A 57671-nucleotide genomic window follows, 5' to 3' on the forward strand; every position below is an offset into this window, starting at 1 on the left:
ATAGTGCCAAGTTCGGCTTCGTTCAGCTTCAAGGCACCTGTGATGGTCGGTATGCGGGATGTCCAGCTGGCAAAATTAAAACCTGCCAGAAAAAAGAATACACTTAGCGAAAGCCGCTGTTTGTTCATTGTAGGTGCCATAAGCGTAATAAAGCTGCAAAGATGCAGTATTTTCCGTTGAATATGTACATACATCTTTCGATGCTAAACAGCGTTCTGCTGGAATAGGATCCGTCTTACACCGGAAAATGCAAAGGCCTTTAAATTTAGAAGCCAGAACCTGGGCATAGGCGAAAAATAAAAAGGACCACAGGAAAACATGCTCCAGCGGCCCTTTTCTAATTCTTTATAAAAAGTATCTAACAATCAGCTTTACTCTATCACCAGCTTCGTTTGCGACGTACCGGATTCAGATGAGGCCCGGATAATGTAGACACCTCTGCTCAGTTGCTTGCCTGTGTCAATTTCAGTCGCAGCTTCTCCCTGATCGTTTGTCTGCGTAGTTGTCTCATACATCAACTGACCGGTGGTGCTGTAAACTGAGATTTTTACCAGCTCATGATGGCCGAAATTTTCGAGAACGGCATTCCCTTTCTCTTTTGTATTTGGGTTCGGATAGACCCTGATACGCATGGCATTTCCGTCTTCCCCGTTTCCGGAAGCCAGTCCTGTAATAATACTGGCTGCAACTGTGGCACCGTTGGCCGGCACAATTTCAATGGCACTTATGATCGGAGCATCCACCCAATAGGTAAAGTCGATCGTTACGTTTCCATCTATGATAGTTGCCGGAATTGGCTGCACCACCAGCTTGTTTGCCTGCCCTGCTGCCAGGAAAATATCAAACCGCTGAAGTTCCTTTTTACCGCTTTCAATGTTGACATCAAACTCCCGCTGCCCGGCCGCTGTCTTTTCAGTTTCAACAAAGTATAGCTTTACCAGGTACTCACCGTTGTTAACCGGAATGTTGTAACTAAACGCAAGGGCATTTTTCTTTGGATTCCGATCAAGCGTGTTAGTCCAGGCAGTTTCCAGTATCTCTTTATCAATGTATGGTGGAATAGGGTCCAGGGTAGGGATGGTCTTAAAATACGGGTTGCCGCCAGACACAAAGCCGCTACAGTTGGCGGTTGTCTCACAGTTCGTCCATGCTACGCCAGCAACAGTTTTGGCCACACCACCGGCGTTGATCCGGACCGTACTTGGTGGTACTACCACGGCAGTGAAGTTTGCCGTAACATTTTTATCAACATCCATAGTAAGCAGCAGCGGATTTTGATTACCGGAAACATCGCCGCCCCAGCCGCTGAATTCATAACCAGAAGCCGGGCTTGCGCTCAGCGACACCTCTGTTCCGGGTGTGTAGCTCGTCATGTCCGGCGTTTTTGTAACCGTTCCTTGGCCATTGGTAGTCACTGTGATCGTGTAGCTGTTCTGCTGAACTGCTGTAAAACCGGCGCTGATGGTTTTGTCCGAATTCATTGTCAGGGTTATCGGGTTGGCTGTACCTGAAGCATCGCCATTCCAACCGCTAAAGGTATATCCTGCAGCAGGGGTAGCAGTTATGGTAACGGTCTCGCCGGCAGCATAGCTTGCCTTTTGCGGGTCAACGGTCACAGCTCCTTCTGTACCTGCCGTAGCTGTCAGGGTAAAGGTTTGCTGGGCTATAAAGTTCGCCGTAACTGTTTTATTAGCGTCCATCGTGAGCACCAGCGGGTTGTCAGTGCCCGAGGCGCTGCCTCCCCAGCCGGCAAAGCTGTAGCCGGAAGCAGGCGAAGCTGTGAGGGTAACCTGGGTACCGGCAACATAACTTTCCTGGTCAGGATTGCGGGCCACAGTACCGTTTCCGGTTGTGCTAATGGCCAGGGTATAACTGGTGGAGCTGGCAGGTTGTAAGATCTCTATGGCTGAGATGATGGCGTTATCTTTTAAGGAGGTCAAGTTGATGTTCAGGACTCCATCCTGCACGCCCACGCCTTCAAACGTTTTTACGACAGCGGTTGCTGCCCCAGCCAGGGCATAAATGTCGAAATTGCTCAGCACCTGCTGGTTTTCCATCGCCACATTAAACACACGCTTACCTGAACCTCCTGCTCTGCCGCCTGGCGCACCAAAGTATGGCTCTACAAAATGCAGTTTTACGGTGTAGCTTCCGTTGCTCAGCGGAATGTTATAACTAAATGGCGCACCGGAAGATGCAAAACGGTATGCCAGGTAAAGCGCATCGTCTGTGGTGCCGATCACATCAAAAGATTTGACTGCTGTCACGCCGCCTGTGAAACCTGCATCAGCAGACCAGGTGCGGGACTGGGTATCTGTATACTGGGCACCGCCGGCATTGATCAGCCTGGCAACAGTGGTTGGGGGTGGTGGAGGAGGTGTATTGGTGTCGGAGGCCCGCAAAAGCGTAATGCGCGGCTGCCCGTCCCCGTTACCATCAAAATATTCTGATATGTACAGGTTGCCGTTGCGCACATCTTCGGTTACATCGAGCGGGTTTGCAAAGGGGCGTCGCAGGCCAGGAACATTGCTGCCCTCCGTAGCACGGATAATATCGGGGTTAACGGAGCCAGGTTCCAGTACCATGATGTCGTCGCCACCACTGAAGCGGCACACTAAGATCTTCCCTTTCAGCTTTCCGTTAAATGCGTTGCTCTTATACTCGATCACCCCATTCGGAGACTTATTCAGGCCAAAATCATAGGACCAGCCACGGTAATTTGGTTCAGTGGGTGTGCCTACAGGGTAGCCGTATGTTTTACCGCTGGCTGACCATACTACTTCTCCCGGATCAGTTCCTGCACTCGGATTTCCCCCGTTCAGGATATATTCGTGGCGCAGTACGTTCGGGTGGCCGTAGTAACCTCCTTTTTCAACCCTGAACAGGTAATCGCTTTGTGTGTCGCGCACATCATTCATGGCCGGAATATCAGGTCCGGTATATACCTGGCCATTCGACCATACAGTACCTGACATCAGCGCAGGTGTGTTTCCTCCTGCCGCAGAGCCATTGGCAGGCACATAAAGCTGCCCATTCGTGTGCCACACCAAGTCATAAGCATTCCTGATACCCGTGGCGTAAATGGTGAGCGGGGCATTGGCAGCGGCGGGGTTATAAGTGCCTCCGTCTTCGGTTTTGGCATTGATCGGGAGTGACTGTTGTTGCGCTTTTGCAATATCTAAACGTAAAACAGCCGCAGACAGGAGCCTTTCCGGCCTGTTTCCCCAGGCGCCGTCCGGGGCTCCCATGGCTGTATTGCTGCCCTGCAGGAAATAAAGTGCTCCGTCAGGGCCAAAGTCTATGCCGTTGGTGGCGTGGTCTTTATAAGAGCGCGGCAGGTTGATCACGTAATCTGTTACTTGCGGGTTGTTAGGAGTATTCAGATTGATGCGTGATACTTTTCCGCTCCAGTCCGGTACGTTCGTAAACTCCGGGGAGGAGTGGCTGATCCAGGCCACCAGGTTGCTGGCAGTGGCAGAAGGGTCAAAGCGCATCCCTATCAGTAGTCGCCTGTTTGCCCCGAAAGGGGAGATGGTGATGTGGTTTGCCAGCGTGCCGTCAGTTTTAATATCCCATCGCTCAATTTTACCTCCCGAGGTTGCCGCATACAATTTACCATCTGGCCCGATCACCAGCGTGGTAAAGCCATCGGAACCAAAGTTATTATCCACCAGGATCTGCTCTGTAAAGGCTACACCGGAAAGGTCGGTTGGCGTGTCGCCGGTGGAGCTGACAGTTGTAAAGCGCGAAGTAAAGGGTATCATTTTATAGCCGTTCCCGTCCTGCACAAGGTCGCTTATAAAAAACTCATAGGTAGTATTCAGGTCCAGGGTTGCTGATAACGTGATGGCGTCACCTGCAGCTGTTGCGTTCACTGCCGTACCTGCCACTTCCGTTTTCTGGTTGCCCGATATTTTGAAGAGCTTTACAGAGGTAGTGTTCACGGTGTTCCCGTTCAGCGATTGCCCGCTGGGGTAGGCTACATCCACAGAAACGGACTGGCTAAGGGAAACGCTGATCTCCCCATCGGCGGGGCGTACGGCGGTAACGTAGGGTCGCAGGCTTTCTTCGTAGCTCGCAACTTCAAGTGTGATGAGCAGTTCCGCGGAGGTATAACCAGCCGCTGAGGCGGTGACCGTTGCTGTGTACGTGCCGGCAGCAAGACTTGCGGCATCAACGGTTAGCAGTACTTCGTTGCCTGAAGAGCCAAGGGCAAATTGGGCCGCGTTTGCGCTGGAGAGGGTCTTGCTATTGTAAAGCAGCCAGGCAGGTACAGCAGTTCCCCCTGTTTCTGTAGCCGTTAACTGCACGGTAACCGGGTCTTCGTCAGAATTATTCAGGTTTACTTTCAGCTCTTTCTGCTGGCCAACCGGTACGTTTGCGGTAAGGGAGGTTGGCGTGAACAGGAGCAGGCCCGGAGCCGTGGAAACTGCGCTGAAAGTGGCTGTCACGGTTTTATTCGAATTCATGGTGACCGTCAGCGGGTTGGTGGTTCCTGAGGCATCGCCGCTCCAGCCGGAGAACTCATACCCGCTGGCAGGCGTGGCTGTTAGCGTTACCTGGGAGCCTTTTGCATAACTTGCCTGGTCCGGGCTTTTTACCACTGTGCCGCTTCCGGAAGTGTTTACTGTAAGGGTATAGTTTGTCTGCTGTACCGGGTCTGCCTGCATAATTACAAAATAATTGTTCTCGGCTCCGGCTGCCGGACTTTGATAATTGCCCCCTAACGTAACCGTGCCAGCCGGGAAAGCTTTACTGTATAGCTCCATATAGCTGATTTTGGAGTCATTCACTCCAATTCTTTCCGTCATTTTTTGCCAGCCATTCATCCAGGCGGGGAGGGCAGTTGCCCGTGGGTCATAGGCAATGTAGATCGTGGCGGGCTGGCTAATGCTAAACGTCAACAAGGTGGAGCTGGTGTTAAACTTATCGTCGTTAGCCGTTCTGATATAGGGAGTGCCTACCAGGTTTGCGGGCACCGTACTTACCAGGTAGGTACGGTCAGTATACTCTGGTACTCCTACATCCAAAACACCTGCCTGATAACTCCTGTTAGAGGTAGCTGAAATGTTAGAGATCAACTCTGTCGGCTTGGGCGCCTGGGTAAAGCTGGCTACAATGTTCTTGTCTGTGTCGAGGGTAACGCTAAGCGGGTTTGCTGTTCCCGTCGCGTCGCCGCTCCAGCCGGCAAACTGGTAACCGGCATCCGGTGTGGCTGTTAAGGTTACCGCAGTACCGGCAGGGTAACTAGCCTGATCCGGGTTTTTAGTCACTGTTCCGTTTCCGTTGATGCTAATGGTCAGCGACCTCGTATTGTTCTCTGAAATGAGCTGCAGGTTAACACAGAAACTACTTCCGGCAAAGCTTGGGCTGCCCCCGGTGCCTGTGGCCGTTATGGTAGCGGTATAACTCCCCGGTGCCAGGGTTGAGGCATCTACTGTCGCTTCTATTTCAATGGCAGTTGGTGTGGCTACGCCTGTAGCATTTTTGGTGATCTTCAGCCAGGGTGCACTGGAGCTCAAGCTGTATGGTGTTGTTCCTTCTATCGTGTACAGCAGGTTCTTTATAACTACTTGTTGCGCAGCAGTCATCGTCTTGTTCTCGCAAGGTTCAGTAAAGCCCAGCTTGTAACGTATATTGCGTGTTACCGGGGAAGTATAAGTTGCTATTTTTTCGTTTGTAATGCTTTTTAAGGCTCCGTGCGAGAATACGAACAGGTTGTTGACTATTTTAGAAGAGATGCCATAGTAGTAATTCGGCAATTTGTACTGGCTTAACTCAGCCCATGCGCCAAGACCGTTATTGGCCACCGGGTCCAGTTGAAGGACAGTGTTTTGAGCGGCACCACTAGGACCCTGTCCACCTAAATAATAGATCTTTCCATCCGTAGCAAAGGTGCCGCCTTCTGTATGAGACCGCACCCCGGGCAAGTCGGTTAGTCGGGTCCAGGAATCGGTGATGGGGTTGTAAACGTGGCAGTATGCTTGATCTATTCCACTGCAATCATGCTCAAACTGGCCACCTAGTGCATATATCTTACCACCGAGAACTGCAGTGCTTAAATGATTGCGTGGCACCGGCATCGGGGCAAGCTTGTTCTCCCAGTTTGTATGCTGCGGGTCTGCCATCCACTTGTCAACATCAATTGTTAAGTGGTAGGTACTTTGGTCAGTACACAGTGATGCATCAAATCCCCCGAATACGTGTATCGTACGCCCGATCAGTGCAGCACCGCCTCCGCCTATAGCCACCGGCTGACCTGTGGCCGGATCTGTTAGTTCCGGCCCATCAGACCAGGTATTGTTTGTAATATCATAAATGAGTACCTGGCTCGTAACCGGTCCATCAGCATTTTGCAGTCGCCCTCCCAGGTGCCATACTTTATCGTCTACCACCGTTACTCCCTGGTGGGTCACCTCCTTACCCACCGGGAAGGAAGCAATAAATGTCCAGACGTTTTGAGCCGGATCGTAAACTTCATTCGTTGTTTCGAAAGCAGGATGTTCCCCAAAACCTCCAAAGACATAGATCTTGTTGTTATACAAAATGCTCGGGCATTCTGCTCTTTTCTTCAGGGCATCAGATTTTCTGGTCCATTGCGCATTTCCAATAAATGGCAGTACTATAAGCAGGGCCAGAAGAGCAAGGCGACAAAGGGATTTTAAACACCACTTCTGTGGCGCTTTTGCAAAGTAAATGTGCGTCATAGCTTGTAATTATTTGGGGTACGATTGCAGGTAACCTTACTTAAAAACTTTATTGCTCTGGATGGAGAGCAATAAGGAATAAAACATGAATTATTTATTTAAATATTTGTATTATACGATTCAGGTAGGTGTTTCTTCATTCCTTAAATAAAATAAACAGGCTGTTGGCTAATCTTTTAAATAAGTTAACCATTCTGCATTAAGATCATTAAAACGCTATATTTTGAAAAGGATATGGCAGCTGATCCACAGTTTGTGTCTTGTAAGGTTGAGCTGCTGAACTGCTGGAAGGGGGGAAGGGAAAAAGTAGTAGTATAAAATTTACAAGAGCTGTCCATTATATTAACTACCTGACAGCTAGGCTACAAAAAATAAAAGCAGGAACTTTCGTCCCTGCTTTCTCAAATTATACTTTTAAAGGAGCAGCTATACTACCTGCAGTTTCTTATCTACCTGTTCATCCTGGTTCCATTCATCAGCATTTTCGATACCCAGTTTTTTAGGATCGAAAACAGGATCGATGCCGGCCTTCCGCTGTTGCTGGTAATCTTTGAGGGCCAGCAGGGCAGGCTTACGGAGAAGGATGATGGCAACCACATTTAGCCAGGCCATGATACCAACCCCAATGTCGCCGAGGATCCATGCTGATTCCGCAGTTTTGATAGAGCCATAGAAGGTAGCGGCCAGTATGAGCCCGCGCAGCGCCCAAAGCAACCACTTGTTTCCTTTTGAATTCAGGTAGCTAAGATTGGTTTCAGCAATGTAATAATAAGCCATGATGGTAGTGAAGGCAAACAGGAGAAGCGACAAGGCCACGAAGCCGCTACCCAGGGAAGGGAAGTAGGTGTTTACTGCTTGCTGGGTATATTCAGGACCAAAAGCAACACCAGGCAGGTTCTCGATGATAAAACCGCCCTCCGGGTTCACTACGTTGTACTGGCCTGTAAACAGGATCATGAAAGCAGTGGCCGTACAAACAAACAAGGTGTCAACGTACACAGAGAACGCCTGCACTAGTCCTTGTTTGGCCGGATGACTTACCTCAGCTGCTGCGGCCGCATGAGGGGCAGTACCCTGGCCTGCCTCGTTTGAGTAAATACCGCGTTTCACACCCCAGGAGATCGCCATGCCAAATACGCCTGCAAAAGCTGGTTCAATGTCAAACGCTGAACGGAAGATCAGGCTGATCACAGCAGGTACCTCCGTAATGTTAACGGCGATGATGATCACTGTCATTAAAATATAGGCCCCAGCCATAAAAGGAACTGCTACTTCAGCTACTTTACCGATACGTTTAACACCACCAAATATGATAAGTGCCAGGAAGGCTGCTACAGCAGCGCCTGTTACACCTACAGGTATGTCAAAAGCTGTATTCATACTGGAGGCAATGCTATTGCTTTGCACACCTGGCAGGAACAAGGCCATACTTACAATGGTGGCCACGGCAAACAACACTGCATACCATTTTATACCCAGTCCCTTTTCGATGTAATAGGCAGGACCACCACGATATTCCCCATCTTTTACCTGCTTGTATATCTGGCCCAGTGTGGCTTCCACAAAAGCGGAGGCACTGCCCAGAAATGCGATCACCCACATCCAAAATACGGCACCCGGGCCACCCATGGCAATGGCAGTAGCAACACCGGCAATATTTCCGGTACCCACACGACCTGCTATGGCCACACTAAAAGCCTGAAACGAACTGATACCCTTCTGAGAGGATTCACCTTTAAAAAGCAGCCGAAGCATTTCCCGGATGTAGCGTAATTGCAAAAACCTGGTTACGATCGAGAAATAGATACCCGCCCCAAGGCAAAGTATGATCAGAGCATTGCTCCAGACGATGTCATTTACATAACCGATGATATTTTCCATGTGATGCGTTTAGCAGAGGTTAGAAGTATAGAATCTTTTTGAGCGCTTTTTTAGTAAGCACTGTGGGTAACGTTCGTTTAAATTAATGGAAATTTATTGAAAACACGCCATTTCAGGCTTACGATCACTGAATTTTGCCCTTTAAGATTCCTTTTTTAAATGTTTATCAGCCAAAATAAAGGTAACTTAAGCCATGCCGTTACAGGAATTTAAGGCATTAATTTGTCCGAAATATGTGGCAAGCCTTTTGCATTATAGTAGTTGGTAATGACCGTGGATGGTGGATTAGGCCTTAATTTTTTTATCTTTGCTTTAAGCTACATTCTAATATCAGTTCTCTCTACCAGTAGAGGAACTCCTTAAGTTACCCCTTTTGTACCCTTGATTAACATGATACAGTGTTCTTTACAAGCGTTACCTAAGCTTAAATTTTTAATCACCCAAGAACAAGCATATCGTGTCTCAGAAATTAAAATTCATCAATAAAAATCAAACCCCATTTTTTGCCACTGCCCGGAAAAGAGTCGAAATTTACTTTAAAGAGAAAGGCGTCTCTAAAAATGCCAATAGCTCTATGTGGGGCAAAGCTGTTTTTTTCCTGACAGGGTTTGTCAGTATTTACCTGCTCATCATCTTAAACATTTTTAACCCCCTGGTGATGCTGGCCCTTTCTACCATGCTGGGCGTATTTGCCGCATTTATTGGTTTCAATATTTGCCATGATGCTATACATGGTTCCTTTTCCGGCAGCAGCCGCGTGAACAAGTTACTTAGCCGGGTTTTTTATATGATCGGCGCAAACCCATACTTATGGAACATCTCCCATAACATTGTACACCATACTTATACTAACATTAACGGCCACGACGAAGATATAGAAGTGGCTCCGGGGCTGATCAGGCTATCTGAAGATGAGAAAGTAAATAGTTTGCAGCGTTATCAGCATCTTTATGCCTTCGCCTTGTATGGCTTGGCCTCCCTGATGTGGGTATTCCGGAAGGACTTTAAGAAATTTTTTCAGAAGAAGATCGGGCAGCATGCTTTGCAGCACCCCAAGCGTGAGTATTACAACCTGTTCATAGCGAAGTTTCTGTACTACTTTATGTTTTTGGTATTGCCTTTAATGGTGCTGGATGTTGCCTGGTGGCAGGTAATGATCGGTTTTGTAGCGATGCACCTGGCCGAGGGAGTGGTTATGGGTCTGGTGTTCCAGTTAGCCCACGTAGTGGAAGGCACGGATTTCCCGGTGCCGAATGAAGATGGGAATATTGAAGAGGCTTGGGCCGAGCATCAGTTACGCACTACGGCCAATTTTGCGCCGCAAAGTACGGTGGCTGCCTTTCTGCTCGGCGGCCTGAACAGGCAGATTGAACACCACCTGTTCCCAAAAGTATGCCACATACATTATCCTGCTATTTCTAAGATCGTTCAGGAAACAGCTCTCGAATTTGATCTGCCATACATAGCCAGTCCTACATTTGGAGCCGCCCTGAAGTCGCATTACCGTACCTTAAGAAGGTTTGGCAAGGAGGCTTATCAGGAGCAGGCAAGGGTTGCAGCTATGGCAGCTTAAAAAAATTCACTAATCCTGTTCTGCTTAGTAGCGGAACAGGAAGTTAGTGCCGTTACGGATCCACTTCTCAAAGAAAGTGTTATCGTTGAACTCACCTGATAATAATTCAAATTCCTCTTCGTTTTTATTTGAGCGCGAGCTCATGAACTTAGGTAGTGAATCCTGGTTGTTTGGTTCCCATTCTCTACCTTTCTGAATGGCTACACAAAGGTACTCTCTAGTGGTGCTGTCAACTATATATTTTCTATTCATTCTAGTAAGGTACGAAAAAAAATTGGATTATAAAGCTATATAGCTTCTGCAGCATGTTGTTCCTGTTATCCTATACTCCCTTTGTAATTAGAGCTTTAGCCGCTTATGCATTCAGTTCTGCTGTAGATTCCTGATTAAATCCGGAGTTGTAATTGTTGAACCGGGATGAAGTTAAGGTTATCAGCGTAAGGGTAAAACAAAATAAAAAGGGCCATAGTGTAAGCTATGGCCCTTTTATGTGCTGGTCGCTTTCCTTATAAACGGAGCAATCAACCAGGTATTGCTGCACCCAGGCAACTGGCAGATCATAAGCTTGCAAGCAGGTCTTTATCCGTCTTGTCCAGGTCTACGAGTGCATATTTTTTTGTATCAGTTATTTTTATTTCATCCAGCAGATCCACCAGATTGCTGTACCTCGACTTCTTCATGGCCTTGATCAAAACTACCATTTTTCGGTTCGATTTGATCTTCTCAGATACCAGGACTTTGCGTATGCCAGTTGCAGAAAAATCAGTTTTTACAACCGCCGGTTTGTCGCCGGCAAAACCAAAATAGTAATAAACTTCATTCTGCTCACCTAGTATAACTGTTAGTGCATTTTTACCTGCTATCGGAGCTTCGTCTATGGGACCTTTTGGATCTAAAGGCATGTGTAATTCCATGGTTTGGAGCTTGCTGAATGTTGTAGTCAGCATAAAAAATGTGAGCAGTAGAAAAGCAAGGTCTACCATTGGTGTCATGTCAAGGTGAAAGAACTTTTTTTTCGCTCTTTTTTTGCCCCCTTTGCCTGTCGTGTTGTTCTCTTGTAGCTGTGCCATTGTTGTGTGTTCCTTTCTGTTTTTGGTTAGATCTGATTGTTTACCTCATTATCGGTTGTGTTTCCTAAGCCGGGTCTTGCATTTTTGATTACCAGGCGGCACGGGCATTTCCCTTATGCTGCCTGGTATTAGTAGGATGCATCCTGCCTGACAATTCCATAAATGTTTCTACAATATTTTTTAAAGGGCTTAAATAGCTGCACCTGGTAATCAGAAATGCTGTTTTTCTATTTTGTAGCCTAGCCACCTGATGTCCCGTATACTTTTAAACTGTAAAAATACTTGACCAAAAAACCATTCAACATGGAAGATAAAGAGGATATGACTTCGCTTTTAACAGTTTTAAATGAACTGAAGAAGGAAGGGTACACTGTGGATTTCAGGCTCACGGACGAAGGTAAGATCTGTACCAATGATGGCTCGGAATGCTTTACACCGGATGAGGTGCAGATTGTAAACTTTTACAGATTTGAAGGTGAGAGCAACCCCGATGACATGAGCATTTTATATGTTTTGCGGTCTAAGTCCGGCATTAAAGGTACTGTATCGGATGCTTACGGAACTTACTCGGACGAGGCACTGGAGAAATTCATGAAAAATGTGAAAGACTTAGGAAAGGACCTTGACAAAGCCAGCAGTTAAAAGCACGTAAAAGTATGTTTGGATTAGAAAGATCACCCGAGAAAAAACCTGATGTTATTTTGATTGGAGCAGGCATAATGAGCGCCACCCTGGGCATGATGCTCAAAGAGCTGGAGCCAGACCTGACCATTGATATTTTTGAACGCCTGGACGTGGCAGCTGCCGAAAGCTCCGACGCCTGGAATAATGCCGGAACCGGCCACGCGGCTTTTTGTGAACTGAATTATACCCCTGAACTTCCCGACGGCTCCATAGACATATCAAAAGCAATCAAGATAGAAGAATCCTTTGATGTGTCGATGCAGTTCTGGGCACATCTGGTCGAGCAGGTACACATAAACTTACCCCTGAATTTTATAAAGAACCTGCCGCACATGAGCTTTGTGTGGGGCGATAAAAACGTATCGTTTCTCAGAAAAAGGTATGAGGCAATGCAGCAGTGCCATTTGTTTAAAGGGATGGAGTACTCCGAAGATCCCGGGAAACTGGTGGAATGGATGCCCCTTATCATGGATGGTCGGGACAGGGGGGAAAAAGTGGCGGCAACCTGTATGCCCATCGGTACTGATGTTAACTTTGGCGCATTGACGCGGGGCATGTTCCAGCACCTGCAGTCGTTGCCAGGCGTTACCGTACACTTCGGGCACGAGGTTCGAAAAATAAAGAAAAGGAAGCATGGCGGCTGGCGCATAAAAGTCAAGGATCTGGATACAGGAGATAAGCATAAGTACAGGGCTAAATTCGTGTTCATTGGTGCTGGCGGCGGTGCACTGCCTCTGCTCATGAAATCTGATATACCCGAAGCAGAGGGATATGGCGGTTTCCCGGTAAGTGGGCAGTGGCTGAGGTGTACCAATCCGGAGGTAATAAAAAGGCATAAAGCCAAAGTATACGGCAAGGCAGCAGTTGGCTCCCCGCCAATGTCTGTGCCGCACCTGGACACTCGTTTTATCAATGGAAAACGGGAACTGCTTTTCGGACCTTACGCCGGCTTTAGCACCAGGTTTTTGAAACAAGGGTCCCTGCTGGACCTGCCACGATCTGTTAAGGCAGGTAACCTGAGGCCTATGATAGCGGCGGGATTAAGAAATATACCGCTCACTAAATACCTGATCAACCAGGTCCGTCAGTCGCCGGAAGACCGGATGATCGCGTTGCGCAATTTTGTGCCTCATGCAAATATCAAGGATTGGAAACTGGAAATTGCGGGGCAGCGGGTGCAGGTTATCAAAAAGGATCCTGACAAAGTGGGTATTCTGGAGTTCGGAACAGAAATAGTAGGCTCTGAAGACGGGTCTATTGCTGCCCTTTTGGGTGCATCGCCGGGAGCCTCTACGGCAGTTTCTATTATGCTGAACCTCCTGGCTAAATGCTTTCCGGATAAGGTGCGGTCAGAGGAATGGCAGGCAAAGTTAAAGCAAAGATACCGTCCTATGGAGAGTCGCTGGCAGATAATGAAGAACTGCTGGACGAGGTGAGGGCCTGGACAAGAAAAGTGCTTGAACTATAGTTGTTCTGGCTGTTAGTTGCTGTACATTGTAAGTATAAAAAAGTGTGGCAAACCGAATTATTCCGGTTTGCCACACTTTTTGTTTTAACAACTTATCTATTTATAGGTTATTAGTTTTCAATTTCATCAGGTTCGATAGTTTCAGTTTCTGTTGTAACTGTCGTATCAATATCCCGTATCGTTTTCTCAACTTCTATTTCGGATACAGTAGTATCTGCGTCAATAACAGTACCATCTACCTCTTCATCGGTAACGGTATCGTTGTTGCCATCACATGCATAAAAACTCATTGATCCAAGAATGATAGCTCCTGCAAAAAGTAACTTTTTCATATTATAAAATTTTAAATTCAACATTCATTAAACATTTGATTTGTAGCATCAAACGTATTTGCTAATTTATACTATACATATATCTACGGAATTGGATGTGTTAAAGGTTCTAAAAGTGTGCATAGCACTTTTCGGTTGACACAGTGTCGGGCTCCTTTGCTGCCTCTCGCTTTCCAATGCTACCCCTAAATAAGTTTCACCTTTGGCTTGTGCCGTCTTTCTCCTCTTTAAGCGCTCTGTAAATGGACTTTCTACTTCCAGATCGCTTCTTTTCACTTCCTTTTTAGAGGCTATACTTCCTGACAACGATACCTTCCTTATTGACCTTTATCTGACCTCATGGCCCCTATGCACCCTATGCCCGATGCACCTGTTACACCCTCGTGCGCACTTATCAGGATAGGATAATTTTGTTTCGTTAGTTCTAAATATTATTTGATTAATAATACGTAAATAAGCAGTAAAGCTGAAAGTGCTGCCTATGACTGAGCAAACAACGATCAATACAGAGTGGAACAGCCTGAAGTCGGATGAGCTGGTAATTGAACTAGACACAGGCACAGAAGGGCTAACGGAAGCTGAAGCTGCTGAGCGCCAGATACAGTACGGGTTAAACGTACTCCCGGAGAGGAAGAAAATTCTGCTCTGGCAAGTGGTGGTGCATCAGTTTAAAAGCTCCATCATTTATGTATTGCTGGCGGCAGGGGTAGTCTCTTTCCTGGTCGGGGAGTATTCCGATGCTGGTTTCATTTTTCTGGTGTTGGTAATAAACGCAGCGCTGGGGGCTACACAGGAGTGGAAAGCCGAGAAGAGTGCGGCTGCTTTGCAGAAGCTCATTAAGGTGCAGGCAAAAGTAAAGAGAAACGGACAGGTTAAAATAATCGGGTCAGAAGAGCTGGTGCCCGGTGATTTTGTGTACCTGGAATCGGGGAATAAGGTGCCAGCTGATATACGGCTGCTTAAAGCAAACCAATTAACTACGGAGGAGGCCTTGCTCACAGGAGAGTCATTGCCAGTGGGGAAAAATGACCTGCCTGTGTCCATGTCTGGGCTGCCTGTAACGGAACGCAAGAACACTGCCTTTGCTGGCACAACTGTTATGAACGGCCGCGGCAGAGGAGTGGTAGTTGCTACCGGCATGTATACTGAAATAGGTATGATCGCGAGCAGCCTGACAGAAATGAAGGCGACAAAACCACCCCTGGTTCACCGCATGGAGCGTTTTGCACGCCGGATCAGTGTCGTGGTACTGGGGGCTTGCCTGGTGCTGGGCCTGATCGGTTTTATAGAAGGTATTCCTTTGATCGAGCTCTTTCTGTTCATGATAGCGATAGCTGTGTCTGCCATTCCGGAAGGACTGCCCGTTGCCATGACAGTGGCCCTATCTATCGGCACAACACGCATGGCGCGGCGTAATGTGATCGTGCGCAAGCTAACTGCCGTGGAAGGCCTGGGAAGCTGCACCTATATAGCCACCGATAAAACAGGTACTTTAACAGTTGATCAGCAGACAGCCCGCATAATAGTGCTGCGTTCCGGAGAGATGTTCACCATTACCGGGGAAGGCTACGCCGGGATAGGGGAGATTCAGGACGAGAAAAAGCAAGCCGTAAACCTGGAAAAGCGCAGTGACCTGGTGGAGCTGATTGAGCAGGTAAACCTTTGTAACGAAGCTGCCTTAGATAAAAGTGGGGAGGAGTGGCTGTACCAGGGCGATCCGATTGATGTTGCGCTACTAGCCCTGGCTTACAAAGCGGGCCGTACCCCTAAACAGTTCAGGGAGCAGGTGGAGGTGTGGGAAGAAATTCCTTTTGAGTCGGAACGTAAGTATGCAGCCACCTATTACAAAAAACAGGGGGAGAACTACCTGGCAGTGAAGGGAGCCATCGAAGCCCTGAGTAATTATACTTCCCAAAACGATACGAAAGCACTGGCCGATAAGGCATATGAACTGGCATGCAAAGGATATCGCATCATTGCTGTCGGGCATGTAAAAGGAGTAACGCCGCTATCTGAAGGAAACCTGCCGCCAATCAGTTTATTAGGTTTTGTAGCTTTGATTGACCCTATTCGTCCGGAAGCAAAGGCTGCTATAGCAGTATGCCATGCGGCAAGGGTGCATGTGGCCATGGTTACCGGCGATCATCCGGCAACAGCACTTTCCATAGCCCAGGAACTCCATATCGCAAATGGAACAGAACAGGTGATCACCGGCCCCGAACTCGGTATGCCCGCTGAGGAATTAGACGACCTGTTTCTGGAGAAGGTAAGAGGCAAGCGAGTTTTTGCCCGGGTAACGCCACAACAGAAACAAAAGATAGTAGAAGCACTGGAAAAAATAGGGCACTTTGTTGCCGTAACCGGTGATGGCGTAAACGATGCACCTGCCCTGAAAACAGGTAATATTGGCGTTGCTATGGGCTATGGAACGGATGTAGCCAAAGAAACTGCTTCGATCATCATCACCGATAATAATTTTGCCTCTATTGCTGCCGGCATAGAGGAGGGGCGCTATACTTACAGTAATATCCGTAAGATCGTTTACCTGCTCATTTCTACGGGTGCTGCGGAGGTACTGATGGTTGCGCTGGCCCTGGCTTTTGACATGCCTTTGCCGTTTCTGCCGGTGCAGCTGCTGTGGCTAAACCTGGTGACAAACGGGATACAGGATATCGGGCTCGGCTTTGAGAAAGGTGAACGGGGTATCATGAAAAAACCACCCCGCAGCCCTTCAGAGGCCATGTTCAACCCGCTTATGATACAGGAGGTGCTGGTATCCGGGGTAGTAATTGCCTTGATAGCTTTTGGCGTATGGTACTACCTGCTGGAGCTGCGGCAGTGGCCGGAGGCAGCTGCCCGTAACGCTGTGCTGCTGCTGATGGTGCTGCTCGAGAATTTCCATGTGCTCAACTGCCGCTCCGAAACCAGGTCTATCTTTCATATCCCGTTAAAAAACAATCTTGTGCTGATAATTGGGATGTTGGTTTCGCAGTTGATCCATATCATCTCCATGCACATCCCGTTCATGCAACGCCTGCTGTCGCTGCAGCCTGTTTCGCCGGCAGAGTGGGCTGAATGGCTGGGACTGGCTTCGCTGATCCTGGTAGTGATGGAAATCTTTAAATGGGTAAAAAGGCGACAAAAGGCTCAATTTCCAGAATTTATTCCTTAGAACCTGCAGTTCCGGCTATAGCGCCGGCAAGTAATTTATCCAGTTTAATTGAGTTGGATGGATGCGGAATGGTGTTGCAGGTTATGATTTGTGCGGCACCTGCCTCTTTTAACGCATCAAAAGCGCCCGCTGCAAATACGGCATGTACTCCTATGCAAACGGGTGGTTTAGGGGTAATGAACTGCAGTTGCTTCACCGTCTCGATCATCGTTCTGGCCGTGGAGATAATATCATCAACCAGCACAGGCGTATGGTTTGGGTAATTCCTGATTTCAGGCGATGAGACTTTAACTTCCGAATCCCCCAGCCGGGTCTTCTGTAGTACCAGGAAAGGGGCCGCTGCCATCCCGGCAACTTCTGATACCCACTGATAACTTTCCTCATCAGGGCCAATTAACAGTGGGAGAGGGATGTGCGCTTTTACCCACTCAGCCAGGGTTGAGGCGGCATGTAGTACGCTGCTTGGGATGGCATATAGTTCATGCATGTGGTGAAAACGGTGCAGGTGCGGGTCAATTGTGATCAGGCTGTCAAAAGTACCGGATATGAGATCAGCAAAACGCCTCGAGGTAATGGCCTCACCGTTATGAAACGCTTTATCCTGCCGCATGTAGGCCAGGTAAGGGGCCACCAGTGTCACGTGTGTAGCACCTAGTTCACGTGCAGTGCCTGCCATAAAGTATAAAGGCAGCAATTTGATATCCGGCTGATTCAGGGTGCATATTAAAATGACCTTCTTATGCTTTACATCCGAAATTATTCGCACATAGCTTTCGCCATCCGGAAAGTGCCTGATGATCGCTTCACCTTGTTCGGCTTGAAGCATAGCCGCCAGGCTGCGGGTAAGTGTTTCATTACCGGGTAAAGCAAACAAAATTATTTTCATGGCGACACCAGTTCTACAATGTGGTTGGAACTATGCAGGTAGGAGAGGGCATAACTGATCTCCCCCTCTGACTCGGAGTAGATCGTAAACAGGGGCTCTCCCTGTTTAACAGTGCTTCCTACCGGTGCTTTAAAAAGTATGCCCGCCCCCGGTGATTTTGGAGCACCGGCTAGTTTGGCAACCTTTGCGAGTTTTCTGTTATCCACGGACCGCACCACACCACTTACGGCAGCTAATACGTCATGCTGCAGGTGCGCAACTTCAGGTTCTTTAAAACCTCCCTGGGCCTGGCAGATGCGGTAGAATTTTTCGAGGGCCTGGCCGCTTTCCAGAATAGCCCGCGCCCGCTCAACTCCTTTCCCTTTCTCGGCAGCTTCCCCTTTCTCCAGCATTAGCCCGGCCAGTTGCACAGCCCGTTCTTTCAGGTCAGCGGGTGCGTGGGCTTCGTTTCGTAGCACCGAGAGTACATCCAAAGCTTCGAGTGCCGGACCAATTCCGCGACCCACCGGCTGTGTGCCGTCCGTTATCATCACTTCCACCTCCATCCCGATAGCCAGGCCCACTGCCCGGAAGTAGTACTCCAGCAAAAAAGCTTCTTCTTTTGTCCGTACCTTGGCTGTCAGGCCAACCGGTATGTCAATGATAGTATGCGTAGAGCCGGCGGCAGCCTTTTTAGAGAGCACCGAAGCAATCATCTGTCCTGCACTGTCTACATCCAGGGCCTTCTCTACGGCAATGATCAGATCATCAACCGGACTGAGCTTAACGGCTCCACCCCACACCATACATCCGCCTTCCTGGCGCACCACCTCCCGTATCTGCTCCAGCGATAGTGTTACCGGGGTCATAATCTCGATCACATCGGCTGTGCCTGCCGGCGACGTGATAGCCCTGGACGATGTTTTGGGAATTATAAGACCTGCTGCTGCAACAATTGGCACTACGATCGGTGTGGTTCTATTGCCGGGCAAACCGCCCACACAATGCTTGTCAATCACCAGTTTTTCATTCCATGATAAGGTAGAGCCGGAGTTAATCATGGCCCTGGTCAGATAGATCACCTCATCCAGCGCCAGGTTATCACCAGAGCAAACGGTCACAAAAGCTGCAATCTCGATCTTAGAGTAAAGGCCATGTGAAATATCGTTTATAATCTGGTCTATGGCTGGTGCATTGAATTTATTGCCAAACATTTTGGCCCGCACCTCACTGAAGGATAGAATGGGTTTCATGTGCGTTACCATGACCAGGTCTCCTTCGGCAGCGTGCAGTTTATTAAATGCGACTTCCGATAATACTGCCTCGTCTTCGTCAATAAGGTCTGATGTGATCACGTTTAAAGTGGCGATAATGCTATCAGGCCCACGATTCACTGCAACCCTGGTATTTGCTGTGAAACCCTCGGACCTGCAGACCTGGCAATTTGAACGCATAAAGATAATGTTCTCTGTATGCGTATCTATGCCCAGTTTTCGGAGCCGGAGTACATTGCTGTTATCTGTTTTCATGTCTGGCTAAAACTTTACTGATGCCTGATGCTGCAAAGGCTATCAACTTCATTTAAAACGCTTTGCAGGTGTTTCTCTTTTACCCCAGATTTGTGAAGGAGTGTTGCATTGTTCTGTAGCTCTTTGCACAGCACAACGCCGGTATCGAGCAGTTTCTGCTTTTCGACTTGCGATAGTGTTGTGAGGCAGGTAAGCGGATAGAGATCATAGGAGTTCACCATATCTTTGATGCTGCCCTTTGAAGGGAAGTCCCAGCCCACCAGGTGAAGGTTCATGCAACGGGCGTAACGAATGGCATCTTCTGTAAAGCGGGTATTGGTTACTACCCAACCCTGGTGAAAGCGGGTTTCATTTCCTTTTTCTGAAGATTCCTCTTTCTCTACATCCTTAAACCTGGAATGGATGTACATCGGGATCCTGACATTGGACCTGTTGCTGTTGAGGTTATGATACTTGCATTCGATCATAAAATGCTGGCCATCTTTAGAAGCAATCACATCAATCTCATGCCGGACGCAGTGGCCATCTACAAACACCCCAATTTGGGTAGCGTAGCCCTGGGCTTTTAGTAATTCTGCTACAAATTTTTCGAAAGGGAACCCGGAAGGCCCAAGCTTCATGATGCCTTGCTTGAGGCTGTAGCGCGCGGCAGTAGCCTTAGAAAGCCTTTTAAGTATAGCAAAGGCATGCTTATAGATTTTTTTTGTAGTGATGCCTTCGTACATAGAGGGCTCCAGCTGGCGGAGCACTTCCTGAACCATAGCCTCATCTGCGCCTGATTTGCGCAGAGAAAGCATCAGTTTGTCTACCGAAAACAGTACCTTTTCGCCGGAGGCCTTTGTTACAACCAGTTGATCCATAGGGGTATGTGTTAACAGAACTCTTCTTTACGTTACCCGGGCTGACATTAATGTGTTTTTTTACTGAATTTTTCCATTGTCCGATGCAAACGCAAAAGTGGTTCATTGATTAACTACATCCACTGACATTGATCACTTCTCAAAAACAAAAAAGCCCACACTGCCATACAAGATGGGTAGTGTGGGCTTTCCACTGGTGTAAACCTGCTTTACTGCTTCAGTTCGGTAGCCTGTTCAGGCAGCAGAAGCCATTCCCAGCCTTCATCCTCGAATAAAAAGTAGCGGGTATGAAAATCTATGTCTGCCTGCTTTACCTTGTGGTCAAGGGTCTCGTCTGTTAACTGCTGAAGCATATCATGGGAGGAAACTATTGCCAGGCGTTTTAGATTGCTTGTTGAAATAACTTCAATAGAGAATTTCTGAAGCCAGTTTTGATCACTCATAGTTAGAATGCCTAATTTTTGGTTGTTCACCATAAGCTTTTCAATGTTATGAGCCAGCATATGGCGACCGGTTTCCTCAATCCCTTGCCTGTATTCGCTACTGGTTACCTGTCTTAACCACTTAGTAGTAAGGATATCCTTCTTTTTGCTAAGGCTGATGCTTACATAATTTGTCTTGTAAAGTTCCTGGACGCTCTTTTTTTGATCTTTCACATCGATCGTAACGCCATTCCCGTTTCCTGTTTCCTTCCCCTCTTCACAGGCTGCCACATTACTAAACATCCTGGTAGCTGCCGTAATGCTTATGTCAAGCGGAACCGATATGAAGTTATCAGGCGCATCTGCATTTATTTCCTGCCCATCAAACAGCCAGGCCTGTGCCTCCTCCCTGGTTTTAAAGGCACCGGTTTCGTAAGGAAGCTCTTTCGCTTGCCAAACTATCTGCCAATAAGCCAGCCATTGAGATTCTTCAAAAGAAAGTACTCTGGCACTTCGCTTAAGTGAAGTGTTTTTCATGGCTAGCTTCAGGAAATTTGCTGTGCACAGCTGGTCCTGCTCAGATGGTGTACCAATTTTTGAGAAATCAAGTAAGATAAGCTGCACTTTAAGTGAAACAACACAGGTAGCTATCGAGCGGATCCCTTGGCGGTACTCACTGCTGCTGACTGCGCGATTCCAGTTAACGAAAAGGTAATTTTTAGAAGGACTATATTTTAATGTCAGAAAAGTCTGTTTCATGTCAGGTAAAGAAATCTTAATCTAAAATCAAAGCAGCTTTTTTGCTGCAAAAGGGCATTGCGCAGGCGTTTTTACTTGAGCCGGGGCAACTGCTCCTATGGTTGGAGTCAGGCCTGGCCAGGTAAAAATAAATTCTGCTCCTCCCATCGGGCTATCAGCTATCATTATTGCTCCGCCTCTTTCTTCTACAATCTTTTTAACGATAGAGAGGCCAATGCCCTGAGAGTCTTTTCTGACGGAGTTACCCTTATTGAACAATCTGAAAACACTTTTTCGTAGCTCAACAGGAACACCCGGACCGTTGTCAGAAATACTTATCAGCCAATGGCTGCCTTTTCCCGAACACTTTATAAGCACTCTCGGTGCATCTTTATCATTATACTTAAATGCGTTACAAATGAGGTTCATAAAAACCTGCAGCACTTTTGTTTTATTGCCTTTTATAGAAGGTAGTTCCCCTTCTACATCGATACGCCCGTTTTTCGGTAAATGTATGAGATTTCTCACAGATGTGAGAATTTCATTCAGGTCAACAAGATCTTCCCCTTTCTCGCTGGTCCCTGCTTTTGTGTATGCTGAAACACCCGAGATCATGCTGGTCATCAGCTCCAGGCTGTTCTGTACGGCAGCGATATACTCCTTCAGTTTTTCACTTTTTTCTTTAGGTAACTCCTTTGTCATCAGGTGTATCAGCGCGTGAATGTTGATCAACGGTGACTTAAGATCATGCGCAAGGATATAACCGAATCTTTCAAGTTCAGAATTAATAATTTCTAACTGCTCATTTTTTTTCAATAAGCGTCGCTCCAATTCCATTTTATCAGTTACATCTCTGATAGAAGCTAACACCATTTTATTCCCTTCCACATTAATAGGGGACAGGGCTACATCGATGTCAATTTCGTTACCGTCTTTTTTCAGGCCGAATAACTGCAGTCCTATTCCCATAGTGCGAACTGAAGGCTCATTCAGATACTTTTTAAAGTGTTCGTCATGTTTCGCCCTGAACCGATGTGGTACAAGCAGGCTTAGATTCTGACCAATAAGCTCTTGCGGATCATAACCAAAAAGTGTTGTAATATGATCGTTGACAGCAACTATTTTGATCTGCTCGTCGACAACCACTACTGTGTCAGGTAAAAGTTGGGTAAGGTCCTTTAAAGAGGCAAAATTCGTTTTCATACGTTATGCTTTCACTTCCAGCTGTTTGCCAGAATAAGGCTTAAGTAGTTATAGTTAGGACAAAAAAAGGGTGCGTGCTTTTTTAACCATATTATAACGACTTGAGTTCAAGTAGTTTAGTGCTTTGTTGGTCTGCTGCCCCTGATTGTAAGCCACCAAAATGAATTCACCATACTACTAAATACATTCAAACAGAAAAAAGCGCTGTTTAAAGGAAATAAGCTTTTAAAAATCTTTTATCATTTATTGTACTGAAATATTTAGTGCGCGTGCATTGGGGATAAAATTGCATTCAGGGGCCAATAGCTGTTCCGGTGAACACTTCAAAAGACGGTTAATCAACAGCATGTATGGGGCTTACAGTTTATATTATTGGGATTCAAAAGGAATAAAACGTGGATGTAAAAATACCTGAAGGAAGGTTTCTCTTAAATTTTAGCTAAATTATGGCCCTAATTCAGAATATTTTGCAGACAAAGCTTAAAGTTGATCAAACCGTTACTGTTCAGGAGTGGTTACTGGACAGTAAGATACAGGTATTGCTCCTGTTCCTTATCCTGGGAATTACTTATTTTGTTAACCTGGGGGTAGCTGAGCCGGGGCTGATGGAGGCCCGAAATTTTATCTCTGCCCGTGAGATGGTGGAATCAGGGCATTGGTTAGTGCCTACCCTTAACGGGGAAGTGCGCCTTGCCAAGCCTCCGCTCCCGACATGGCTTACTGCATTGTCTGGTATGGTTGCCGGGGACCTCGGCAACGTTACGGCACTTCGTTTTCCTGCCGCTGTTATGACCTGCTTGTTGGTGATCTTCCTTTTTTTGTTGTGTCGCCAGTTAACCCGTGATAAACTGATTCCCTTTCTGGCAGCTGCAGTACTAGCCAGCTCTTTCGGTATTTTTAATGTTGGCCGCGAAGGCACCTGGGACATTTACTGCCATAGTTTTATGGTGGGTGGTATCTGGCTGCTCGTGAAAGGGTGGAGGAGCGCCGGGCAAAATTTATGGACCTTCGCAGTCTGTGGTCTGCTGCTGGGCTGTTCCTTTTTAAGTAAGGGGCCTGTGGCGTTTTTTGCCATGTTGCTACCTTTCCTTATCAGCTATCTTTATTATTATGGCCGGGCAACGGTTCGCGGGAAGTGGGCGGGAATGCTGCTTGCTTTAATTATAACTATAGGGCTTAGTATGGCCTGGCCACTTTATATCTATTTTGTAGAACCGGAGGCGCTTGCCCGTAATGTAAACAACGAAAGCGTTGCCTGGGTAAACAGGCACGTAAAACCATTCTGGTATTACTGGGGATTTGCTGCACAGACTGGTGTCTGGACGGTTTTTACAGTAGCTGCACTGGTTGTGCCGTACGCGCGCAAACGTATTAGTGCTATAGCAGGCAATTATACTTTCCTGATTGCCTGGGTTGCCATTTCGGTTTTGCTTTTATCTGTAATACCGGAAAAAAAGGAACGTTACCTGTTGCCTGCAATTGTGCCGCTTGCCCTGCTTACAGGCCTATACTTACGTTTCCTTATACAAAGTATCCAGGAAGGTAGCCTGGACAGGTGGGGGAAGAGAATTATAGCTTTCTGTACCGGTGCATTTGTTCTCGTAGCCCTAGCATTCCCGGTTGCCGCAGGTATTTTGCTATATCGTGCCGGCCAGTTTACGCTACTGCAACAAGTGGTTCTGACAGGCGGCAGTGTACTGATAGCATATACTCTTTGGATGTCTGCGGTGAAAAGAAAACCGGCACAGTATCTTTTAGCAGTGCTTTTGCTGAACAGCTTTGTATTGGCATTCGGATTCCCTTTATATGAAAATGCTTTGCACCCTTCTAAAGAATATCGGAACCTGGTTGCAATAAGGGATCGTCAGGAACTGCAGGAATTGCCTTATTACGCCGTTGATGGTTTACCGATCGTGCATATTTGGGAGGTCGGCAAACAAGTTGATACCCTACGTGTTCAAGATCAGCAGTTGCAAGTTCCTTCTGCTCTGCCAGCCGTTCTGTTCTCGCAGGCCCCACTTGTTGAGGCATCCTTACCGCTTAATGCTGTCCGGTTCAAAAAAATCGAAACTTTTCACATTAACAGGAAAAATCCGGAGGAGGTGTATCATGTATATCTCTTAATGGACGCTCAAAATTCTAACTAGCTGGAATTGATCTGGTAAAGTAGTTTAATTTTCTTTTCGCATTCACTTTTCTTGTGTTGTATTTTATCGTTATGGGTGCCTTTTTTTGCGCATCACACAGCGAACATGTGGAATGATGTAACTTGTTTGCCTGTAACAACGAACATACTTACAAATAGGTACTATATAGGATTACTGTTTTATACTTCAAGGTGGTACTTCCTATAGGTTAAGGTATAATGTTTTGTTGGTTTTAATTACCCTTAACACCACAGAACCGTACAAATACTTAACCTCCCAACCTCAATATTATAACAAGAAAAGAGTCCAACGATGGTAATCAACAACTACCGTCCCATCCACAAGGACAAGGAAGAAAATAAACGTGGGTCCATCTTGAAATGGATAATAATTTCCCTGCTTATACTTACAGCAGGGGTTGCCATTGCTGCTGTCGCCTATGAACTACATACCTCCAGACTACAGTCAGCGGAGGTATCACGTTATGCTTCAAAACTTACCTATAAATTAAATGCCGGCCCGAGTGACGCCATCATTTTTCCTGAAAACGGCCCTTTTGACAAACGCCTCGGTTATGTGCAGTTGCCCAAACTACTTGACAAGGTACAGTCACAAGGCATGAGCATCGAATACCAGACCAGGTTTTCACCTGAGTTGCTGGATTATACTTCAAAGGGTTTATTTGTACCATTTCAGGAAAAGAACCAGACAGGCCTGCACATTGTAGATGCAAGTGGTGAACCGATCTATCACTTTAGTTACCCCCGACGAATTTACCCTGATTTTCAGTCTGTGCCATCCCTGGTTGTGAAGTCCTTGTTATTTATTGAAAACAGGGAGTTGCTTGACCCGGAGAGGCCTTTTATGAATCCTGCAGTAGATTGGGGCCGCTTTACAAAGGCTTCGATGCACGAAGCTGCGAACTTGCTGGGATTTGATTATAAAACAATTGGTGGCAGTACGCTAGCAACGCAAATAGAAAAATACCGGCATTCGCCATCAGGTTTAACAAGTAGCCCACGCGAAAAACTCCAGCAGATGGCTTCCGCTACTGTACGTGCTTACCAGCAGGGGCCGGAATCCTTGCCTGCCCGTCAGGACCTGGTATTGTCGTATGTAAACACTGTTCCCCTTTCAGGTGCACCTGGTTATGGCGAGGTACACGGAATAGGCGACGGACTTTGGGTTTGGTTTGGAAAGGAATTCGAAGAAGTGAACCATATACTTAACCTGCAGGGGGCCACCGGGGATACTCTTAAAGCTCAGGGGCAGGCACTTCGTCAGGTGCTATCACTCATGATCGCGCAAAGGCGGCCTTCTTACTACCTGGGAGGATCAGGACATGCTGAATTGAATACTTTAACGGGTGGGTATCTGCGACTGTTAGCAAAAAACGGCTACATCACTCCAGAACTTCGGGATGCAGGTCTTGCCCATGAAGTACAATTCCGTGATTTTAAAACCAACCCGGCTGTTGCACCCAAGGATACAGACAAGGGCGCACTTATGGTAAGAACCCATTTATCTGGTTTGCTAGGGGCTCCGTTATACGACTTAGACCGGTTTGACCTGGCAGCAACCAGCACCCTCCAAAGCGACTTGCAGGAACAGGTAAGTCTTTACCTGAACAACCTGAATAAACCTGATTTTGCCCGTTCTGCCGGAATCCTCGGAGAGCATATGCTTACAGAGGCTGGTACACAGGGGGTGCGCTACAGCTTTACCTTATTTGAGCGTACACCGCAAGGCAACCTGGTACGTGTTCAGACAGATAACACAGATCAGCCCTTTGATATTAATGAAGGTAGCAAACTTGAACTGGGTTCTACTGCAAAACTCCGGGTATTGGTCACCTACCTGGAGGTGATCGATGAAATTCACAAACGCTATGCTACACTTTCGCCACAGGAGCTTCGCAAGGAACTGGGGCAGCCACATGACAATCTTACCCGTTGGGTACTGGGCTTCCTGCTAAGTTCAAAAGATAAAAGTGTTGAAGCTACGCTTGCCGCTGCTCTGGAACGCAGGTATTCTGCAAGTCCGTATGAAGCCTTCTTTACCGGCGGCGGACTACACCGCTTTCATAATTACCACAATGAGGATAATGGCAGACGACCTACTGTAAGGGAAGCATTTTTACGGTCTATCAACCTGCCTTTTGTCAGGCTGATGCGTGATGTTGTACGTTATAGTACCTACCAGAATGTAGGGGATGCTGCACGCCTGTTGTCCGACGGCACAGACCCCCGAAGAAAGGAATACCTCACCCGCTTTGCTGATCGGGAAGGGAAGGAGTACCTGCTGCGTTTCTGGCACAAATATAAGGGTAAGCCAACGGATGAACGTTTTGAAAAATTGCTTAGTGGCATGCGGCTCAACGAGGTGCGCTTGGCTGCTGTTCATCGTTTTCTTTATCCGGCTACAGACTCAGTAACCTTCTTTAAAATGCTGAGAACACGCTTACCAGAAGAGAGATTAACAGATGAACGTGTCAGTGAGCTATACCACATGTATGGTCCGGATGCTTTTAACCTGTCAGACCAGGGATATATTTCACGGGTTCACCCACTGGAGCTCTGGTTGCTTAATTACATGCAGCATAACCCTGAAACTACCTGGCCTGCTGTTGTAGAAGCGAGCGCCGATGCACGGCAGGAAGTATACAAATGGTTGTTCAGAACAAAGTATAAGAGTGCGCGCGACTCCAGGATAAGGACGATGCTGGAACTGGAGGCTTTTGACAACATAGAGCAGCGTTGGCAAAAACTGGGTTATCCATTTAATCATTTAGTGCCATCATTGGCTACAGCTTTGGGGTCTTCAGGCGACAGGCCAGAGGCGCTGGCAGAGTTGATGGGCATTATTATGAACCAGGGTGTGCGACAAAGAACACTCCGGATAGAAGGGTTGCATTTTGCTGCGCATACACCTTACGAAACATCGCTCAAGTGGCAAAAGCTGGATGGAGAGCAGGTCATGGCTCCTGAGGTTGCAACTGCTGTTCGCACTGCCTTAACAGAAGTTGTGGACCAGGGAACCGCACGCCGCCTGGAGGGTGGTTTTACAAAATCTGATGGAACACCTGTGATGATGGGTGGTAAAACAGGTACAGGAGATAACCGCGTTGTTACGCTGAGTGTTCGTGGACATCGCATCGCATCACGTTCCATAAACCGCACTGCAACATTTGTGTTCTTCCTGGGAGACAAGCATTTTGGCGCGCTTACAGCATATGTGCCCGGTAGCGAGTCAGCAGATTTCCACTTTACCTCTTCGTTACCGGTGCAAGTGCTCCGAAGTATGGCCCCGATAATTGAGCCTTACCTTCAAACAGACCTTAAGACCATTTCTGATGAAGAACTTGAGAAAGCTAAAGTAAAGGAACAGAAGATAGTTGTTTCAAATGACGGCAAAGTACCTCAGGATGTCCTTACTACTACTGCCTTGCCACAATCGGTGCAATAAACAAGATTACAGGTCCTTAAAAACAGAGTGCCACAGGCTATTACCTGTGGCACTCTGTTTTTAAGGACCTGCGTATGTAGAATCAGGATTAAAATTCTGCAGCCTTGATAAACTAAGCAGTAAATAGGTAGGTGCTTAAATTAAAAAAACTCCTTTACGACCTTTTTGAAAGCCTATATAACCTGTCTTTCTGCTAAGGTATTGCTGTGCAGTTTGCTGTTTCTGTAGCCATAGGCAAAGTATATTATCAGGCCAAGTACGAGCCAGATCAGGAAGCGGCTCCAGTTGGTAATGCCCAGTTCAGTCATCAGGTACAGATTGGTAAGCAAACCAAGAACGGGTATAAGCGACAGGTTTTTGTTAAATGTTACAACAGTTAGCACAGTAGCAGCCGCAATAAAACCTAGTAAAGGGAGTTTGTGTTGCAGACTTTCCCAGCCGCCGTTCATGTTAAAAAAGGCTTCTACTTCGGTACTGCTATACTTCATTAACAAAGCGATAGCTATCAGCACCAGTAAGGGTAATACATACTTGCCATTTATGTAAGGAACTCTGAATCCTTTGCTGATTGAAGTAGATTCTTTTTGTTTTTCTTCCAGTAGAAGTATGCCGCCACATACCAGTACAAATGCAAACAGGGTACCAATACTTGTCAGGTCGGTCACTTCTGTCAGGTTCATGAATAAGGCCGGTACAGCCACTACAAAACCTGTAACAATGGTGGCGAAATAGGGGGTTTTATGCTTTGGATGTATGCGTGAGAAGGCGCTTGGTAACAAGCCATCGCGGCTCATTGTCATCCAGATGCGTGGCTGCCCGTATTGGAATACAAGTAGAACGCTTGCCATAGCAACCACTGCACTTACGGCGACAATTCCGGCAATGGCATCTAACTTAACCCGAGTAAATACAAAGGCCAGCGGGTCTCCGACAGCAAGTTCATTAAATGGCACCATACCTGTTAAGATCAACGCTAGAATAACGTATAAAACCGTGCAGATAATCAATGAGAAGATCATGGCTCGGGGCAGGTCCCGCTGCGGGTTCTCACATTCTTCGGCAGTAGTAGAAATAGCATCAAAACCAATGTAGGCAAAGAACACCGCTGATACGCCTTTCATTATACCTGTCAGTCCGTTAGGTGCGAAAGGAGACCAGTTATCCGTATTAACATAGAAAGCCCCCACACTTATTACCAGTAGAATAACGATCAGCTTAAGCAGCACCAGCAGGTTTGCCGTACGCTTAGACTCTTTGATGCCTGTATATACCAGATAAGTGATCAGAACCGTGATTCCCAGTGCCGGCAGGTCGGCAACCAGCTTGATGCCACCCACAGCGGGGGCATGTAGCCAGGCCAGGTAAGCCTCCTGAATGTTTGCCGGTAAGGTTGTAAGCGTTTCCCCTTTAGCCAGTAATGCTTCTGCAACCTTATAGCCACGGGAGGCGGAAAGGTAATCCATCGTCAGGTATTCTGGCAGGCCTATGCCTATACCGTTCAATACGGCAGTAAAGTAATCGGACCAGGAAATGGCAACGGCAATATTACCAATGGCATATTCCATGAGTAAGTCCCAGCCGATGATCCAGGCCACCAGTTCTCCAAAAGAGGCATAAGCATACGTATAGGCGCTGCCAGAAACTGGTATAGTAGAGGCAAACTGTGCATAGCACAAGGCTGAAAACCCACAGGCAACTGCTGTAAATATAAAAAGCAGCGAAACACCCGGGCCACCAGCTGCACTGGCATTACCGATGGTACTGAAGATTCCGGCTCCAATAATTGCAGCAATGCCAAAGGCTACCAGGTCTTTCAGGCGCAGGCTTCGTACCAGGTTCGTGCCGTGTATGTTGCCATCTCTTTCGTAATCAGCCAGTAAAAGATCGGTACTTTTTCGGCGCGTAAGATTATTAATGAAGTTTCTCATTTTAAAGCTGTATCACAGCCATCCTTATAAAAACTAAGTGCTAAGTCTTTTGAGTTTAGGTAATTGCGCCGGCATAATAACCAATGGCACTTTTTCTACTTTAACAGAACTGGTATCCAGGCCAAACCATTTGCTCTCGGAACTGGTGTATTCTTTAATATTAAAGTACCACTCCATAATGAAGCGCTTTTTCAGAGGCAGGTCATTCTCGTAAGAGAGGAACTTCTCAAGCACAACAAACCGGAAGTCCCCGATCAGGTGCTGTTTGTTAAGGGAGTAATAGCGGCTGGTAATATCTACTTCTCCATTTCCCACCAGTTCTTCTACTACTTTCCTGAAAAACAGGTTAATACGCTGTTCTATCCTGAACCCAAGCCTGAAATCAACCCGGATAACGGCATCGTCTGCAATTTTCCGCACCTTGTATTCTGTTGTAAAAGGCTCATCTGTTGTCTCCACGTGCACAAACCAATAAATATCAGCCCGTTTTGGTCGTCGCTGGAATATGGAGTAAATGATCTTCGACTCGATTTCCTTGGGATGCGGGGCACTGGTCATAAAGACCAGGTGCGTGGCATACTTCGGCACCGATTCATCTGCACTAAGTTCTTTTAAAGCCGGGATATATTGCTTCAGGCGTACATATTCTGTTAGGCTTCGCTTGATATCGAAAGCATTGATCCAGATGTACATGATCGTGAGTAACACGCCGCCAATGAGTAAAGACACCCAGCCCCCATGAGGGAATTTGCTTAAGTTAGCCACTAGGAAGGCAAGCTCAATGGCCAGATACACAGCCAGGAAAATAGATACCAGAACCCTGGACTTACACTTCGTGTAGAGGTAATAGGACATCAGGATGGTAGTGGAAAGCATAGCCATGGTAATGGCCAGTCCATATGCTGCTTCCATCTGGCTTGATTCCCGGAAATACAGCACTACCCCAATACAACCCAGCCAGAGGAGCCAGTTAATGCTTGGCACGTAGAGTTGTCCTTTCTGGTTGGTAGGGTAGATGAGTTTTACTTTAGGCCAGAGGTTCAACCGGATAGCCTCCCCGATCAGGGTAAAAGAGCCTGTTACAAGCGCCTGGCTGGCAATAATGGCGGCTATGGTGGCAACCGTGATACCAAGGAGTAAGAACCAGGCAGGCATGATGCCATAAAATGGGTTCTCATGAAGCACATTACCTTCCTGCGTCATCAGCCATGCTCCTTGCCCCAGGTAGTTTAACAGCAAGCTTAATTTTACATAGGTCCAGCTAAACCGGATATTGGGGCGGCCACAATGCCCCAGGTCAGAGTAAAGCGCCTCCGCACCTGTAGTACAAAGGAACACTGCCCCCAACAACCAGAAACCTCCCGGGTAGTTTACCAGCAACTGGTAAGCATAGTATGGGTTCAATGCCTGTAAGATCTCCGGATGATGAATTACAGAAATAGAACCCAAGGAGCCCAGCATAGTGAACCAGATGAGCATGATCGGTCCGAAAGCTTTTCCTACTATCTCCGTTCCGAAGCGCTGCATCAGGAATAATCCGGTAAGGATGGCCAGTACGATGGGTACGGTTGGCAGATCAGGGTAAAGCATCCGGAGGCCTTCGATCGCAGATGATACCGAGATAGGAGGTGTAATGATGCCGTCAGCTAAAAGGGCCGCACCACCGATCATAGCAGGCACAATCAGCCAGGCTGCTTTGCGCCTTATCAGGGTGTACAACGAAAAAATGCCCCCTTCACCGTTGTTGTCTGCCTGCAGGGTCAACAGCACATACTTAACTGTTGTTTGCAACGTGAGGGTCCAGAATACACAGGAGATTCCGCCATATACCAACGCGGCAGATATGGGAGCATCTCCGATAATTGCTTTCATTACATAAAGGGGAGATGTACCGATGTCACCGTAAATAATGCCCAGTGAGATCAGGATTCCTGCTGTGGAAACGGCGTTGCCCTTTGTTTTAAAACTCATTAATAGATTTGTAAAATGTAAAATACCCCCTAAATGAGGCAAAAAGAATTTGGAGGAAGCCTAAAACTGCCTTCGTAATTTAAAACGCTGTCTGAATAAACTTACAACTGGTGGCAGCATAGAAACTGCGATGATGCCCAGTACAAGGAAAGAGAAATTATGCCTTACAACAGGCATATTACCAAACACAAAGCCCAGCATTATAAAGACACACACCCATAGAAGCGAGCCAGCCACGTTGAAATAAAGAAAGCGCCTGTAATTCATCCGGGCCATACCTGCAACAAATGGCGCAAACGTACGCACAATAGGGATAAAGCGGGCATAAATAATTGTACTGCCGCCGTAACGCTCGTAAAAAGCTTCCGCCTGCCGGATGTGGCTTTGCTTGAGAAACCAATAGTTTTTATCATAAAACTTCTTCCCCAGCTTACTTCCGGTGTAGTAATTGAATGAATCGCCGAGTATAGCTGCTACACAGAGCAAAGCTAAAAGCATGACCAGGTTCAATCCTGAAGAAGGAATAGCTGCCAGTGCGCCCAGGGCAAACAATAAGGAATCGCCGGGCAAAAAAGGTGTTACCACAAGGCCTGTCTCGCAGAAAATGATCAGGAACAGGAGGAGGTAAATCCAATGGTGATACTGACGCAGCAGCTCTAGCAGGTGAAGGTCAATATGTAAAATGAAATTGAGGAGTTGCTGAATTAGCTCCATAAACTAGTCCCTTTCGGGAATTCAAATATTATGTTAAATGTTGCCAGGCTTACCTTGTCAAGTATAGACTGCATGAGTTTTTCCGCGGAAAAGGGGAAAAGAGAATTCGGGAAATGAGGAGAATTAGGGTCCTTTGCTTAAGGGGATTCGCAGGCCACTATCGCCTTTTGAGCCAGGAAAAGGGCAGATATCTCCCTCCGTAGATGATGATGTTGGATATAAAGCGGCTAACAGCGTGTGCAGGCAGGGGAGCAATACAGCTTTATCGAGCTGCAAAACAGCCGCTGCGGTATTACCGGATACCTCGCCGGCAATAAGCACAGACTGAGCAGGTGAAGTGGCTGACAGATCTTCCTGGTGGCTTACAGCTGCTAAAACGGCGGCTTCAACGGAAACAGGAACGCTTAAAGCAAATACACAGCTCAGCAGTACTGCCAGCAGTGTGTAGATCTTTCTAACGTGTTGTTGCGAACCTGTACATTTCATCGCGCAAAGGAATGGGGTAGTTCCGATTAAAACAATAGGGTATGGCAGTTATTTTAAACACATGTAAGAAGTGTTATATAAAAACTCTGCCTGCTTTGCTTTTCCAAAGCTTTTAAATGTGAAATCAACAGCATCATTAGCCGCATACTAACAGTGGTCCGAAAATTTTCGTTCCGGACCACTCCTGAGGGTTTTCTTTCTCAATTGCTAGTAAAGCATGATTGCCTATGCATAGACCTGGCCTGGCAAGGCTGGTGATTTTACAGCTATATGTGCTTGTATGATGTTATTCCATTTTTCAGAAAGCAGAAGCTCATTGCTGAAATTCAGGTTTTCCTCCTTGCTGTAAAACTCTATAAACTTCGCTTGCTGCTTAGGAGTGCGGGTGTGTAAAGCCAGATCTACACGTTCAATTACTTTATTGCCGCCTGAGTCTGTACTTGTTTTACTTATCCCGCTCTTAATAATTTCCGCCAGGTCTACCAGCTCCTGCTGCTCATTTCCGGCTTGGTTGCGGGTGTACAACAGCTTCTTTTTTTCAGTATCAATTCCTATAGCATAAAAAGGCTCCCAGAAATCATATTGAGTAATCGTTAACTGCTGCTGCTCTCCCAGCTTAATGAAGTCTTCTATTATTTTATTCTTTTTTGCCTTTTGTACATGTTGTACATAAAGTATAGGCACAAGGAAAAATGCCACAGAAACGAGGCCTATAATTACTGTTTCGAAATCCATCTTTGTTTTTTGGTAATAGTTTACAAAATCCTGCCTTAGCCAGTAACATAGTAATATGCCCGGGAAAGCAGGTTTATCAAATATTTAAAAGCGCATGCCCCACAGGGCAAGCCGAAAACAAAGAGGTAACTACCAAAAATACTGGAAAGGGAAAATTAAGCTATACCCGCTGAGGCCCTGGCAAAAAGACCCTGTGTGAGCCAGGTATTGCGAGGCAAGGCTGTGTCTGCAAAACTCAAGCGCATAAAAGGCATTTAGAAAGCCAAAAGCTTGATCTTTAGCGTTTGGTGCAGGGGTTTGATTTATAGGGGCTACCTGGAGCTCATCAGCTTTATGCGAGAATAGGAATTTTACCTGCTCACTCTGCGAAAAGCTTGTTTCAGCTGCCTGTGTCCCTTTTTTTTCTGCTGAAGCCTGGTAAATGTCTTTGCAGGCGACTTCCTGTATGCTGGCAAATGACAGCATTGTCGTAAATAGCAGGAGCAAAGAAGATTTAAGCAGGTTTCCCATGCGCCAAATGTACTGCCAAAGAGGATAATTCAAACAAAAGCAGAAATATATTTTTTCCGAATATCCAATCAAGTATATATCCTGTGTTATTATCTGAGTCGTACTGTTATTTTATGATGCTTTAAGGTTAAGGAGGATAGTAGGATGTATTGCCTGCACAAGTTGATAAGTAGCTTTAATTAAACTTTTATACTTTGTACCAGTATGGTGTGGTAGCTGTCAATGTGCTGTTGGCTACGACTTTTTGTATAATTTACTCCAGATCTATGGTGCTATGTGGTGGATCTACGCTTTACTTTCTGCATTTTTTGCGGCATTAACAGCCATCTTAGCTAAGATCGGTGTCTCCAATGTAAACTCTGATCTTGCCACGGCTATTCGTACGGTAGTGATCCTGGTCGTAGCCTGGGGCATAGCCATGGCACGGGGAGAGGTGAAAGGCTTACAAGCAGTTTCGGCAAATAGTATGCTGTTCCTGGTTTTATCCGGATTGGCTACAGGGCTTTCATGGATATTCTATTTTAAGGCATTAAAGTTAGGTAAGGTATCCCAGGTGGCCCCGGTTGACAAGTTGAGCATCGCCTTGACCATTCTGCTTTCGGTGGTGATCTTAAAAGAGGTGCTCACGCTCAAAGTAGCTTTAGGGGCCTTGCTGATTATAATCGGTACATTGGTGCTTATTCTCTGAACTGGCCGGTGTATACGGAGTGTAGTACACTTCCCTTATTTCAGGTGCTGCAGAAATACCGAACTACCTGTTCTTTCACAAAGCAGCCCTGGGCTGGCTCAATTTTTAATTCCGTTGTAAATTCACCCTGCTAATGTCACATTCTTTACTGTGCCAAAGCTGTTTCCGGGTGCAGCACATCCGGATTTCTGAAAGAACTCCGGATGCAGCAGTAAGTAAGGCAATACCTGCAATCACGGCACTTATGCCAAATATATCACTGAATACCCCGGCAGCTACCGCACCAGCCACATACCCGAAATCGCGCCAGAAACGAAATACGCCAATGGTTTGCGGCCGCTCATCGGGGTGGGTGTTCTCAGCCACAACAGCCAGGAAATTTGGATAAACCAATGCCGTGCCTGCACCTAAAACGGCAAGGACCGCCACCAGTAGTTGGTAGTTATCAGCCAGCAACAGCATGCCAATAGCCACTCCCTGTAGCATCATACCCAGGCTAAGCAACTGCTTCTTGCAAAGCACATCTCCAAGTTTGCCTGTAATTAACTGGCCAAGCCCCCAGACGGCAGGATATATGCCCGCTAGTAACCCTGTTTCAGCTAAGGAATATCCCTTTGAGATGATCAGTACCGGCAATAAACCCCATAGCACGCCATCGTTCATGTTATTGATAAAACCATTCAGCGTTACGGAGCCAAGGTTGGGATGCCGCCAGGTGGTATCTTTCCAGATGTTACGAAGCAATGGCAGGTTGCTCTGCACAGATTCGGTTTGTACATGTGCCCGTGTGTCACGCACGAAAATGGCCGTTAACAGCAAGCCTGCCATCGAAAAAAAGATGCCGGGTAAAAAGGCGTAGGTGATCACACCTGACTCAGAAGCAATATAACCAGCTAGGAAAGAAACCAGCCCGACCGCCAGGTAACCGGCAGACTCATTTATACCCATGGCCAGCCCACGGCTTTTCTCTCCTACAAGGTCAATTTTCATGACTACCGTTGCAGACCAGGCTAAGCCCTGGTTAATACCCAAAAACAGGTTGGCAACTATTACCATCCACCAATCAGTAGCATAAAGGAGGAGCCAGGGCACAGGCAAAGCAAACAACCAGCCGTACAACAAAAGTTGCTTGCGTGTATAGCGCTTCGATAGCCTGCCCATAAGCATATTAGCAAGTGACTTAGCAATACCAAAAGCAACTATAAATGAAAGCAGGGCTGTATTTCCGTTTAAGCTGAACATACTTTCGGCAAATTCCGGTATCACAGACCGCTCTAACCCTACCATCGCTCCAACAAATCCATTTACCAATACCAGGAGCCAGAACTGGCCTGCGTTTTCCTTTAATCCTAGCTTTATACTTGTTTCTGATTTCATTGGCATGTTCAATTACTGTAATAGCAATTCAGGTTGCGGAGTAGTAACTTCAAAATTTATAAACGGGCCTTGCACCTGTAAGAAAAGCACCGGGTAAATAAACTTCGAGCAGCTCTGTCTCTTCAGGCAGTACCAAACTATACTGATCATGATCTTTCAGAGGGGTTCACCAGGATTTATTTCTGGCAACCTTACAAAACTATAAAAAAAGAGTTTGGGGTTCAGTGACTTTGGTCACGTACTAAAAAAGGTTAGTTTTCAAGTGGCTTGCTAAAAGAATTCAAGTTAGCTGGTGAGGCCAGGTATTTGCAGGCAGCTGTTTTAAATTGATTTTGCTTAGGGCAACCTGCAGAACCAAATGCATGTTTCAGGTGGCTAAAAGAGTAGAATTAGAAGAAGCATTATGACATGAATGAGCTGAACACCGTAAGTGAGGGTAATCACTTGATGTAATATTATAATATATAGACGCAGGTATGAAGGCAATTGAATTGAACGAGAATAATTCAACGCTGATAATTTCAGGTAGTCAAGCCACCAGGAGTATCGATATTAAAAAAGTTACCGTGAACAGGTGGCCGGCGGCAGATGACAGTTTAAAAATGCTGGTGCTCGATGAAAAGGATGTGCCAATCTATAGTCAGGTTATGGAAACATCGCAGGCAAGGCAGGGTGGCACAATAGAGGTTGATAAAAGGTTTGTATTCTATGATCATCTTTCGGTGCAGTTTATCACTGAAAGGGAAAATAGTGGATTTGATGTAACGCTAAACTTTATCTGAGCAAGGCCTCGAGATCTGGTACAGGTAACCTGGCTTCCTTGCAAAATAGCATTGACTAGGAGAGGCACACACTAATTTTTTGATGGGGCCTGTTAGCAAAGGCGTGTAAGGTTAATAGAATGCTTTTTGCAGTGCATATTAATTTTGTAGCTTTGAAAAACAGGAAGTGCCATAGCAATGAAGCATAAATTAAATCGGTTCCAACTGGCATTTTTCAGATGGCGCAGAAGGCAGAGCAATAACCGGATCATGCCTTTTGTTCTAAGCGTTTTGGTGGGCTTAATTGTAAGCGTTGCAGCAATTCTCATTAAAACCATCATCTTCTACATTGAGCAATACGCGGTTTACTTCGCTCCGCACCTCCTCAACTTCCTGTTGCCCCTGATCGGCTTTCTGCTGGTAACTTTCCTTAACCGCAACGTATTCAGTAAAACCGCCTACTTCAGCGGTGCCCGAAATGTAATTGAGTCCATCGAAAAAAACAGCTCCATTATTAAGTTCAGGCTTATTTACTCCAAATTCGTGACAACAGGCCTGACCATTGGCTTTGGTGGTAGCTCAGGGGTAGAGGCCGCCATTATCTCCAGTGGGGCAGCCGTGGGGTCTAACGTGGGCAGGATATTGGGGCTGGGCTATCGGTTACGTACGCTTCTGATCGGTTGTGGCGTTGCGGCCGGAATATCTGCGGTCTACAATGCACCCATGGGAGGCTTTATCTTTGCCCTCGAAACGATTCTCCCCGAGTTCACACCCACGCTGCTTATCCCGCTCCTGGTTGCCGCTGCAGCCGGTAAAATACTCTTTGAGTTCATTATGGGGCAGCACCTGCGGTTTGAGGTTCCGCTCACCGATTTTGTGTATGAACAGATCCCACTGGTGATCCTGCTCGGAGTGTTTGGCATGCTCATGTCAAATTACCTGCTTAAAACTTATAGCTACTGTGCCGCTTACCTCTCACGCATAAAAAACGCTTACCTCAGGGCACTTATCGGAGGGGTGGCACTGGGCAGCATCATTTACCTGCTGCCGCCAATGTATGGCGAGGGGTATGTAAGTATAAATGCTTTGCTCAATTCAGAAGAGCGTTCGCTGATAGTGAACTCACCGCTGGCTGCACTGCCCAGCACCATCTGGCTGAATTTTCTTTTCTTTTTCCTGATCACGATGGTCAAGCCAATTGCCACAGGTATTTGCGTTAACTCAGGCGGGGAGGGAGGATACTTTGCACCTTCTATCATTACAGGAGGTTTTATGGGGTTCCTGTTCTATAAAGTTGCAGTGCTGGTTTTCCCGTTTTATGAGCTAAGTTCTTCAACCTATATGTTCCTCGGGATGGCAAGCGTTTTTGCCTGCATTATGAATGCGCCGGTAACGGCTATATTCCTGGTGGCAGAGATCACACAGAGCTATCAGTTGTTTGTGCCGCTTATGCTGGTATGCGCAGTTTCTTATTTTCTCAAATATTACGTAGAGAACCTCAGTACAAAAGTGATACAACCAAAGGGGCAAAGCAAGGCCTTAAGGATGGACCGTATACTCCTAAACCAGCTGGATATCAGGGAGCTCATCGAAGAAGCGGATACTTCTGTGGAGGAAGGCTCTCCTTTCCGGAATGTAGTGGAAGTTTTTGCGAACTCAAACAGAGATGTGCTGCAGGTGCTGGACGGCGAAGGAACACTGGTCGGTACGATCGCTTTGAGCGATATGCGAAAACAACTGGGCGACATTTCGAATTATGATACCTTAACAGCAAAAGACCTTATGCAGCCTCCTAATGTTACTGTGGATATAGATGAATCGGCGGCAACTGTCCTGGATAAATTCGATGAAAGTAAACTCTGGTCGCTGCCGGTAGTGCGTAATGGTAAGTTCAAGGGCTTTATTTCAAAAAGCAGGCTGTTGACGCAATACCGTAAGGAGCTTACCCGCGTGAACAGGTTTTTTTAGCAAACAGGCATAAACGCTGCTTGTTTTAATTTCATTAGCTAAACCATAAGTATAGATTTTCATGAAAGGATACCTGCTACTTGTTTTCATACTTTTGATCCTGGTATCCTGCGGAGCTAAACAGGAGAAAACAAGTCCGACAGTGGAGGATATTTCTGAGTCTGTTTATGCGTCGGGGGTAGTAAAAAGTAAAAACCAGCACCTGGTGTATCCTAAAGTAAGTGGCATTATACAGGAACTGTACGTTACCGAGGGCGATGTAGTGGCCGAAGGTGCCCCGCTGATGAAACTGGATAACGAGGCAGCAAGGTTGAGCACAGAAAATGCCCGTATCGCAGCCGAATATGCCCGGGTAAGCGCCAACGCCGAAAAGTTAAAAGAACTACAAGCCTCCATAGACCTTGCCAGGAGCAAAAAACAAAACGATTCTCTGCTGCTGGTCAGGCAGCGGAACCTGTGGGCAAAACAGATAGGCACCAAGGTAGAACTGGAGCAGCGTGAGCTCAACTACAAAAATTCTGTTACAGCCTATAAGTCGGCCTTGCTCCGTTACAACGACCTGAAAAAGCAGCTGGACCTTGCAGCGAAGCAGTCGCAGAAAAACCTGCAGATCAGCCAGACCATGACGGATGACTATACTGTAAAAAGCGAAACCAAAGGGAAAATATACAGCGTTCTGAAAGAGGAAGGGGAGATGGTGAGTCCGCAGGTGCCGGTGGCAATTATCGGCGATGCAGATGATTTTATAGTTGAGTTGCAGGTAGATGAATTTGATATTGCCAGCATCAAACCCGGCCAAAAGGTACTGCTTAACCTGGATAGCTACAAAGGGCAGGTATTTGAGGCAAAGGTATACAAAGTGAACCCGGCGATGAACGAACGAACGCGGTCCTTTACAGTTGAAGCCAGCTTTACAAAAGCGCCCCCGGCACTCTTTCCGAACCTTACCACCGAAGCAAACATTGTTATCAAGGTTAAAAAAGATGCCCTCACAATACCGCGCGAATATTTACAGGACGGATCTTACGTAACGACCGAAGACAAGGAGAAGGTAAAAGTTAAAACAGGACTGAAAGACTATCAGAAGGTTGAAATAGTGGATGGACTATCGAAAGATGCCATTTTGGTGAAACCGGCAAAATGAACAGCAAACTAATTTTAGGCATAGCTAAATCGCTTTTGTTAGCCCGCTGGCGGCAGACCCTGGTGGCTGCCGTAGGGGTTACTTTCAGCATTGCGATGTTTATCACCCTGCTGGGATTTATGAATGGCCTCAATGACCTGCTGGACGGACTGATACTGAACCGAACGCCCCACGTACGCCTCTACAACGAGATCAAGCCGACCCAGAACCAGCCGGTCAATGCTTCAGAAGAATTCAAGGATTCATATAATTTTATAAACTCTGTTAAATCCGGCTTTGCGCGGCAGGAGATCTACAACAGTGGACCGATCATGAAAGCCGTGAAAGCCGACAAACGTGTTTTAGGAGCGGCTCCTAAGCTAACCGCACAAGTGTTCTTTAACGAAGGCACCATCGATATCACAGGTATTATCAATGGCATAGAGGTGGAGGAGGAGATGCGGCTGTTCAACTTCCAGGATTATGTAACTGCCGGTTCGGCCATAGACGTAAAAAACGTGTCGAATAGCATTATACTTGGCAAAGGCCTTGCCGATATCCTGATGGCCGACATTGGTGATGTGGTACAGGTCACAACGGTACAAGGTGAACGCTTTCCTTTGAAAGTGGTAGGGTATTTCCAATCAGGTATACAGGAGATAGACAAAGTACAGAGCTATGCATCTATCGGTACAACTCAAAAGCTTTTAGGGAAGCCTGCCAATTATATCACGGACATACAGGTAAAACTGAATGACATTGAGCAAGCCCCTGCAGTGGCAAAAGAGTATGAGCAGCTTTTTAATGTTGATGCAGAGGACATACAGACGGCCAACGCTCAGTTTGAAACAGGAAGTTCTATCAGGTCGCTTATTTCATATGCCGTTGGAGTGACTTTACTTATTGTAGCGGGCTTCGGTATCTTTAACATCCTGAACATGATGATCTATGAAAAAATGGACTCTATCGCCATATTAAAGGCTACAGGTTTTTCCGGCAGCGATGTAAATAAAGTGTTTCTGGTAATAGCGCTTAGTATTGGTTTTTTCGGTGGCATGGTTGGCCTGGCGTTTGGTTTTGTATTCTCTCTGATCATCGATAGCATTCCGTTCAATACGGCTGCTTTACCCACCGTAGAAACATACCCAATTAACTATAACCCTGTTTATTATTTCATTGGCGGGTCTTTTTCATTGATCACCACCTATTTTGCAGGTTTTTTTCCGGCGCGCAAAGCCAGCAGGGTAGACCCTGTAGAAATTATAAGGGGCAAATAACATGCAGGATACCATACTAGAGGCAAGGCATATCAACAAAGAGTTTCACGACCCGGTTACGGTACAGGTGCTCTCTGATATCACTTTTTCGGTAAACAGGGGGGAATTTGTTTCTGTGATCGGAAAATCAGGCTGCGGTAAATCCACGCTGCTCTACATACTATCAACAATGGATACAGATTATTCGGGGGAGTTGCTGATAGACCAGGAGGTTATGACGGGGAAAAAAGATGTGGAACTTGCCCGGATACGCAATGAGATGATCGGCTTTGTTTTTCAGTTTCACTACCTGCTCAACGAGTTTTCGGTACTGAAAAACGTGATGCTGCCCGGCTTGAAATTAAATAAGTATACTGAACAGGAACTGGAACACCGGGCCCTGGAGCGCCTCAAGATGCTGGGTATCGATCATTTGGCTACTAAGAAAGCATATAGGATTTCGGGAGGCGAGAAGCAGCGGGTAGCCATTGCCCGCGCACTTATCAACGACCCGCTTATTGTGATGGGAGATGAACCGACAGGTAACCTGGATACTTCTAACAGTGACATGGTTTTTGATATTTTCAAGGACCTGGCCCAGGTGCATAAGCAGACATTGCTCATTGTAACACACGATGAAAGCTTCGCAAGAAATACAGGCCGCATCATTGAAATGGAAGATGGCAGGATCATACGGCATTAAAGAAAAATGAATGGCCCTCTGCTGCATAGTAGCAAAATCAGAACATGCTTGCCGTATCAGCTATTTTAGCAGGCAAAACACAAGCGGGTGAGGCATTAAAAGTTTCACTCCAATTTTGGTTTATTCGTATCTTTATTCGTTAGCTTTACGCCGGATTTACTATTCATGGTAACAGGGGAATACCCTTAAAGTTTGCTTTATGCCTGTTCAGGCACAAATTTTTATTGTGTTATTAATACCAATCTACAATGAGCCTAGAATCTGACACTGTTTCATCTTTTTCTCCGGATGAAAAGTTGCACGATAAAAGTGATGTCTTACTCAATAGTATCATTGATTACGCTATTTACTTAGTTGATCCAGCGGGGTATGTTACAACCTGGAACACAGGAGCCAGTCAATTAACTGAGTTCGAAGCAAGTGAGATCATCGGCAATCATTTTTCCAAATTATTTACTTCTCAGGATAGGGAAAATGAGTACCCTTCAAAAATGCTTACAGAGGCTAAAGCCCGGGGCAGGTTTGAGGATGAGGGTTGGCGCGAAAAGAAAGGGGGAATTGTTTATTGGTCAAATGATATTGTCCGACCTGTTTATAACCAGGATGGAAGGCTAACGGGCTACTCTATCGTAAGCCGTGACATATCTGAAAAGAACAAAGCCAGGGATGATTTTTACAGAGCATTCCAGGAGCTGAAGCAAAGCGAAGAAAAATTCAGAATGCTGGTAGAAGGTGTATCTGATTACGCCATATTTATGCTGGACCCGGCAGGTAATGTGGTTACCTGGAATGAAGGTGCCCGCAAAATGAAAGGGTATGAAGCGAAGGAGATCGTTGGCAAACACTTCTCTAAGTTTTACAGCAAAGAATCTATTGAGAATCGCTTCCCGGATTATGAGTTGAAACAAGCCAGTGAAAAAGGAATTTTTGAGGATAATGGCTGGCGCTATCGAAAAGATGGTTCTGCTTTTTGGGCCAATACCTTGATAACAGCTATTTATAACGACCAACATGAACTGATCGGTTTCTCAAAGATTACCCGCGACCTGACTGAACGGCTTATAATGGAGCAGCAGTTGTACCGGATGAATGAGGAACTGAAGGACAGTGAAGAGAAAATTCGACTGCTGGTTGATAGCGTGAAAGATTACGCCATTTTGATGTTGACTCCCGAGGGCAATATAATGAGCTGGAACGAGGGGGCAAAGCGAATCAAAGGGTATACAGCTGACGAGATTATCGGTAAAAACATTTCTACCTTTTACACACGCGAAGCCATCGAGGAAGGATTCCCGCAATATGAGATGAAAAAGGCGCAGGAGTTGGGGCACTTTGAAGATGAAGGCTGGCGCATACGTAAAGATGGAACAGCTTTCTGGGCAAATGTTATAATTACTCCTATCTATAATTCTGAAAACAGGCTTCTTGGTTTTGCTAAAATTACCCGCGACTTAACGGAACGGCGGCGAAATGAAGAACTGATGTTAAAGAACAACGAACTGCTCAAGATCAATAACGAACTTGACAGCTTTGTATATGCCGCTTCACACGACCTGAAGGCTCCAATTATCAACCTGGAAGGCCTTCTGGACGCACTCAAAGAAGATCTTGGCGATGACATTCAGAAGTATGAGACGCTACTTCAACTGATGGGTGGCTCGGTAAGTGCGCTTAAAAACGTTATTACGGATCTATCAGATATTACCAAACTCGACTTTGTAAAAGCTAATGTTGAAAGTATAAACATTCCTGCTTTGCTGGAAGAGATAAAAGTGGATCTGGATGGCCTGATCAACAGAAGTAACGCAGATGTAAAGATCGGGTCGCTTGACTTTGAGGAAATAAAATATTCGCGAAAAAACCTGCGCAGCATTATTTTCAATCTTTTATCGAACGCCATTAAATACGCTGCCCCACATCGGGTTCCTGAAGTTTCTATCAACACAATTATTTCGGAAAACGGCCAGTACGTCTTATCTGTGACAGACAACGGCTTAGGCATACACCAAAGCCATACGAATAAGATATTTTCACTGTTTAAGCGTGCCCACGACCATGTTGAAGGATCTGGCGTTGGGTTATACCTCATAAAGCGCATACTGGATAATTCCGGTGACAGCATTTTAGTGGATAGCAAAGTGGGAGAGGGCTCTACGTTTAGCGTTTATTTTAATCAGCAGGTTAACAAAGCCGGCGCCTGAGTTTAGCAGGACAGAATTGCTGAAAGTGTTAGTACTATGGAGATGACAGAAGAAGAGTTTGATAAAAAATATACCGATACACTGGACCACTTGCTAAAAGCTATGGCTGAGAATCCGGATATAGACCCTGCTAAATTCTTTGGCATGACCTGTATTCTGGAAAACCTGCGTTTCTTTAGCCCGGTTCTCTATGGGGTTATTTCCAGCGGAAAAAAGAAGTAAGAATTCCAATTTCCTGCTGAGCTGCACATTTAGTATTGCCATCATCCTGTGAGCTACTTCTTGTTCATCGCCTCAAAACCCGATATTACATCAAACAGCTCCTCATCAATGGCATTCTGCCGGAGCCGGTTGTAAGTATGGCGCACATCCTACAGCAGTTCTTTTATGTTCTTCTCAGCACGCTGCATGGCAATCACGCGGGCTGCGTTCTCGCTGTTGAGAGATTCTGCACAGGCTTTAAAAAGCGTAACGAAAACATACTCCCCGATCAGGGATTTCAGAGTAGTTTCAGGGTTGATCACCTGGGGGTTCGGGTGGTTAGGCCAGGGTTGAGAGGTCATCTCATGTAACCATCTATCATCGAGTGGCAGTATCCGCTGGCTTTGTGTTGAGTATATTCCGTTCGGGTTCGGACGATTATGGAAAATGTTTGCAGCCACGCTCCAGCGGCACCAGCACTTCGATCACTTTAATACCCGTTTCAAATATCCCGGAGCAAGGTGTTGAGCGGAGGGACACCATTCTCAAACCAGGCATCCACCACGCTTCCGCGTATGCTGACCACTTTGCCTGGACTGGAATTGGTTTTCATCATCACATATTCAAATCATTATAGATTATGTAACGTTTATAAGAACGAATGTTGATTTGTATTGTTCAGGCGCCAGCACAATTTGCAATGAAAACAAGGGAAAGGACATATCTATTGGACCGGTTGTGGGAATTGCAGCACGACCGTGGTTACCTGAGCGATGCCGATATTGCTCAAGTTGCTGTGGAGTTTGGGATCTCTCCGGTGGATGTAGAGGGCGTAGCAGGTTTTTACCATTTCTTTCACAGGCAGCCCACCGGAAAGTATACCATCTACCTGAATAACAGCATTCTCTCCTGGTTTCATGGGTTTGAGCGGGTAAAAGCCGCTTTTGAAAAAGAAACCGGAGCCCCTTTGGGAGGCGTAGACCCTACAGATACGTTTGGGTTTTTCGAAACATCCTGCATCGGCCTTAGCGACAGGGAACCGGCAGCACTCATCAACTTTCACCCTTTTACAAAACTCACGCCACAGAAGGTAAAGCGCATTATCAACGGTCTTAAAGATGGTAAACCGCCGGCAGAACTGGCAGATGCTATTGAGGAAAAAGTGCGTTACAAGCCGCAAAAGGATAAAGCTATACTGCTCAGAGCCTTTGAACCAGGTAAAGCGTTAGCCAGGTTACAGGGCCATTCCCCGGAGGAAGTGATAAGCACGATCAAAGACTCCGCCTTATCTGGCAGGGGAGGCGCTTTTTTCCCGACAGGCATGAAATGGGAGTTTGCCCGCAAGGCGAAAGGCACGGTGAAATACATAGTGTGTAATGCTGATGAGGGGGAGCCAGGTACCTTTAAAGATCGTGCTTTGCTTAACCTGCTGCCGGGTTTGCTGATAGAAGGGATGATCGTGGCTGGCTATGCCGTGGGCGCAACAGAAGGTATTATCTACCTGAGGGCTGAGTATACCTGGCTGCTACCCAAGTTGCATGCTGCACTGGAGGAGTACCGCCAGAAAGGCTATTTAGGAAAAAGTATAAAAGGGTTGGGCAAGTATAAGTTCGATATCCGGGTGCAACTGGGGGCAGGGGCTTATATCTGTGGCGAAGAAACTGCTTTGCTGGAGTCGCTGGAAGGGAAGCGTGGAGAGCCTCGGCTAAAAAACGTGTTCCCGACGGATAAAGGTTTTTTGGGTAAGCCAACCGTCATCAACAACGTGGAGACCTTTTGTGCTGCAGCCCGCATCATAGAACTGGGGGTAGAGCATTTTAAAAGTATGGACACACCAAAATCTACCGGCACTAAGCTCTTAAGTATAGCCGGCGATTGTAAAAAGCCGGGGCTTTATGAAATAGAATGGGGGATGAAACTGGGAAAACTGCTGGAGCTGTGTGGTGCCGAAAACCCAAAGTACATCCAGGTCAGTGGTCCTTCCGGCGAGCTTATTTCTATAGATGAAAAAGATCGGGCCATCTCCCAGGAAGACATCCGTTGTGGCGGTTCGGTGATGATCTTCAATGCGCAGCGCGACCTGTTCACCATACTTCAAAACTTCTCCCGCTTCTTCACCTATGAGTCCTGCGGCCTTTGCACGCCCTGTCGCGCCGGAAACCCACAACTGCTGCACATGATCGAGCGGATGATAAAAGGACAGGCAGCACCCGGCGATGTGGAGAAGGCCCTGCAATGGTCCGCCATCGTTAAACACAACAGCCGTTGCGGCCTCGGGCAAACCTCACCAAACTCATTGGAGCAGGCCATACACAAGTTCCCGGAGCTGTTCCATGAAAAGCTTGTGCCCGACGATAAGTATAACCGGGAGTTCAGTTTAGAAAAGGCCACAGAAGCTTATAACCGTTTAACACATGCCGAAGACTAAGAAAGAAGTAACGATCGTACTGGACGGCAAAAAGATAAGGTGTGCCGAAGGGGAAAATCTGCTGAAAGTAGCACAGGCTAACAGCACTTTCATACCTGCAATTTGCTATTTCGATCACCTGGACCCACCGCTGGGAACCTGCCGCGTGTGCACCGTGAAAGTGAAAGGTAAGTTTACCGCCGGCTGCCAGGTGATGGCAAAAGAGGGGCTGGAGGTGGAGGTGATGACGCCGGAGCTGCTGGACCACCGGAAGGCCGTGGTGGAGATGCTGTTCACGGAAGGAAATCACATCTGCCCGCTTTGCGAGAAAAGCGGGAAATGTGTGCTGCAGGCGCTTGGCTATGAAATGGGGATGGAAACGCCACGCTTCCCATATACTTTCCCGAACCGCGAGATAGACTATAAACCGAAGCACCTCATCATGGAAAACCACCGGTGCATACAGTGCAAACGCTGCGTAGAGGATGTATTTACAGATGAAGGCAAGCCGGTATTCTATTTTCAGCAGCGCGGCAAGGAGACCTTCGTGGCCGTGGACTATGAGCAGGAGGCGAAGCTATCGTATGAGCAGGCGTATCGGGCCATGGAGATATGCCCCGTAGGAACCATCCTTCTGAAAGAGGACACAGTGGAGACACCTGGCTATCGGAAGTATGACAAAGTGCCTATCTCTGAAAAACCGCCCGAGGAGGAGAAAAAGCAGGAGTTAGGGCCACAGCAGGAGGTTAACCCTGCGGAGGTAAAGAAAAAAGTGGTGGCCACCGTTTCGCTGGCGGGTTGCTTTGGCTGCCACATGTCGATGCTGGACATGGACCTGGATTTGCTGGACCTGATCGAAGTGGTATCGTTTAACCGTTCTCCTTTTACTGACATTAAAGATTTTACACGGCGTTGCGATGTAGGCCTGATCGAGGGGGGATGTTGCAGCGATGAGAATGTGGAAGTGCTCCGGAAGTTCAGGGAGAGTTGCGACATACTGGTATCGGTGGGGGCATGTGCCATTAACGGAAACCTGCCGGCACTACGCAACTGGATGCCGCTGGAGCAAACGCTGAAGGATGCCTACTTACGCACCCCGACTGCAGATAAAACAGCGCTCATTCCGCACCACGAGGACCTGCCCAAAATACTGGACAAAGTATACCCTTGCCATGAGGTAGTAAAGATCGATTATTTTATACCTGGTTGTCCGCCGGGAGGAGACCATATCTACAAAGTGGTGCAGAACCTGCTGTTCGGAACAAATTACGAGGTGCCTTACGAAGAGTTCAAGTATGACTAAAGACAAAGCCATGAACCGGAAGATAGCAATAGACCCCATTACGCGGGTAGAAGGGCATGGGAAAGTGACGCTGCACCTGGACGAAAGGAACCGGGTAAAGGAGGCGCGCTTTCATATTGTGGAGTTCCGTGGTTTCGAGAGCTTTGTGAAGGGGCACCCGTACTGGGAGGCGCCGCTGCTGGTGCAGCGCCTGTGCGGTATCTGTCCGGTTAGCCATCACCTGGCGGCAGGCAAAGCCATAGACCAGATCGTGGGCATTGATCCGAAGAACCTGCCTGTTACAGCCACCAAAATACGCAGGCTACTGCACTTTGCCCAGGTTTTCCAGTCGCATGCCACACACTTCTTTTACCTGGCTTCCCCCGATCTGCTTTTTGGAACCGATGCGCCACCTGAAAAACGAAATATCATGGAGGTGGCGGTGGCAAACAAAGAACTGGCGAAAAAAGGAATCCAGATGCGCAAGTTCGGACAGGAGCTGATACAAGCCATCGCAGGCAAAAAGATTCACGGAATTTCAGTAACGCCCGGGGGCGTGCACAAAGGCTTATCCAAAGCAGAACGACAGTTTTTCCTGGATGGTAAGGCCGTGCCGTCTGTAGATACCATGATTCAATGGTCCCTGGAGATGCTGGCTTTTCTGAAGGGCTATCGAGAAAAACACAAAGTATGGGTGGATACGTTTGCAGCCTTCTCGTCCAATCACCTGAGCCTGGTAGCGCCAGACGGAGCCCTGGAGCTGTATGATGGAAACTTTCGGATAATTGATGCAGCGGGTAATAAAATCATTGATCAGGAGCCTGATACGGCTTATCAGGAGCTTTTTGGAGAAGCAACTGAAGTATGGACCTACCTCAAATTTCCATACCTCAAAAGCCTGGGCCGTGAGAAGGGGTGGAGCAGGGTTGGTCCGCTGGCCCGCATGAATGTGTGCAATTATGTACCTTCTCCGCTGGCTGAGCGGGAACGGCAGTATTTCAAATCCCTGACAGATAACAAACCCAGCAACAGCTCCATGCACACGCATATTGCCCGTATGATAGAGGTGCTGCATTGTGCCGAGCAGATGAAGGTTTTGCTGGAGGATGACACCCTGGATAAAGGGGAGCTGGTACGGCAGGGGGAGCACCGCAATCTTGGTTTCGGCGTAATCGAAGCGCCGCGTGGCACACTGATCCACCATTACGAGGTAGATGACGAGGGCATGATCACAAAATGTAACCTGATCGTTTCTACCACGCATAATAACGAGCCTATGAACCAGGCGGTAAAGTGGGTGGCCAATAACGTGCTGGACGGGCAGCCGGAGATAACAGAAGGGTTGTTGAACCAGGTAGAAACTGCCATCCGCACCTTCGACCCCTGCCTGAGCTGCGCCACCCATGCCCTCGGGCAGATGCCGCTCAAGATCTCGTTGTTTGATGCTGAAGACAAGTTGCTCGATGAAAAAACGAAAGACTGAAACAGCCTTGTTGATCGGTATCGGCAATGCTGCCCGCCAGGATGATGGTTTGGGCTGGGCTTTTGTGGAACGGGTAGAGCAGGAGGGGTTATTTAAAGGTGATCTGCTGTTCCGGTTTCAGCTGAACCTGGAGGATGCCGAGCTTATCTCAAAGTATAAGCAGGTCATATTTGTGGATGCTCACAAGAGGGAAATACCAAACGGATTTATGTTTGAGAGGTGTGTTCCGGATGCCGGAGCGGGATTCTCTACGCACCAGCTCCCCCCGAAAGCACAGTTTATCTGTGCCAGCAACTATATGAGCAGCTGCCAGAGGCCTGGGTACTTGGAATACAGGGGTATGCCTGGGAGTTAAAAGAAGGGCTCTCAGCACAGGCACAAGTAAACCTGAACAAAGCACTTGCCTGGTTGCAGCGGTTATCATTAAAGCAGTGCTAAGAACCTTTCTTTATATTGTTATCACTTTTCGATCAACAGGTACTCTTCCTCCGCAAGCTTAGGTTTTGGCGCAGGTTTACCGGGAGATACTTCGAATGTAGCGCCGGTTACACTGCTCACATAGTAGTCTTTCTTTTTGTTCTTACCCAGATTCTTCAAAGCATCCTCAAACAGCTTTTCATGCTGTGCCTCCGCTTCCATGGCATAGGTAAACGATTTTGTTGCCTGTGGCACACTTTCCATTTTTGCTATTTTTACATACTCCGGATACATGGCTTCCGTCTCCTGCTTTTCACCTTCTATCGGCTCCTTCAGGTTATCACGTGTTTTCTCCACTTCCACTTCTTCATACACGATGGCATCAGGGGTGGCACCCATCGCTTCAATAGCTTGCTGGTGGTTCCGCATGTGGATCGATTCGGATTTTGATACAGCCCTGAAGAGCCTGGCAACCTGATCCAGGTTTTCTTCAGCTGCTTGTTCTGCAAACATAGCATAGCGCCTGGAGGCATTTGCTTCTGCCTGGTACGCTTTCTGAAGGTTTGCGAGTGTTTGGCCCTGCTGCTGACCAAACGACTGGCCGTAGCAAAACAGGATGAAGAGCATTACTATAACCTTTTTCATAGCACTATTAAATAGATGGTACAACTCCAGAACATCAAAGACCTCTGAATCAATTACTGATGCAACTACATTTCCGTGAACAGTAGCCGGATTAGTGTAGATGTAACAGGGCACAGTTTAAAGGGTATAAAGTTTTTAAGTAAAGAATTTTGCCTGCTTTAAGCTGTTGCTGCATGGGCATTTTAATGGAGGGGGAACTATACTGATGATACAAACCAATAGGGCTTTTTAGATCGAACAACACAAAATCAAGTGTAAAAACAGACAGAAAAGCCCTGAAATCAGGCGCCCAACCCTTTGCCCGGAAAATTACTTGCATGTGTTTTATGGAATTACTTATTTTGTATTAACCGTATGGTTAAACAATGCGGTTAATATTTTATGGAGCAAACCACAGAAGCGCGTATTTTAGCTGCTGCACGTAATGTGTTTCTGACAAAAGGGATGGCGGGTGCCCGCATGCAGGACATTGCCGACGAAGCAGGCATTAACAAAGCTTTGCTGCATTATTACTTCAGGAGCAAGGAAAAGCTGTTTGAAGAGATATTCCGGCAGGTGTCGGGGCAGCTATTGCCGCGCATTAACCAGATCATAGAGTCTGATCTCTCCCTATTCGATAAGATCTATACCTTCTGCCACGAATACATTGAGCAGATGCTACAAAATCCTTTTATCCCGCTTTTCCTGATTGATGAAGCCAACAAGCAACAAGGGGAGTTCCTGGAGAAGCATTGGGGACATCAGCGGCCCAAACTGGAGAAATTTTCGGAACAGGTAGAGAAGGAAGTACGCTTGAAAAGTATAAGGCCAACACAACCCATGCAGCTCTACATCAACATGATGTCGATGTGTATTTTTCCTTTTCTCTCAAAACCGATCCTGCAATATGTATCTGGAACCGATGATGCTTTTTTCCGGCAGATGATGGAGGAACGCAAAAAGGAGATACCTCAGTTTATCATCAATTCCATCCGAATCTAATGAATTTAGCTACATGTTAACTAAATGGTTTACTAAAAAAGGGAGGCTTTTGGTTGTTTGCGTGCTGGGTGTGCACCTGGCACAGGCGCAGCAGCCCACAGCCCTCACCCTGGAGCAGGCGCAGGAACAGGCGCAGCAAAACTACCCTGTTACGCGGCAGCGCGACCTGGTAAGGCTAACGGAGCAATATACCCTCGAGAACCTGAATAAGGGGTACTTTCCGCAACTGTCCGTCAATGGCCAGGCCACTTACCAGTCCGAAGTTACGCAGCTAAGCATACCCCTGCCGGGGGTGGAGGGGCCGCAGCTCAGCAAAGACCAGTATAAGATCACTGCTGATGTTAGCCAGGTGCTTTTTGATGGCGGACTGATCAGGCAGCAAAAAAAGGTGCAGCAGCTGAATACGGCCGTGGAGAGCCAGAAAGTGGAAGTGGAGTTATATAAGCTGCGTGAACGCATCAATCAACTTTACCTGGGCGTCCTGCTCCTGGATGAACAACTGGACCAGGTAAAACTGGTGTCCGAAGATCTTCAGACTGGAATCAATAAAGTGGAGGCGCAGGTGCAGAATGGGGTTAGTTTCCGGTCTAATTTATACTTGCTGCAGGCCGAGTTACTCAAAAACACCCAACGGCAGTCTGAGTTGCAGGCCTCGCGTCGCGCACTTGTGCAAACCCTGGGGCTGTTCCTGAACCAGTCTTTACCGGATGAAGTAGTACTGGCCGCTCCGGCAGCCTATGAGGTGCCGGATACTACCGCGATACAGCGGCCGGAGCTGAAACTGTACGCACAGCAACAGTCGCTGCTGGAGCAGCAGAATAAGTTGCTGCTGGCGCGCAATCTGCCTAAAACAAGCCTGTTCGGGCAGGGCGGCTACGGCAGGCCCGGCCTTAACTTCTTGCAGAACCAGTTTGACTGGTGGTACCTGGCAGGTGTCAGGCTCAACTGGTCCATCAGTAATTTTTATACTTACAGCAATGATAAAGCGCTGATCGATGTAAACCAGGAAATGACCGAGGTGCAAAGGCAGACCTTTCTGCTCAACACCCGGGCACAGCTCACGCAGCAGGCAGCGGAAATACTAAAGCTGCAGCAGATGGTTGCCACTGACCGGGAGATAGTGACGCTACGCGAAAAAGTGAAGGCCGCAGCTAAGGCCCAACTCGAAAATGGCGTGATCACGGCCAACGATTATTTGCGCGAAGTATACGCCGAAGACCAGGCCCGGCAGGCGCTCCTGCTGCACCAGCTTCAGCTCCTGCAGGCACAGCTCAACTATAAAACCACCCTTGGCTATTAACTGAAACATCCTCGAACATGAAAAATATATTCTTCTATACTTCGCTGCTACTGTTCACGGCACTTTATGCATGCGGCAACAAAGAACCTGAATTTGATGCAACCGGCACTTTTGAGGCCGACGAAGTCATCGTATCGTCGGAGCTGGCCGGCAGGATAGACTCTTTTACAGTGGAGGAGGGCCAGCAACTGCCCGCCGGCAAGGTAGTAGGGGTGATCGACGCGGAGAACCTGGCGCTGCAGAAAGAGCAGGTGGAAGAAAGTATAAATGCACTCGAAGAAAAGACGTTGGATGTGCAGCCACAGGTGCGTTTATTACAGGATCAGCTCAAAGTGCAACAGTCGCAGCTGGTTACCTTGCAGCGGGAGCGCGAACGTACAAAAAACCTGATCGCCGCTGATGCCGCCACCACCAAGCAGCTCGATGATATAAATGCGCAGATAGATGTTTTGAATGGGCAGATGCAAGTAACGCAGCAGCAGATACAGGTGCAGCGCACCTCTGTTTCTACCCAGAACCGCAGCGTGCTCAGTGAGAGCAAACCCCTGCAGAAGCGCGTGGCCCAACTGGAGGAGCAACTCGGCAAAGCCACCATCACCAACCCGGTGTCCGGTACGGTACTGACTACCTATGCCGAGGAGGGAGAGGTGACTGCCGCAGGAAAAGCGCTTTACAAGATTGCAGACCTCTCTACCATCACGCTACGCGCCTACATTACCGGGGAGCAACTGCCGGAAGTGCGGCTGGGAGAGCAGGTAACAGTGCTGGTCGATCAGGGGGATGATTACAAGAGGTTACCGGGCACCATCACCTGGATATCAGATAAAGCAGAGTTCACCCCAAAAACCATCCAGACGAAAGATGAGCGGGCCAACCTGGTGTATGCCATGAAAGTGAAAGTAAAGAATGACGGCTACCTGAAGATCGGGATGTATGGCGAAGTAGTGTTACCGGAAAAGAAGGGGGAAGAATGAGCGCTGCAGTAGCAGTACGTGATCTGCTGAAAACTTACGGCACAAAAAAGGAGCAGGTAGAGGCGCTGAGGGGCATCTCCTTCGAAGTGGGGCAGGGAGAACTGTTTGGGATCATCGGCCCGGATGGTGCCGGAAAAACAACGCTCTTCCGGATCCTGACCACTGTTTTGCTGGCCGATAAAGGAGAGGCTATTGTGGATGGGTTTGATGTGGTGCGCGATTATAAGCAGATACGCCAGCGGGTGGGCTACATGCCCGGGCGCTTTTCGCTGTACCAGGACCTGACAGTAGCCGAAAACCTGCATTTTTTTGCTACCATCTTCAACACCACCATCGAAGAGAACTATGAGCTGGTAAAAGACATTTACGTGCAGATCGAGCCGTTCAGTAACCGCAGGGCCGGCAAGTTGTCCGGGGGCATGAAACAAAAGCTTGCGCTCTGTTGTGCCCTCATTCACAGGCCTACCGTACTTTTCCTGGATGAACCGACAACAGGCGTGGACGCCGTGAGCAGGAAGGAGTTCTGGGAGATGCTGAAGCAGTTAAAAAGCCAGGGCATCACCATACTTGTGTCTACGCCCTACATGGATGAAGCCAGCCGCTGTGACCGGGTAGCCCTGATGCAGCAGGGGCAGTTGATGAAGATAGATACGCCCGAGGGGGTGATCCGCGATTTTGGTAAACCGCTCGTGGCTGTTAAGTCGCCGGACATGTTCCGTTTGCTGAAGGAGTTGAAGGCTTTCAGCGGCCTGCTCGACAGCTACCCATTTGGCGAATACCACCATGCGGTGCTTAAACCGGGAACAACGGAACAGGACCTTGGCTTATACCTGCAACAACAGGGGCATGAGGCGCTGGAACTGCACCCGGTGCGCCCGAACATAGAAGACTGCTTTATGGACCTGATGAAAACCGCCTCCTGATGGAAAACACGAACGTGATCACAGCCGATGGGCTCACCAAACGCTTCGGGGATTTTACAGCCGTGGATGCCATCTCATTTGAAGTGCAGCGCGGAGAGATATTCGGGTTCCTGGGAGCTAATGGTGCAGGCAAAACCACTGCCATGCGTATGCTTTGCGGGCTTTCAATGCCTACCTCGGGTAACGCTACCGTGGCTGGCTTTGATGTATACCGGCAAACAGAGCAGATCAAGCGCAGCATTGGCTACATGAGCCAGAAGTTCTCCCTGTACGAAGACCTGACGGTGCGGGAGAATATCCGGTTTTATGCGGGCATCTACGGCAAAAGCAGGTCCTTTATCAAAGAGAATACCGGGAGGCTCCTGCAGCAACTGCACCTGGAAGGGGAAGGGAATAAACTGGTGAAGTCACTGCCGCTGGGCTGGAAACAGAAACTGGCCTTCTCGGTAGCGATCTTCCATGAGCCGGAGATCGTGTTCCTAGATGAACCCACCGGCGGCGTTGACCCTGTCACGAGGCGCGAGTTCTGGAACATGATCTACGAAGCAGCTGAAAAGGGCATTACGGTATTCGTGACCACCCACTACATGGATGAAGCCGAATACTGCAACCGTGTCTCCATTATGGTGGACGGGCGCATAGACGCGCTGGATACACCCCAGAACCTGAAAAAGCAGTTCGAAGCGGAGAGTATGGACGAGGTATTTCTGAAGCTGGCGAGAAAAGCAACGAGGGGTGAGTAACCGTGTGGTAAGTATAAAAAGTATAACCGGCGCGGGTATTAACCCGAGCCGAAGTATGGAAACGAGTTTCAGGCTCGCATTAACTGACGGTTAAAGTATAAGCACTCCAATGCTTCAAGTTTGCAAATGGAGCATGCCATGCCGCCAGTTTGTAACTGGCATTAGCTTCACCGAAGCTGCAGGTTGAGATGCGCCAGTTGCAAACTGGCCTCATTTCCACCACAAGTTGCAAACTTGCGGTATGGGAGGTAACTATAAAACACAGAAGTATAAAGTATGAATAGCCAAATTCCACGCCTTAGAAAAGAAGGGGTTAGGGGTAGTTGGACCCGGAAAAGCACCTGCAACCACCACCAAGTATACACATAAAAGAACTCCACCATGAAACAGTTCTTATCCTTTGTCCGCAAAGAGTTTTACCACAGCTTCCGGGATCCGCGCACGATGTTTATCCTGCTGGGCATGCCGGTGGTGCAGATCATTATTTTTGGCTTTGCGCTCACCAACGAAGTGAAAAACTCCCGCATTGCAGTGCTCGATCAGTCAAAAGACGCTGCTACGGCCTCGCTGATAGCGGAGCTGGATGCGAGCCGCTATTTTGAGCTCGAGAAGGACCTGCAGTCTTACCAGGAGGTGGAGGAGGAGTTCAGGAAGGGAAACATTAAGCTGGCCGTGATCCTGCCGCAGCACTTTGCAGAAGACCTGCAGCACCTGAACAAGGCACAGATACAGCTAATTGCCGATGCATCTGATCCGAACGTAGCCAATACGCTTACCAATTATGCCACAGCTGTTATACTGGCGTACCAGGAGCGCATCACCCATGGCCGCAAACTGCCTTATACCATCAATACCGAGTTCAGGATGCTCTACAATCCGCAGCTAAAGGGCGCTTACAGCTTTGTGCCGGGCGTAATGGCCATGGTGCTGATGCTGGTCTGTACCATGATGACGGCCATCACCATTGTGCGGGAAAAGGAGATGGGTACGATGGAGGTGCTACTGGTGTCGCCGGTGCGCCCGCTCAAGATTGTGCTCGCCAAAGCAGTGCCCTATCTGATGCTTTCCATGATAAACATTGCAAGCATCCTGCTATTAAGTGTTTTTGTGCTTGGCGTGCCCATAAATGGCAGCCTGTCGCTGCTGGTGCTCGAAAGCATCCTTTTTACGCTTACTTCGCTGGCGCTGGGGCTGCTAATTTCTTCGGCCACCGATTCGCAGCAAACAGCCATGTTTATTTCCCTGACGGGTATGTTCCTGCCCACGGTGATGCTGAGCGGGTTTATGTTCCCGATCGAGAACATGCCCCGTATTCTGCAGCTTATTTCTAACCTGATCCCGGCAAAGTGGTTTTACATCATCGTGCGCTCTGTCATGATCAAGGGCGTAGGATTGGCTGCCGTATGGCAGGAGACGCTGATCCTGACAGGGATGCTGTTGTTTTTGCTTTTTTTGAGTATCAGGAAATTTAAGATCAGGATAGGATGAGCACGCTTCTGTTTTTACTGCAAAAGGAATTCCGCCAGATCTTCCGGGACCCGGCCATACTTCGGATCATCTTCGTGATGCCCATGATACAGCTGCTTGTGCTGCCCTGGGCCGCTGATTACGAGATGAAGAACATCCGCCTGAGCGTAGTAGACCATGACCATTCTACCTACTCGCGGCAGCTGGTGCACAAGATCACTTCCTCTGGCTATTTCCGGTTAGATACCTATTCGGCAGCTTTTCCTGATGCCATGAAGGAGGTAGAGGAAGACCGGGCCGACCTGATCCTG

44 protein-coding genes and 1 pseudogene (2 of these 45 running past the window's edge) are annotated in these 57671 nt (G+C 47.4%); 25 read left to right on the top strand and 20 right to left on the bottom strand.

The window, feature by feature from the left end; translation table 11 throughout:
• The 3 genes from ACSX1A_RS05765 to ACSX1A_RS05775 form a co-directional block, all read right to left on the bottom strand.
• On the bottom strand, positions 1-140 hold the beginning of the coding sequence (locus ACSX1A_RS05765; protein WP_439882671.1) for an MFS transporter. 997 nt of this gene lie to the left of the window's left edge; 140 of the gene's 1137 nt are visible here — the first part of the coding sequence; the start codon lies at positions 138-140; the stop codon falls past the left edge of the window.
• Positions 141-371: 231 nt separating this feature from the next.
• Positions 372-6707, bottom strand: a complete 6336-nt coding sequence (locus ACSX1A_RS05770; RefSeq protein ID WP_439882672.1) for an InlB B-repeat-containing protein — start codon at positions 6705-6707, stop codon at positions 372-374.
• Between the two features lie 426 nt (positions 6708-7133).
• Positions 7134-8588, bottom strand: coding sequence for an alanine/glycine:cation symporter family protein (locus tag ACSX1A_RS05775; RefSeq protein WP_439882673.1), 1455 nt, complete (start codon positions 8586-8588; stop codon positions 7134-7136).
• Positions 8589-9045: 457 nt separating this feature from the next.
• Between ACSX1A_RS05775 and ACSX1A_RS05780 the strand changes: the two genes are divergently transcribed.
• Entirely contained in the window at positions 9046-10161 is a 1116-nt protein-coding gene (locus ACSX1A_RS05780; RefSeq protein WP_439882674.1) for a fatty acid desaturase family protein, read from the top strand.
• A 24-nt stretch (positions 10162-10185) separates the two neighbouring features.
• On the opposite strand, the gene ACSX1A_RS05785 is transcribed toward ACSX1A_RS05780, so the two are convergent.
• The gene (locus tag ACSX1A_RS05785; protein WP_439882675.1) at positions 10186-10413 is read right to left on the bottom strand and encodes a hypothetical protein; all 228 of its coding nucleotides are present in this window, start codon (positions 10411-10413) and stop codon (positions 10186-10188) included.
• Between the two features lie 305 nt (positions 10414-10718).
• Positions 10719-11231: an ExbD/TolR family protein gene (locus tag ACSX1A_RS05790; RefSeq protein ID WP_439882676.1), complete on the bottom strand. Its 513-nt coding sequence runs from the start codon at positions 11229-11231 to the stop codon at positions 10719-10721.
• Positions 11232-11534: 303 nt separating this feature from the next.
• Between ACSX1A_RS05790 and ACSX1A_RS05795 the strand changes: the two genes are divergently transcribed.
• Both ACSX1A_RS05795 and ACSX1A_RS05800 read left to right on the top strand, forming a co-directional pair.
• Complete coding sequence (locus tag ACSX1A_RS05795; protein WP_439882677.1) at positions 11535-11873, top strand: hypothetical protein; 339 nt, start codon at positions 11535-11537, stop codon at positions 11871-11873.
• A 14-nt stretch (positions 11874-11887) separates the two neighbouring features.
• Positions 11888-13383: pseudogene (locus tag ACSX1A_RS05800) on the top strand (malate:quinone oxidoreductase).
• Between the two features lie 110 nt (positions 13384-13493).
• Here ACSX1A_RS05800 and ACSX1A_RS05805 read toward each other — a convergent pair.
• Positions 13494-13715 carry a hypothetical protein gene (locus ACSX1A_RS05805; RefSeq protein ID WP_439882678.1) on the bottom strand — a complete coding sequence of 74 codons (222 nt, stop codon included), beginning with the start codon at positions 13713-13715 and terminating at the stop codon, positions 13494-13496.
• 481 nt (positions 13716-14196) lie between these two features.
• Here ACSX1A_RS05805 and ACSX1A_RS05810 point away from each other — a divergent pair, with 481 nt between their 5' ends.
• Complete coding sequence (locus ACSX1A_RS05810; protein ID WP_439882679.1) at positions 14197-16887, top strand: cation-translocating P-type ATPase; 2691 nt, start codon at positions 14197-14199, stop codon at positions 16885-16887.
• Here the strand turns inward: ACSX1A_RS05810 and ACSX1A_RS05815 are convergent.
• From ACSX1A_RS05815 to ACSX1A_RS05835, 5 genes are all read right to left on the bottom strand, one after another.
• On the bottom strand, positions 16877-17773 hold the full coding sequence (locus tag ACSX1A_RS05815; protein WP_439882680.1) for a ribose-phosphate pyrophosphokinase: 897 nt from the start codon (positions 17771-17773) through the stop codon (positions 16877-16879). The two genes, ACSX1A_RS05810 and ACSX1A_RS05815, sit on opposite strands and share 11 nt — an antisense overlap.
• Positions 17770-19281, bottom strand: a complete 1512-nt coding sequence (locus tag ACSX1A_RS05820; protein ID WP_439882681.1) for a thymidine phosphorylase family protein — start codon at positions 19279-19281, stop codon at positions 17770-17772. Before ACSX1A_RS05820 ends, ACSX1A_RS05815 begins: the two co-directional genes overlap by 4 nt.
• 14 nt (positions 19282-19295) lie before the next feature.
• The gene (locus ACSX1A_RS05825) at positions 19296-20141 is read right to left on the bottom strand and encodes a restriction endonuclease (protein ID WP_439882682.1); all 846 of its coding nucleotides are present in this window, start codon (positions 20139-20141) and stop codon (positions 19296-19298) included.
• 209 nt (positions 20142-20350) lie between these two features.
• The gene (locus tag ACSX1A_RS05830; protein WP_439882683.1) at positions 20351-21322 is read right to left on the bottom strand and encodes a hypothetical protein; all 972 of its coding nucleotides are present in this window, start codon (positions 21320-21322) and stop codon (positions 20351-20353) included.
• A 27-nt stretch (positions 21323-21349) separates the two neighbouring features.
• Positions 21350-22504 (bottom strand): sensor histidine kinase, encoded by a 1155-nt coding sequence (locus ACSX1A_RS05835; protein WP_439882684.1) that lies wholly within the window; start codon positions 22502-22504, stop codon positions 21350-21352.
• Between the two features lie 446 nt (positions 22505-22950).
• Between ACSX1A_RS05835 and ACSX1A_RS05840 the strand changes: the two genes are divergently transcribed.
• Entirely contained in the window at positions 22951-24651 is a 1701-nt protein-coding gene (locus tag ACSX1A_RS05840) for an ArnT family glycosyltransferase (RefSeq protein WP_439882685.1), read from the top strand.
• A 312-nt stretch (positions 24652-24963) separates the two neighbouring features.
• The gene (locus tag ACSX1A_RS05845; protein WP_439882686.1) at positions 24964-28116 is read left to right on the top strand and encodes a transglycosylase domain-containing protein; all 3153 of its coding nucleotides are present in this window, start codon (positions 24964-24966) and stop codon (positions 28114-28116) included.
• A 173-nt stretch (positions 28117-28289) separates the two neighbouring features.
• Here ACSX1A_RS05845 and ACSX1A_RS05850 read toward each other — a convergent pair whose 3' ends face one another.
• The 6 genes from ACSX1A_RS05850 to ACSX1A_RS05875 all read right to left on the bottom strand — a co-directional run bounded on the left by ACSX1A_RS05850 (position 28290) and on the right by ACSX1A_RS05875 (position 34460).
• Positions 28290-30044 carry an amino acid permease gene (locus ACSX1A_RS05850; RefSeq protein WP_439882687.1) on the bottom strand — a complete coding sequence of 585 codons (1755 nt, stop codon included), beginning with the start codon at positions 30042-30044 and terminating at the stop codon, positions 28290-28292.
• A 33-nt stretch (positions 30045-30077) separates the two neighbouring features.
• Positions 30078-32015, bottom strand: a complete 1938-nt coding sequence (locus ACSX1A_RS05855) for a KUP/HAK/KT family potassium transporter (RefSeq protein WP_439882688.1) — start codon at positions 32013-32015, stop codon at positions 30078-30080.
• Between the two features lie 60 nt (positions 32016-32075).
• The gene (locus ACSX1A_RS05860) at positions 32076-32729 is read right to left on the bottom strand and encodes a DedA family protein (protein ID WP_439882689.1); all 654 of its coding nucleotides are present in this window, start codon (positions 32727-32729) and stop codon (positions 32076-32078) included.
• A 123-nt stretch (positions 32730-32852) separates the two neighbouring features.
• Positions 32853-33215 (bottom strand): hypothetical protein, encoded by a 363-nt coding sequence (locus tag ACSX1A_RS05865; protein WP_439882690.1) that lies wholly within the window; start codon positions 33213-33215, stop codon positions 32853-32855.
• A 225-nt stretch (positions 33216-33440) separates the two neighbouring features.
• A complete protein-coding gene (locus ACSX1A_RS05870; protein ID WP_439882691.1) occupies positions 33441-33950 on the bottom strand; it encodes a hypothetical protein in 510 nt (169 codons plus the stop codon).
• Between the two features lie 129 nt (positions 33951-34079).
• The gene (locus ACSX1A_RS05875; protein WP_439882692.1) at positions 34080-34460 is read right to left on the bottom strand and encodes a hypothetical protein; all 381 of its coding nucleotides are present in this window, start codon (positions 34458-34460) and stop codon (positions 34080-34082) included.
• A 244-nt stretch (positions 34461-34704) separates the two neighbouring features.
• Here ACSX1A_RS05875 and ACSX1A_RS05880 point away from each other — a divergent pair, with 244 nt between their 5' ends.
• Positions 34705-35148 (top strand): EamA family transporter, encoded by a 444-nt coding sequence (locus ACSX1A_RS05880; protein ID WP_439882693.1) that lies wholly within the window; start codon positions 34705-34707, stop codon positions 35146-35148.
• Between the two features lie 105 nt (positions 35149-35253).
• Here the strand turns inward: ACSX1A_RS05880 and ACSX1A_RS05885 are convergent, their stop codons facing one another.
• Positions 35254-36525: an MFS transporter gene (locus ACSX1A_RS05885; RefSeq protein WP_439882694.1), complete on the bottom strand. Its 1272-nt coding sequence runs from the start codon at positions 36523-36525 to the stop codon at positions 35254-35256.
• Between the two features lie 476 nt (positions 36526-37001).
• Here ACSX1A_RS05885 and ACSX1A_RS05890 point away from each other — a divergent pair, with 476 nt between their 5' ends.
• The 7 genes from ACSX1A_RS05890 (at position 37002) to ACSX1A_RS05920 (ending at position 44759) form a co-directional block, all read left to right on the top strand.
• Positions 37002-37307 carry a hypothetical protein gene (locus tag ACSX1A_RS05890; protein WP_439882695.1) on the top strand — a complete coding sequence of 102 codons (306 nt, stop codon included), beginning with the start codon at positions 37002-37004 and terminating at the stop codon, positions 37305-37307.
• Positions 37308-37484: 177 nt separating this feature from the next.
• Positions 37485-39254 carry a chloride channel protein gene (locus ACSX1A_RS05895; RefSeq protein WP_439882696.1) on the top strand — a complete coding sequence of 590 codons (1770 nt, stop codon included), beginning with the start codon at positions 37485-37487 and terminating at the stop codon, positions 39252-39254.
• Positions 39255-39315: 61 nt separating this feature from the next.
• Positions 39316-40398: an efflux RND transporter periplasmic adaptor subunit gene (locus ACSX1A_RS05900; protein WP_439882697.1), complete on the top strand. Its 1083-nt coding sequence runs from the start codon at positions 39316-39318 to the stop codon at positions 40396-40398.
• Positions 40395-41654 (top strand): ABC transporter permease, encoded by a 1260-nt coding sequence (locus ACSX1A_RS05905; protein WP_439882698.1) that lies wholly within the window; start codon positions 40395-40397, stop codon positions 41652-41654. The genes ACSX1A_RS05900 and ACSX1A_RS05905 overlap by 4 nt, the downstream gene beginning before the upstream one ends.
• 1 nt (position 41655) lies before the next feature.
• Positions 41656-42336, top strand: coding sequence for an ABC transporter ATP-binding protein (locus tag ACSX1A_RS05910; protein WP_439882699.1), 681 nt, complete (start codon positions 41656-41658; stop codon positions 42334-42336).
• A 248-nt stretch (positions 42337-42584) separates the two neighbouring features.
• Positions 42585-44537, top strand: coding sequence for a PAS domain-containing sensor histidine kinase (locus ACSX1A_RS05915; RefSeq protein ID WP_439882700.1), 1953 nt, complete (start codon positions 42585-42587; stop codon positions 44535-44537).
• A 36-nt stretch (positions 44538-44573) separates the two neighbouring features.
• Complete coding sequence (locus tag ACSX1A_RS05920) at positions 44574-44759, top strand: hypothetical protein (RefSeq protein ID WP_439882701.1); 186 nt, start codon at positions 44574-44576, stop codon at positions 44757-44759.
• 149 nt (positions 44760-44908) lie between these two features.
• Here the strand turns inward: ACSX1A_RS05920 and ACSX1A_RS05925 are convergent, their stop codons facing one another.
• Positions 44909-45199 carry a F0F1 ATP synthase subunit gamma gene (locus ACSX1A_RS05925; protein WP_439882702.1) on the bottom strand — a complete coding sequence of 97 codons (291 nt, stop codon included), beginning with the start codon at positions 45197-45199 and terminating at the stop codon, positions 44909-44911.
• A gap of 239 nt (positions 45200-45438) precedes the next feature.
• Between ACSX1A_RS05925 and ACSX1A_RS05930 the strand changes: the two genes are divergently transcribed.
• From ACSX1A_RS05930 to ACSX1A_RS05945, 4 genes are read left to right on the top strand one after another with little or no spacing between them, the layout of a single operon-like run.
• Positions 45439-47166 carry an NAD(P)H-dependent oxidoreductase subunit E gene (locus tag ACSX1A_RS05930; protein WP_439882703.1) on the top strand — a complete coding sequence of 576 codons (1728 nt, stop codon included), beginning with the start codon at positions 45439-45441 and terminating at the stop codon, positions 47164-47166.
• Positions 47153-48448, top strand: a complete 1296-nt coding sequence (locus ACSX1A_RS05935; RefSeq protein WP_439882704.1) for a 2Fe-2S iron-sulfur cluster-binding protein — start codon at positions 47153-47155, stop codon at positions 48446-48448. Before ACSX1A_RS05930 ends, ACSX1A_RS05935 begins: the two co-directional genes overlap by 14 nt.
• Complete coding sequence (locus ACSX1A_RS05940; protein ID WP_439882705.1) at positions 48441-49910, top strand: Ni/Fe hydrogenase subunit alpha; 1470 nt, start codon at positions 48441-48443, stop codon at positions 49908-49910. The genes ACSX1A_RS05935 and ACSX1A_RS05940 overlap by 8 nt, the downstream gene beginning before the upstream one ends.
• The gene (locus ACSX1A_RS05945; RefSeq protein ID WP_439882706.1) at positions 49891-50265 is read left to right on the top strand and encodes a hypothetical protein; all 375 of its coding nucleotides are present in this window, start codon (positions 49891-49893) and stop codon (positions 50263-50265) included. Before ACSX1A_RS05940 ends, ACSX1A_RS05945 begins: the two co-directional genes overlap by 20 nt.
• A 104-nt stretch (positions 50266-50369) precedes the next feature.
• Here the strand turns inward: ACSX1A_RS05945 and ACSX1A_RS05950 are convergent, their stop codons facing one another.
• Positions 50370-50972 carry a rubrerythrin family protein gene (locus ACSX1A_RS05950; protein ID WP_439882707.1) on the bottom strand — a complete coding sequence of 201 codons (603 nt, stop codon included), beginning with the start codon at positions 50970-50972 and terminating at the stop codon, positions 50370-50372.
• Between the two features lie 381 nt (positions 50973-51353).
• Here ACSX1A_RS05950 and ACSX1A_RS05955 point away from each other — a divergent pair, with 381 nt between their 5' ends.
• The 7 genes from ACSX1A_RS05955 to ACSX1A_RS05985 form a co-directional block, all read left to right on the top strand.
• On the top strand, positions 51354-51953 hold the full coding sequence (locus tag ACSX1A_RS05955) for a TetR/AcrR family transcriptional regulator (RefSeq protein WP_439882708.1): 600 nt from the start codon (positions 51354-51356) through the stop codon (positions 51951-51953).
• Positions 51954-51966: 13 nt separating this feature from the next.
• Positions 51967-53253 (top strand): TolC family protein, encoded by a 1287-nt coding sequence (locus ACSX1A_RS05960; protein ID WP_439882709.1) that lies wholly within the window; start codon positions 51967-51969, stop codon positions 53251-53253.
• Positions 53254-53270: 17 nt separating this feature from the next.
• Positions 53271-54227, top strand: coding sequence for an HlyD family secretion protein (locus ACSX1A_RS05965; protein ID WP_439882710.1), 957 nt, complete (start codon positions 53271-53273; stop codon positions 54225-54227).
• Positions 54224-55150 carry an ABC transporter ATP-binding protein gene (locus ACSX1A_RS05970; RefSeq protein ID WP_439882711.1) on the top strand — a complete coding sequence of 309 codons (927 nt, stop codon included), beginning with the start codon at positions 54224-54226 and terminating at the stop codon, positions 55148-55150. Before ACSX1A_RS05965 ends, ACSX1A_RS05970 begins: the two co-directional genes overlap by 4 nt.
• Complete coding sequence (locus ACSX1A_RS05975) at positions 55150-55893, top strand: ABC transporter ATP-binding protein (RefSeq protein ID WP_439882712.1); 744 nt, start codon at positions 55150-55152, stop codon at positions 55891-55893. Before ACSX1A_RS05970 ends, ACSX1A_RS05975 begins: the two co-directional genes overlap by 1 nt.
• Positions 55894-56274: 381 nt before the next feature.
• Positions 56275-57381, top strand: coding sequence for an ABC transporter permease (locus tag ACSX1A_RS05980; RefSeq protein WP_439882713.1), 1107 nt, complete (start codon positions 56275-56277; stop codon positions 57379-57381).
• Positions 57378-57671, top strand: partial view of an ABC transporter permease gene (locus ACSX1A_RS05985; protein WP_439882714.1) — the 5' portion only. Its footprint extends 825 nt past the window's final position; only the first 294 of its 1119 coding nucleotides appear in the window; it begins with the start codon at positions 57378-57380; its stop codon lies beyond the right edge, outside the window. Before ACSX1A_RS05980 ends, ACSX1A_RS05985 begins: the two co-directional genes overlap by 4 nt.

Source organism: Pontibacter sp. MBLB2868, from assembly GCF_051904785.1.
GTDB lineage: Bacteria > Bacteroidota > Bacteroidia > Cytophagales > Hymenobacteraceae > Pontibacter.

What these genes read in the sequence shown, in the direction of transcription:
- ACSX1A_RS05770 (WP_439882672.1), bottom strand. Translation starts at nt 6,707, where the DNA reads ATGACGCACATTTACTTTGCAAAAGCGCCACAGAAGTGGTGTTTAAAA.
- ACSX1A_RS05775 (WP_439882673.1), bottom strand. Translation starts at nt 8,588, where the DNA reads ATGGAAAATATCATCGGTTATGTAAATGACATCGTCTGGAGCAATGCT.
- ACSX1A_RS05785 (WP_439882675.1), bottom strand. Translation starts at nt 10,413, where the DNA reads ATGAATAGAAAATATATAGTTGACAGCACCACTAGAGAGTACCTTTGT.
- ACSX1A_RS05790 (WP_439882676.1), bottom strand. Translation starts at nt 11,231, where the DNA reads ATGGCACAGCTACAAGAGAACAACACGACAGGCAAAGGGGGCAAAAAA.
- ACSX1A_RS05795 (WP_439882677.1), top strand. Translation starts at nt 11,535, where the DNA reads ATGGAAGATAAAGAGGATATGACTTCGCTTTTAACAGTTTTAAATGAA.
- ACSX1A_RS05805 (WP_439882678.1), bottom strand. Translation starts at nt 13,715, where the DNA reads ATGAAAAAGTTACTTTTTGCAGGAGCTATCATTCTTGGATCAATGAGT.
- ACSX1A_RS05810 (WP_439882679.1), top strand. Translation starts at nt 14,197, where the DNA reads ATGACTGAGCAAACAACGATCAATACAGAGTGGAACAGCCTGAAGTCG.
- ACSX1A_RS05815 (WP_439882680.1), bottom strand. Translation starts at nt 17,773, where the DNA reads ATGAAAATAATTTTGTTTGCTTTACCCGGTAATGAAACACTTACCCGC.
- ACSX1A_RS05820 (WP_439882681.1), bottom strand. Translation starts at nt 19,281, where the DNA reads ATGAAAACAGATAACAGCAATGTACTCCGGCTCCGAAAACTGGGCATA.
- ACSX1A_RS05825 (WP_439882682.1), bottom strand. Translation starts at nt 20,141, where the DNA reads ATGGATCAACTGGTTGTAACAAAGGCCTCCGGCGAAAAGGTACTGTTT.
- ACSX1A_RS05830 (WP_439882683.1), bottom strand. Translation starts at nt 21,322, where the DNA reads ATGAAACAGACTTTTCTGACATTAAAATATAGTCCTTCTAAAAATTAC.
- ACSX1A_RS05835 (WP_439882684.1), bottom strand. Translation starts at nt 22,504, where the DNA reads ATGAAAACGAATTTTGCCTCTTTAAAGGACCTTACCCAACTTTTACCT.
- ACSX1A_RS05840 (WP_439882685.1), top strand. Translation starts at nt 22,951, where the DNA reads ATGGCCCTAATTCAGAATATTTTGCAGACAAAGCTTAAAGTTGATCAA.
- ACSX1A_RS05845 (WP_439882686.1), top strand. Translation starts at nt 24,964, where the DNA reads ATGGTAATCAACAACTACCGTCCCATCCACAAGGACAAGGAAGAAAAT.
- ACSX1A_RS05850 (WP_439882687.1), bottom strand. Translation starts at nt 30,044, where the DNA reads ATGAGAAACTTCATTAATAATCTTACGCGCCGAAAAAGTACCGATCTT.
- ACSX1A_RS05855 (WP_439882688.1), bottom strand. Translation starts at nt 32,015, where the DNA reads ATGAGTTTTAAAACAAAGGGCAACGCCGTTTCCACAGCAGGAATCCTG.
- ACSX1A_RS05860 (WP_439882689.1), bottom strand. Translation starts at nt 32,729, where the DNA reads ATGGAGCTAATTCAGCAACTCCTCAATTTCATTTTACATATTGACCTT.
- ACSX1A_RS05865 (WP_439882690.1), bottom strand. Translation starts at nt 33,215, where the DNA reads ATGAAATGTACAGGTTCGCAACAACACGTTAGAAAGATCTACACACTG.
- ACSX1A_RS05870 (WP_439882691.1), bottom strand. Translation starts at nt 33,950, where the DNA reads ATGGATTTCGAAACAGTAATTATAGGCCTCGTTTCTGTGGCATTTTTC.
- ACSX1A_RS05875 (WP_439882692.1), bottom strand. Translation starts at nt 34,460, where the DNA reads ATGGGAAACCTGCTTAAATCTTCTTTGCTCCTGCTATTTACGACAATG.
- ACSX1A_RS05885 (WP_439882694.1), bottom strand. Translation starts at nt 36,525, where the DNA reads ATGAAATCAGAAACAAGTATAAAGCTAGGATTAAAGGAAAACGCAGGC.
- ACSX1A_RS05890 (WP_439882695.1), top strand. Translation starts at nt 37,002, where the DNA reads ATGAAGGCAATTGAATTGAACGAGAATAATTCAACGCTGATAATTTCA.
- ACSX1A_RS05895 (WP_439882696.1), top strand. Translation starts at nt 37,485, where the DNA reads ATGAAGCATAAATTAAATCGGTTCCAACTGGCATTTTTCAGATGGCGC.
- ACSX1A_RS05900 (WP_439882697.1), top strand. Translation starts at nt 39,316, where the DNA reads ATGAAAGGATACCTGCTACTTGTTTTCATACTTTTGATCCTGGTATCC.
- ACSX1A_RS05905 (WP_439882698.1), top strand. Translation starts at nt 40,395, where the DNA reads ATGAACAGCAAACTAATTTTAGGCATAGCTAAATCGCTTTTGTTAGCC.
- ACSX1A_RS05910 (WP_439882699.1), top strand. Translation starts at nt 41,656, where the DNA reads ATGCAGGATACCATACTAGAGGCAAGGCATATCAACAAAGAGTTTCAC.
- ACSX1A_RS05915 (WP_439882700.1), top strand. Translation starts at nt 42,585, where the DNA reads ATGAGCCTAGAATCTGACACTGTTTCATCTTTTTCTCCGGATGAAAAG.
- ACSX1A_RS05920 (WP_439882701.1), top strand. Translation starts at nt 44,574, where the DNA reads ATGGAGATGACAGAAGAAGAGTTTGATAAAAAATATACCGATACACTG.
- ACSX1A_RS05930 (WP_439882703.1), top strand. Translation starts at nt 45,439, where the DNA reads ATGAAAACAAGGGAAAGGACATATCTATTGGACCGGTTGTGGGAATTG.
- ACSX1A_RS05935 (WP_439882704.1), top strand. Translation starts at nt 47,153, where the DNA reads ATGCCGAAGACTAAGAAAGAAGTAACGATCGTACTGGACGGCAAAAAG.
- ACSX1A_RS05940 (WP_439882705.1), top strand. Translation starts at nt 48,441, where the DNA reads ATGACTAAAGACAAAGCCATGAACCGGAAGATAGCAATAGACCCCATT.
- ACSX1A_RS05945 (WP_439882706.1), top strand. Translation starts at nt 49,891, where the DNA reads ATGAAAAAACGAAAGACTGAAACAGCCTTGTTGATCGGTATCGGCAAT.
- ACSX1A_RS05950 (WP_439882707.1), bottom strand. Translation starts at nt 50,972, where the DNA reads ATGAAAAAGGTTATAGTAATGCTCTTCATCCTGTTTTGCTACGGCCAG.
- ACSX1A_RS05955 (WP_439882708.1), top strand. Translation starts at nt 51,354, where the DNA reads ATGGAGCAAACCACAGAAGCGCGTATTTTAGCTGCTGCACGTAATGTG.
- ACSX1A_RS05960 (WP_439882709.1), top strand. Translation starts at nt 51,967, where the DNA reads ATGTTAACTAAATGGTTTACTAAAAAAGGGAGGCTTTTGGTTGTTTGC.
- ACSX1A_RS05965 (WP_439882710.1), top strand. Translation starts at nt 53,271, where the DNA reads ATGAAAAATATATTCTTCTATACTTCGCTGCTACTGTTCACGGCACTT.
- ACSX1A_RS05970 (WP_439882711.1), top strand. Translation starts at nt 54,224, where the DNA reads ATGAGCGCTGCAGTAGCAGTACGTGATCTGCTGAAAACTTACGGCACA.
- ACSX1A_RS05975 (WP_439882712.1), top strand. Translation starts at nt 55,150, where the DNA reads ATGGAAAACACGAACGTGATCACAGCCGATGGGCTCACCAAACGCTTC.
- ACSX1A_RS05980 (WP_439882713.1), top strand. Translation starts at nt 56,275, where the DNA reads ATGAAACAGTTCTTATCCTTTGTCCGCAAAGAGTTTTACCACAGCTTC.